The 56532-nt window shown below is 71.0% G+C and carries 55 protein-coding genes (2 of these 55 cut by a window edge); 13 read left to right on the top strand and 42 right to left on the bottom strand.

Annotated features, from left to right (window positions below; genetic code table 11):
* Window positions 1-797, top strand: the 3' end of a protein-coding gene (locus ABEA24_RS40445) for a phosphocholine-specific phospholipase C (protein WP_345438567.1). The gene continues 1249 nt to the left of window position 1, outside the view; 797 of the gene's 2046 nt are visible here — the last part of the coding sequence; the start codon falls outside the window, past its left edge; it ends in the stop codon at window positions 795-797.
* Window positions 798-1031: 234 nt separating this feature from the next.
* Here ABEA24_RS40445 and pheT read toward each other — a convergent pair whose 3' ends face one another.
* The 4 genes from pheT to ABEA24_RS40425 form a co-directional block, all read right to left on the bottom strand.
* Complete coding sequence (gene pheT, locus ABEA24_RS40440; protein ID WP_345438565.1) at window positions 1032-3512, bottom strand: phenylalanine--tRNA ligase subunit beta; 2481 nt, start codon at window positions 3510-3512, stop codon at window positions 1032-1034.
* Window positions 3512-4621, bottom strand: a complete 1110-nt coding sequence (gene pheS, locus ABEA24_RS40435) for a phenylalanine--tRNA ligase subunit alpha (RefSeq protein WP_345438563.1) — start codon at window positions 4619-4621, stop codon at window positions 3512-3514. The genes pheT and pheS overlap by 1 nt, the downstream gene beginning before the upstream one ends.
* Window positions 4622-4748: 127 nt before the next feature.
* Window positions 4749-5870: a sensor histidine kinase gene (locus ABEA24_RS40430; protein ID WP_425551294.1), complete on the bottom strand. Its 1122-nt coding sequence runs from the start codon at window positions 5868-5870 to the stop codon at window positions 4749-4751.
* A gap of 96 nt (window positions 5871-5966) precedes the next feature.
* Window positions 5967-6314 carry an STAS domain-containing protein gene (locus ABEA24_RS40425; RefSeq protein ID WP_345438559.1) on the bottom strand — a complete coding sequence of 116 codons (348 nt, stop codon included), beginning with the start codon at window positions 6312-6314 and terminating at the stop codon, window positions 5967-5969.
* Window positions 6315-6758: 444 nt separating this feature from the next.
* On the opposite strand from ABEA24_RS40425, the gene ABEA24_RS40420 reads away from it, so the two are divergent.
* On the top strand, window positions 6759-7514 hold the full coding sequence (locus tag ABEA24_RS40420) for a sulfite exporter TauE/SafE family protein (protein ID WP_345438557.1): 756 nt from the start codon (window positions 6759-6761) through the stop codon (window positions 7512-7514).
* Between the two features lie 7 nt (window positions 7515-7521).
* Here ABEA24_RS40420 and ABEA24_RS40415 read toward each other — a convergent pair whose 3' ends face one another.
* From ABEA24_RS40415 to ABEA24_RS40395, 5 genes are all read right to left on the bottom strand, one after another.
* Complete coding sequence (locus tag ABEA24_RS40415) at window positions 7522-8346, bottom strand: TrmH family RNA methyltransferase (RefSeq protein ID WP_345438555.1); 825 nt, start codon at window positions 8344-8346, stop codon at window positions 7522-7524.
* A gap of 20 nt (window positions 8347-8366) precedes the next feature.
* Window positions 8367-8744, bottom strand: a complete 378-nt coding sequence (gene rplT, locus ABEA24_RS40410) for a 50S ribosomal protein L20 (RefSeq protein ID WP_345356301.1) — start codon at window positions 8742-8744, stop codon at window positions 8367-8369.
* A 113-nt stretch (window positions 8745-8857) separates the two neighbouring features.
* Window positions 8858-9052: a 50S ribosomal protein L35 gene (gene rpmI, locus ABEA24_RS40405; protein ID WP_345438553.1), complete on the bottom strand. Its 195-nt coding sequence runs from the start codon at window positions 9050-9052 to the stop codon at window positions 8858-8860.
* A gap of 147 nt (window positions 9053-9199) precedes the next feature.
* A complete protein-coding gene (gene infC / locus ABEA24_RS40400) occupies window positions 9200-9865 on the bottom strand; it encodes a translation initiation factor IF-3 (RefSeq protein WP_345438551.1) in 666 nt (221 codons plus the stop codon).
* A 195-nt stretch (window positions 9866-10060) separates the two neighbouring features.
* Complete coding sequence (locus tag ABEA24_RS40395) at window positions 10061-10906, bottom strand: putative RNA methyltransferase (RefSeq protein ID WP_345438549.1); 846 nt, start codon at window positions 10904-10906, stop codon at window positions 10061-10063.
* Window positions 10907-10986: 80 nt separating this feature from the next.
* Here ABEA24_RS40395 and ABEA24_RS40390 point away from each other — a divergent pair, with 80 nt between their 5' ends.
* From ABEA24_RS40390 to ABEA24_RS40380, 3 genes are read left to right on the top strand one after another with little or no spacing between them, the layout of a single operon-like run.
* The gene (locus ABEA24_RS40390; protein ID WP_345438547.1) at window positions 10987-11319 is read left to right on the top strand and encodes a PadR family transcriptional regulator; all 333 of its coding nucleotides are present in this window, start codon (window positions 10987-10989) and stop codon (window positions 11317-11319) included.
* Window positions 11316-12266, top strand: coding sequence for a hypothetical protein (locus tag ABEA24_RS40385; protein ID WP_345438545.1), 951 nt, complete (start codon window positions 11316-11318; stop codon window positions 12264-12266). Before ABEA24_RS40390 ends, ABEA24_RS40385 begins: the two co-directional genes overlap by 4 nt.
* Complete coding sequence (locus tag ABEA24_RS40380; RefSeq protein ID WP_345438543.1) at window positions 12263-13243, top strand: hypothetical protein; 981 nt, start codon at window positions 12263-12265, stop codon at window positions 13241-13243. The genes ABEA24_RS40385 and ABEA24_RS40380 overlap by 4 nt, the downstream gene beginning before the upstream one ends.
* On the opposite strand, the gene ABEA24_RS40375 is transcribed toward ABEA24_RS40380, so the two are convergent.
* The 8 genes from ABEA24_RS40375 to ABEA24_RS40340 form a co-directional block, all read right to left on the bottom strand.
* The gene (locus tag ABEA24_RS40375) at window positions 13238-14017 is read right to left on the bottom strand and encodes a shikimate dehydrogenase (protein ID WP_345438540.1); all 780 of its coding nucleotides are present in this window, start codon (window positions 14015-14017) and stop codon (window positions 13238-13240) included. The genes ABEA24_RS40380 and ABEA24_RS40375 overlap by 6 nt on opposite strands.
* Window positions 14014-15186, bottom strand: coding sequence for an endolytic transglycosylase MltG (mltG, locus tag ABEA24_RS40370; protein ID WP_345438538.1), 1173 nt, complete (start codon window positions 15184-15186; stop codon window positions 14014-14016). Before mltG ends, ABEA24_RS40375 begins: the two co-directional genes overlap by 4 nt.
* The gene (ruvX, locus tag ABEA24_RS40365; protein WP_345438536.1) at window positions 15183-15641 is read right to left on the bottom strand and encodes a Holliday junction resolvase RuvX; all 459 of its coding nucleotides are present in this window, start codon (window positions 15639-15641) and stop codon (window positions 15183-15185) included. The genes mltG and ruvX overlap by 4 nt, the downstream gene beginning before the upstream one ends.
* Entirely contained in the window at window positions 15638-18304 is a 2667-nt protein-coding gene (gene alaS / locus ABEA24_RS40360) for an alanine--tRNA ligase (protein ID WP_345438534.1), read from the bottom strand. The genes ruvX and alaS overlap by 4 nt, the downstream gene beginning before the upstream one ends.
* Complete coding sequence (locus tag ABEA24_RS40355) at window positions 18304-18546, bottom strand: hypothetical protein (RefSeq protein ID WP_345438531.1); 243 nt, start codon at window positions 18544-18546, stop codon at window positions 18304-18306. The genes alaS and ABEA24_RS40355 overlap by 1 nt, the downstream gene beginning before the upstream one ends.
* Complete coding sequence (locus ABEA24_RS40350) at window positions 18543-18917, bottom strand: DUF948 domain-containing protein (protein WP_345438529.1); 375 nt, start codon at window positions 18915-18917, stop codon at window positions 18543-18545. The genes ABEA24_RS40355 and ABEA24_RS40350 overlap by 4 nt, the downstream gene beginning before the upstream one ends.
* A gap of 119 nt (window positions 18918-19036) precedes the next feature.
* Window positions 19037-20386 (bottom strand): replication-associated recombination protein A, encoded by a 1350-nt coding sequence (locus ABEA24_RS40345; protein ID WP_425551293.1) that lies wholly within the window; start codon window positions 20384-20386, stop codon window positions 19037-19039.
* Entirely contained in the window at window positions 20367-21059 is a 693-nt protein-coding gene (locus ABEA24_RS40340; protein ID WP_345438527.1) for a phosphatase PAP2 family protein, read from the bottom strand. The genes ABEA24_RS40345 and ABEA24_RS40340 overlap by 20 nt, the downstream gene beginning before the upstream one ends.
* Before the next feature lie 242 nt (window positions 21060-21301).
* On the opposite strand from ABEA24_RS40340, the gene ABEA24_RS40335 reads away from it, so the two are divergent.
* The gene (locus ABEA24_RS40335; protein ID WP_345438525.1) at window positions 21302-22021 is read left to right on the top strand and encodes a GNAT family N-acetyltransferase; all 720 of its coding nucleotides are present in this window, start codon (window positions 21302-21304) and stop codon (window positions 22019-22021) included.
* Here ABEA24_RS40335 and ABEA24_RS40330 read toward each other — a convergent pair.
* From ABEA24_RS40330 to ABEA24_RS40305, 6 genes are all read right to left on the bottom strand, one after another.
* The gene (locus ABEA24_RS40330; RefSeq protein ID WP_345438523.1) at window positions 22002-22868 is read right to left on the bottom strand and encodes an alpha/beta hydrolase; all 867 of its coding nucleotides are present in this window, start codon (window positions 22866-22868) and stop codon (window positions 22002-22004) included. The genes ABEA24_RS40335 and ABEA24_RS40330 overlap by 20 nt on opposite strands.
* A gap of 144 nt (window positions 22869-23012) precedes the next feature.
* Entirely contained in the window at window positions 23013-23600 is a 588-nt protein-coding gene (locus ABEA24_RS40325) for a DUF4291 domain-containing protein (RefSeq protein ID WP_345438521.1), read from the bottom strand.
* Window positions 23601-23759: 159 nt separating this feature from the next.
* Window positions 23760-24212 carry a MaoC family dehydratase gene (locus ABEA24_RS40320; RefSeq protein WP_345438519.1) on the bottom strand — a complete coding sequence of 151 codons (453 nt, stop codon included), beginning with the start codon at window positions 24210-24212 and terminating at the stop codon, window positions 23760-23762.
* Window positions 24213-24386: 174 nt separating this feature from the next.
* Window positions 24387-26177, bottom strand: coding sequence for an aspartate--tRNA ligase (gene aspS, locus ABEA24_RS40315; protein WP_345438517.1), 1791 nt, complete (start codon window positions 26175-26177; stop codon window positions 24387-24389).
* Window positions 26174-27442, bottom strand: coding sequence for a histidine--tRNA ligase (hisS, locus tag ABEA24_RS40310; protein WP_345438514.1), 1269 nt, complete (start codon window positions 27440-27442; stop codon window positions 26174-26176). The genes aspS and hisS overlap by 4 nt, the downstream gene beginning before the upstream one ends.
* Before the next feature lie 10 nt (window positions 27443-27452).
* Window positions 27453-28136 (bottom strand): MBL fold metallo-hydrolase, encoded by a 684-nt coding sequence (locus tag ABEA24_RS40305; RefSeq protein WP_345438512.1) that lies wholly within the window; start codon window positions 28134-28136, stop codon window positions 27453-27455.
* 215 nt (window positions 28137-28351) lie between these two features.
* Between ABEA24_RS40305 and ABEA24_RS40300 the strand changes: the two genes are divergently transcribed.
* Together ABEA24_RS40300 and ABEA24_RS40295 are read left to right on the top strand one after the other, a co-directional pair.
* On the top strand, window positions 28352-29188 hold the full coding sequence (locus ABEA24_RS40300; RefSeq protein WP_345438509.1) for a peptidylprolyl isomerase: 837 nt from the start codon (window positions 28352-28354) through the stop codon (window positions 29186-29188).
* A 212-nt stretch (window positions 29189-29400) separates the two neighbouring features.
* Entirely contained in the window at window positions 29401-30630 is a 1230-nt protein-coding gene (locus tag ABEA24_RS40295; protein WP_345438507.1) for a DUF349 domain-containing protein, read from the top strand.
* 54 nt (window positions 30631-30684) lie between these two features.
* On the opposite strand, the gene ABEA24_RS40290 is transcribed toward ABEA24_RS40295, so the two are convergent.
* The gene (locus tag ABEA24_RS40290) at window positions 30685-32856 is read right to left on the bottom strand and encodes a RelA/SpoT family protein (protein WP_345438601.1); all 2172 of its coding nucleotides are present in this window, start codon (window positions 32854-32856) and stop codon (window positions 30685-30687) included.
* Window positions 32857-33214: 358 nt separating this feature from the next.
* On the opposite strand from ABEA24_RS40290, the gene ABEA24_RS40285 reads away from it, so the two are divergent.
* Complete coding sequence (locus ABEA24_RS40285; protein ID WP_345438505.1) at window positions 33215-34654, top strand: penicillin-binding transpeptidase domain-containing protein; 1440 nt, start codon at window positions 33215-33217, stop codon at window positions 34652-34654.
* A gap of 242 nt (window positions 34655-34896) precedes the next feature.
* Here the strand turns inward: ABEA24_RS40285 and ABEA24_RS40280 are convergent, their stop codons facing one another.
* The 18 genes from ABEA24_RS40280 to pgsA form a co-directional block, all read right to left on the bottom strand.
* Window positions 34897-35448, bottom strand: coding sequence for an adenine phosphoribosyltransferase (locus ABEA24_RS40280; RefSeq protein WP_345438503.1), 552 nt, complete (start codon window positions 35446-35448; stop codon window positions 34897-34899).
* A gap of 45 nt (window positions 35449-35493) precedes the next feature.
* A complete protein-coding gene (secF, locus tag ABEA24_RS40275; RefSeq protein WP_345438501.1) occupies window positions 35494-36648 on the bottom strand; it encodes a protein translocase subunit SecF in 1155 nt (384 codons plus the stop codon).
* Entirely contained in the window at window positions 36648-38399 is a 1752-nt protein-coding gene (gene secD, locus ABEA24_RS40270; RefSeq protein WP_345438499.1) for a protein translocase subunit SecD, read from the bottom strand. The genes secF and secD overlap by 1 nt, the downstream gene beginning before the upstream one ends.
* Window positions 38400-38493: 94 nt before the next feature.
* Entirely contained in the window at window positions 38494-39024 is a 531-nt protein-coding gene (gene yajC, locus ABEA24_RS40265) for a preprotein translocase subunit YajC (RefSeq protein WP_345438497.1), read from the bottom strand.
* Window positions 39025-39180: 156 nt separating this feature from the next.
* Window positions 39181-40218, bottom strand: coding sequence for a Holliday junction branch migration DNA helicase RuvB (gene ruvB / locus ABEA24_RS40260; RefSeq protein ID WP_345438496.1), 1038 nt, complete (start codon window positions 40216-40218; stop codon window positions 39181-39183).
* Between the two features lie 16 nt (window positions 40219-40234).
* The gene (gene ruvA / locus ABEA24_RS40255) at window positions 40235-40840 is read right to left on the bottom strand and encodes a Holliday junction branch migration protein RuvA (RefSeq protein WP_345438494.1); all 606 of its coding nucleotides are present in this window, start codon (window positions 40838-40840) and stop codon (window positions 40235-40237) included.
* A 58-nt stretch (window positions 40841-40898) separates the two neighbouring features.
* Complete coding sequence (ruvC, locus tag ABEA24_RS40250; protein ID WP_345438492.1) at window positions 40899-41423, bottom strand: crossover junction endodeoxyribonuclease RuvC; 525 nt, start codon at window positions 41421-41423, stop codon at window positions 40899-40901.
* Window positions 41424-41517: 94 nt separating this feature from the next.
* Window positions 41518-42660, bottom strand: coding sequence for a GNAT family N-acetyltransferase (locus tag ABEA24_RS40245; protein ID WP_345438490.1), 1143 nt, complete (start codon window positions 42658-42660; stop codon window positions 41518-41520).
* 66 nt (window positions 42661-42726) lie between these two features.
* Complete coding sequence (locus ABEA24_RS40240; protein WP_345438488.1) at window positions 42727-43479, bottom strand: YebC/PmpR family DNA-binding transcriptional regulator; 753 nt, start codon at window positions 43477-43479, stop codon at window positions 42727-42729.
* On the bottom strand, window positions 43479-44084 hold the full coding sequence (pdxT, locus tag ABEA24_RS40235) for a pyridoxal 5'-phosphate synthase glutaminase subunit PdxT (protein WP_345438486.1): 606 nt from the start codon (window positions 44082-44084) through the stop codon (window positions 43479-43481). The genes ABEA24_RS40240 and pdxT overlap by 1 nt, the downstream gene beginning before the upstream one ends.
* A 174-nt stretch (window positions 44085-44258) precedes the next feature.
* Entirely contained in the window at window positions 44259-45449 is a 1191-nt protein-coding gene (locus tag ABEA24_RS40230; RefSeq protein WP_345438484.1) for a helix-turn-helix domain-containing protein, read from the bottom strand.
* Window positions 45450-45584: 135 nt separating this feature from the next.
* Window positions 45585-46229: a DUF6928 family protein gene (locus ABEA24_RS40225; RefSeq protein ID WP_345438482.1), complete on the bottom strand. Its 645-nt coding sequence runs from the start codon at window positions 46227-46229 to the stop codon at window positions 45585-45587.
* 167 nt (window positions 46230-46396) lie between these two features.
* On the bottom strand, window positions 46397-47314 hold the full coding sequence (gene pdxS / locus ABEA24_RS40220) for a pyridoxal 5'-phosphate synthase lyase subunit PdxS (RefSeq protein WP_345438480.1): 918 nt from the start codon (window positions 47312-47314) through the stop codon (window positions 46397-46399).
* A 100-nt stretch (window positions 47315-47414) separates the two neighbouring features.
* Complete coding sequence (locus ABEA24_RS40215) at window positions 47415-48452, bottom strand: DUF3048 domain-containing protein (protein ID WP_345438478.1); 1038 nt, start codon at window positions 48450-48452, stop codon at window positions 47415-47417.
* A 108-nt stretch (window positions 48453-48560) separates the two neighbouring features.
* A complete protein-coding gene (locus tag ABEA24_RS40210) occupies window positions 48561-49118 on the bottom strand; it encodes a hypothetical protein (protein ID WP_345438477.1) in 558 nt (185 codons plus the stop codon).
* A gap of 2 nt (window positions 49119-49120) precedes the next feature.
* Window positions 49121-50251 carry a glycosyltransferase family 4 protein gene (locus ABEA24_RS40205; RefSeq protein WP_345438476.1) on the bottom strand — a complete coding sequence of 377 codons (1131 nt, stop codon included), beginning with the start codon at window positions 50249-50251 and terminating at the stop codon, window positions 49121-49123.
* A 47-nt stretch (window positions 50252-50298) separates the two neighbouring features.
* On the bottom strand, window positions 50299-51186 hold the full coding sequence (locus tag ABEA24_RS40200; protein ID WP_345438475.1) for a phosphatidylinositol mannoside acyltransferase: 888 nt from the start codon (window positions 51184-51186) through the stop codon (window positions 50299-50301).
* Complete coding sequence (pgsA, locus tag ABEA24_RS40195; protein ID WP_345438599.1) at window positions 51183-51797, bottom strand: phosphatidylinositol phosphate synthase; 615 nt, start codon at window positions 51795-51797, stop codon at window positions 51183-51185. The genes ABEA24_RS40200 and pgsA overlap by 4 nt, the downstream gene beginning before the upstream one ends.
* 242 nt (window positions 51798-52039) lie before the next feature.
* Between pgsA and ABEA24_RS40190 the strand changes: the two genes are divergently transcribed.
* The 4 genes from ABEA24_RS40190 to ABEA24_RS40175 form a co-directional block, all read left to right on the top strand.
* Entirely contained in the window at window positions 52040-54184 is a 2145-nt protein-coding gene (locus tag ABEA24_RS40190) for an elongation factor G-like protein EF-G2 (RefSeq protein ID WP_345438474.1), read from the top strand.
* 121 nt (window positions 54185-54305) lie between these two features.
* Window positions 54306-55133: a polysaccharide deacetylase family protein gene (locus tag ABEA24_RS40185; RefSeq protein ID WP_345438473.1), complete on the top strand. Its 828-nt coding sequence runs from the start codon at window positions 54306-54308 to the stop codon at window positions 55131-55133.
* A 104-nt stretch (window positions 55134-55237) separates the two neighbouring features.
* Window positions 55238-55690: a hypothetical protein gene (locus ABEA24_RS40180; protein WP_345438472.1), complete on the top strand. Its 453-nt coding sequence runs from the start codon at window positions 55238-55240 to the stop codon at window positions 55688-55690.
* A protein-coding gene (locus ABEA24_RS40175) for an HTTM domain-containing protein (protein WP_345438471.1) crosses the window boundary here: on the top strand, window positions 55687-56532 show its 5' portion. 51 nt of this gene lie beyond the right edge of the window; the window shows 846 of its 897 coding nt (coding positions 1-846); the start codon lies at window positions 55687-55689; the stop codon falls past the right edge of the window. The genes ABEA24_RS40180 and ABEA24_RS40175 overlap by 4 nt, the downstream gene beginning before the upstream one ends.

The following is a 56532-nucleotide window of genomic DNA, read 5'->3' as shown; positions in this document are numbered from 1 at the left end:
CGATCATCCGGTTCATGGAGAGGCGCTTCGGCGTCCACGAGCCCAACATCTCGGGCTGGCGCAGGGCCGTCTGCGGCGACCTGACCTCGGCGTTCGACTTCGGCCGCACCGCCGCGCGGATGCCCGCGCTCCCCGACACCAGCGGTTACCTCCCGCCGGACCGCGACCGGCACCCCGACTACGTGCCGACGCCGCCGGCGAAGCCGGTGCTGCCGAAGCAGGAACGCGGGCTGCGCCCCGCCCGGCCGCTGCCGTACGACCTGGCCGCCGACGGCCGGGTGGGAACCGGCGGTCTGGCGATCGACTTCGCCGACCACGGTGAGGCGGCCGCGACCTTCCACGTGACCTCCACGACCCACGCGAGCGGGCCCTGGACCTACACCGTGGGGGCGGGCGGACGGATCTCCGCGACGTGGAGCGGGCAGGGCGCGTACGACTTCCGGGTGCACGGCCCGAACGGCTTCTTCCGGCGGCTCACGGGTCGCGGCGGCAGCGGTTCCCCGGAGGTGACGGCACGCCACGACGGCCACCGCGAGCAGATCAGTCTGGCGCTGGTCAACGACGGCAAGGAGCCCGTTCAGCTGACGGTCAAGGACGCCTACGGCAACGAGCGTCCGGCCACGTACCGGCTCCGGCCGGGCGCCCGCGCCGTCCACGTGGCGTCCGCGCGTCGCAGCCACGGCTGGTACGACCTTTCGGTCGTCTCCGACCACGACGACACGTTCCTCCGGCGGTTGGCCGGCCATGTCGAGACCGGCCGGCCGAGCACGAGCGACCCGGCGATCGCAACGGCCTGAGAACGGAGACACCCGGCCTCGCCCGCGGCGCCGCCGAGCGCCGCGGGCGGGGCCGCTCGGAGCCCCAGAGCCTTGTGGCCCGACGGCACCTGATGCGCCGACCCGGCGACCTCTCGTGTCCGGCCGGAACGCGGCGCCGTGATCACGCGGATGTGATCACGGCGCGGCGTTAGGGCGTGTCTGGCAGATCCCGTTCGTGCGGCCGGACCGCGGATCTGTGAGACACGCCCTGAGTCAGGCTCCGCGGAGGACGGCGCCGACCCGCTCGGCTGCGGCGGCGACGGCGGCGTCCCGGACGGCGGTGGTCTCCTCGGCCGTGAGCGTACGGTCGGACGCGCGGAACCGGAGTGTGTAGGCGAGCGACTTGTTCCCCTCGCCGACCTGCTCACCGGTGTACACGTCGAAGAGCCGGACCGACTCGAGGAGGTCCCCGGCGCCGTGCGCCTCGACGCCCGCCCGGAGGGCGGCCTCCACCTCGGCGGCGGGGACGCGCTCGGCCACGGTCAGCGCGATGTCCTGCGTGGCCACCGGGTACGTCGCGATGTGCGGCGCGACCACGGTGCCGGACGCCTTCGGCTCGAGCCTGCTCAGGTCGAGCTCCATCGCGCAGGCGCGGGCCGGCAGGTCGTACGCCTTGGTCACCCGGGGGTGCAGCTCCCCCGCGTGGCCGACGAGGGTCCCGTCGGCGAACAGCGCGGCGCAGCGGCCGGGGTGCCACGGCGCGTGCCGGTCGGCCTTGACCTCCAGCTCGACGCCCGCCTCACCTGCGATGATCCTGGCGGCCTCGATGGCGTCGGCCCAGGTCGCCGGGCGGCCCTCGCCCCACCAGCCGGCCGGCTCGCGGTGCCCGGCCAGGACCACGGCGACGCGCAGCGGCTGGTCGGGCAGTGCCGCCTGGACGGCGGCGAGCTCCTCCGCCGTGGGCGCGCGGTCGACCGGCGGCCGCGGCGGCGTCGGGGCGTCGGGGCGGGGCCGGTAGACGAGACCCGTCTCGAACAGGGCGACGTCGGCGAAGCCACGCCCGATGTTGCGGTGGAGCGTGCGCAGCAGCGCCGGGAGCAGCGTCGTGCGAAGGAGCGGCTCGTCCTCGGTGAGCGGGTTGGCCAGCCGCAGCGCGCGCCGGCGGGCGTCGTCGGCGGGCAGCTGCAGGGCGTCCCAGTCGCCCGCGGACACGAACGGGTAGTTGATCACCTCGTCGTATCCGGCCGCGGCGAGGGCCCGGCCGGCGCGGCGGCGCAGGCGCTGCGCCGGGGTGAGACCCCGGCCGGCGACCGAACGCGGGGCGCGCGCGGGGATGTTCTCGTAGCCCTCGAGCCGGATGACCTCTTCGGCGAGGTCGTTCGGGTCGCGAAGGTCGGGCCGCCAGGACGGCGGCGTCGCGGTGAGGACGTCGTCGCCCGTCACCTCGCAGCCGACGTCGCGCAGCCGCTTGACCACCGTGTCGCGGCCGTACGCGACGCCCGCGACGCGGTCCGGGTGGTCGGCCGGGATGGTGATCGTGACGTTCTCCGCCGGCGCCTCGGCGTGCGTCACGCCGGGCAGGATCTCCGCGCCGCCGAGCTCGGCCAGCATCCGCACGGCCTTGTGGGTCGCCACCAGCGGCAGCTCGCGATCCACGCCGCGCTCGAAGCGGTACAGCGCCTCGCTCTTGAGCTTGTGGCGGCGGCCCTGCCGCGCCAGGTCGCTCGCCGAGAAGTGCGCGCCCTCGATCACCATGTCGGTCGACTTCTCGTCGATCTCGGTGTGCAGACCGCCCATCGTGCCGGCCATCGAGATCGGGCCCGACGCGTCGGTGATCAGCACGTCGTCCGGGTGCAGGTCCCGTACGACATGGTCGAGGGTCTCGAGCCGCTCGCCGGGCTCGGCCCGGCGGACGACGACCGGGCCGGTCAGCTTCGCCCGGTCGAACGCGTGCAGCGGCTGGCCCAGCTCGAGCATCAGGTAGTTGGTGACGTCGACGGCCAGGGACACCGAGCGCATCCCGGCACGGGTCAGCCGGACCCGCATCCACAGCGGCGTCGGCGCGTCCGGCGCGAAGCCGCGCACCTCCCGCAGGACGAAGCGGTCGCAGCCGGTCGGGTCCGCGATGCTCGCCGGGTACGACTCCCCGGTCTCGGCCGGGAGCTCGACGGCGGCGGGGTCGTGGAACGGCACGCCGTACGCCGTCGCGGCCTCGCGCGCCATGCCGCGGATCGAGGCGGTGTAACCGCGGTCGGGCGTGATCCCGATGTCGAGCACCTCGTCGCGCAGCCCGGCCAGCTCGACGAAGTCCGCCCCGAGGGGCGTGTCCGGCGGCAGGATGAGGATGCCCGGGCTGCTCTCGGCCAGGCCGAGCTCGGCCTCGGAGCAGATCATGCCGTCGGAGACTCGCCCGTACGTCTTGCGCGCGGCGATCGCGAACCCGCCGGGCAGGACCGCGCCCGGCAGCGCGACCGGCACGCGGTCGCCGGCGACGAAGTTGGTCGCGCCGCAGACGATGCCGCGCGGCTCGCTTTCGCCGACGTCGACCTGGCAGAAGCGGATCGGCTTCTTGAAACCGGCGAGCTCCTCGATCTCGAGGACCTGCCCGGTGATGACGCCGGTCACGTCGTGCCCGACCGCGTCGACGGACTCGACCTCCAGGCCGGCGGCGATCAGCTTCTGGGCGATGTCACGCGCGGTGACCTCGGCGGGCAGCTCGGCGTACTCCCGCAGCCACGAAACAGGGACGCGCATCAGATCTCCATCCCGAACGCCTGGGTGAAGCGCACGTCACCCTCGAACATGTCGTGCATGTCCTCGACCCCGTGCCGGAACATCAGCGTGCGCTCGACGCCCAGGCCGAACGCCCAGCCGCTGTAGCGCTCCGGGTCGACCCCTGCGGCGACCAGCACGCGCGGGTTGACCATGCCGCAGCCGCCCAGCTCGATCCAGCCCTCCGACCGGCACGTGCGGCAGGGCTCGCCGCCCGGCTCGGCCGAGGCCCCGCGGCAGACGAAGCACTGCATGTCGACCTCGGCGGACGGCTCGGTGAACGGGAAGTAGTACGGGCGGAAGCGGGTCTTGAGCCCTTCGCCGAACATCCCGGTGACGAACGCGCCGATGGCCCCGCGCAGGTCGGCCATGGTGATGCCCTCGTCGACGACGAGGCCCTCCATCTGGTGGAAGACGGGGCTGTGCGTCGCGTCGAGTTCGTCGGTGCGGAAGGTGCGGCCGGTACAGACGACGTAGACCGGCAGCTCACGGGTCAGCAGGGCGCGGATCTGCACCGGCGAGGTGTGGGTCCGCAGGACGAGGCCGGAGTCCTCCGACTCGACGAAGAAGGTGTCCTGCATCTCCCGCGCCGGGTGGGCGGGCGGGAAGTTCAGCGCGTCGAAGTTGAACCACTCGGCCTCGACCTCGGGGCCCTCGGCCAGCTCGAAGCCCATGGAGACGAAGACGTCGGCCATGCGCTCGGCGATCGTCGTCACCGGGTGCCGGGCGCCGCGCGGCGTGCGGTCCCACGGCAGCGTGACGTCGACGGCCTCCTCGACGAGGACGCGCTGATCGCGCTCCTCCTCCAGCTCGGCCTGACGCGTCTTGAGCGCGTCGGAGACCTCGCGGCGGGCGGTGCCGACGCGTTTGCCGGCCTCGGCCTTGGCCTGCGGCGGCAGGGCGCCGATCTCCCGGTTGGCGAGCGCGAGGGGCGAGCGGTCGCCGGCGTGGGCCAGGCGGACCTGCTTCAGCTCGTCGAGGCTCGCGGCCGCCGCGATCGCGGCGAGCGCCTCGTCGCGCGCGCGGGCCACCTCGTCCGGGTGGAGCGCGGTGACCTCGACGGGGTCATATGACTTATTCGGTGCGGACATGAGTTTGGATTACTCCAGCAGTGGCGGAACGGCGATCGAGTCTAGTCGGCGCACGGCCTCCGGCCCGGGATCCGGGCCATTACACGATCATGGCGGACCCGTGCCGGTCGGAAAGCCCGCGGCGCTCTCAGGCGAAGTCTGGAGCCCCGGCGGGCAGGCTAAATCGGAACTCGGCGCCGCCGCTGGGGGCGCGCCGCACGGCGATGGTGCCGCCGTGCGCCTCGACGAGGCCCTTCACGATGTAGAGGCCGAGGCCGGTGCCCCCGCGGGGCTGGCCGTGGCCGCGCCAGAACTGGCGGAAGACGCGCTGAGCCGCCTCGGGCGGGATGCCCTCGCCCTCGTCGCGCACGGCGACGACGGCTCCCCGCGTGCTCGCGTCCGGCTCCACCACGATCGTCACAGTACCAGCACCGTGCCGGACGGCGTTCTCCACGAGGTTCCCGAGGATCTGGTCGATCTTGTCGGGATCGAGCCACATCTCGGGCAGCTCGCCCGGCACCTCCAGCTTGAACCGGTCCGGCGAATCACCCGCGGCCACCCGGCCGGCGATGATCTTGCGGGCCTCCTCGACGACGTCGACGACCTGGCGGCGCATCTCCAGCCGGCCCGCTTCGATGCGGGAGACGTCGAGCAGCTCGGTGATCAGCCGGGTCACCCGGTCGGCGTCGGAGTTGACCGTCTCGAGCATGACGCGCTTCTGGTCGTCGTTGAACCGGTGCCACTTGGCCAGCAGGGTGGCGGTGAAGCCCTTGACGCTGGTCAGCGGCGACCGCAGCTCGTGCGCGACGGTGGAGACGAGGTCCGCCCGGCCGCGCTCGTGGCGGGCGCGCTCGGCCGCGTCGCGCAGGGCGACGGTGAACGAGCGCACGGTGCCGTCCGGCTCGCGGTCGTAGGAGGCGGTGACGAGCAGCTCGGGCCCGTCACCGAGGTAGAGCGGCCGCTCCGGGTGACGGGTGCGGATCGCCAGCCCGCCGTACGGGTCGAGGCACTTCCACCAGTCCCGGCCGTCGGCGTCGCGCAGCGGCAGGACACCGGCGAAGTCGCGGCCGAGCGCCTCGGCCTTCGGGATGCCGGTCAGCCGCACCGCGGCGCGGTTGAACACGACGACCCTCCGGTCGGCGTCGGCCACGAGCAACCCGTCGGGCAGCGAATCGGGGCAGACCCCGTCCGACGCCGCCCGCCCGGCGGAAGGCTCAGAGCCACGCGGAACCGGTTCGCCCACGGCCTCCGCCACCTCCCCCGGCTCCATATTGACTGCGACAGCCTGACTCTAGTGCGGACGGCGGAAATCCCGCCACGCCGGAGGCGTAATGACCGGTGTACCCGACATGTCGCCCAGCACAAGTCAGTGCTGAAACGCCTCGTCAACGGTGTCATATGTGGGGAACAGCTCGTCGAGCCGGGTGATTCGCAGAATCCTCCGCTGAGCGGGCCGCACCCGCGCGAGGCAGAGCGTGCCGCCCTTCTCCCGGAGCCGGTTTGCCACCGCGACCAGCACGCCGAGCCCGGCGGCGTCGCAGAAGCGCACGGCCTCGAAGTCGACGACGAGGTGGATGTGACCGCCGTCGATCAGCGTCAGGAGATCCGCGCGCAGCCGCCCCGCCGTCTGCACGTCGATCTCACCGCCGACCGCCACGACCGCGACCGCGCCATCGCGCCGCACCACCGTGGCGGCCATCGCGCGGCCGGCCATCTGACACCGGTGCGCGCCCCCGCGCGCCATCGGAGACCTGCCAGGGAGCCTCTCGCAGCTCACTGCCGCTCGTCGGCGAGGCAGTGGAATGCCCTTTATGTTCGTATTCAACCGTTTTGCCCCGTTCATCGGAATCCTCATTGATACCGCAACGGCCACCCGAAGCGCGAACCGCCGTCCGGCCGGTTCACCGATCCGGCACGGCGGAATCAACAGCATCGATCATGTCGGCTTTTGTTCGATTGAACGAATCGGGAGGCCTATTTGTTACAGCCGGAAGACATCCTTGTTGCGTTCGGTATCGGACGCCTGCTCCCACGGCCGCGGTCGCCTCGATCGCCGGGCCGGATGGCGGCGGACCGCGACGGTCCGGATACAGTCGTCGCTCGACGCCGTCACTCTCCGACACGGCCCGCGCCGTCGCCCGCCGGAAGGAGCCGGAACATGGACCTGCTCGACATGGCCCTGCTCGGCGCGGCCGGCGTGGCGGCCGGCGGGGTCAACGCGATCGCCGGCGGTGGCTCGCTGATCTCCTTCCCGGCCCTGCTGGCCGTGGGCCTCCCGAACATCACGGCGAACGTCACCAACACGGTGGCGCTGTGGCCCGGCTACGTCGGCGGTGTCGCGGGCTACCGCGCCGAGCTGGCCGGCCGGCGGCGGCGGGTCGTCGCGCTGAGCGTGACGAGCGTGGCCGGCGCCGTCCTCGGCTGCCTGCTGCTGCTGATCACCCCCGAGGGGGTCTTCACCGCGCTGGTGCCCGCGCTGATCGCCGTGGCCAGCCTGCTCCTGGCGGTCCAGCCGTGGCTGAAGCGCAGGCTCGACGCGACCGGGCGCCGGGGCGGGGCCGGACACCGGGTGCTCCTGCACGGCGGCATCCTCGTCGGCGGCGCCTACGGCGCGTACTTCGGCGCCGGGCTGGGGGTCATGCTGCTCGGGCTGCTCGGCGTCTTCGTCCACGACCACCTGCAGCGACTCAACGCCGTGCGGGCCGTGCTGTCCCTCGTCATCAACACCGTGGCCCTCGCCGCGTTCGCGCTGTTCGGCCCGGTGCGCTGGGACGCCGTCGCGGTGATGGCGGTCACCAGCCTGGTCGGGGGGTTCCTCGGCGCGCGCGTCGCCCGGCGCCTCTCCCCCGGCGTCCTGCGGGCCGTGGTCGTCACCTTCGGACTCGGGGTCGCCCTCACCCTGGCGCTGCGCTGAGGCGCTCTCAGGAGGGCGTGGCGGAACGCTGTGCCCGGGCCGAGGCGTACAGGCACACGGCGGCCGCGGTGGCGAGGTTGAGGCTCTCGGCCCCTCCGTAGATGGGGACGCGCACGACCTCGTCGACGGCGTCCAGGATCTCCTCCGGCAGACCCCACGCCTCGTTGCCGAACACCCAGGCCGTCGGTCCCGCGAGCGTTCCCGAGTCGAGCGCGGCGTCCAGGGAGCACTTTCCGGCCCCGTCGGCCGCCAGGACCGTCAGCCCGGCCTCCTTGAGCGCCGGGATCAGGGTGTCGAAGCGCGGCCCGACCACGACCGGCAGATGGAACAGACTGCCGGCCGAGGCGCGCACGCACTTGCCGTTGTACGGATCGACGGAGGCGTCCGTGAAGATCACCGAGTCGGAGCCGGCGGCGTCGGCGGTGCGCAGGACGGTGCCGGCGTTCCCGGGATCGCGCACGTGCGCCAGCACGGTCACCAGACGCGGGGGCGCTGCGAGCACGCCCTCGAGGTCGACGTCGACGAACGCGCAGACGGCCAGCAGGCCCTGCGGGGTGACGGTCTGGGCGAGTTCGGCCATGACCTCGCCGCTCACCCGGAAGATCGGGACGCCCGAGCGCTCCGCCTGGAGGATCAGGTCGTGGTGGCGGTTCTCCGCCTCGGCGGTGGTGAACAGCTCGGCGAGGACGCCGTCGAGCGCCAGGGCCTCCCGCACCGCCTGGGGACCCTCGGCGAGAAATCGCCGCTCGCGGCGGCGGAACGCGCGTTTGGCGAGCCGACGAGCCGCCTTCACCCGTGGTGATCGAGTGGAGATCAGGTCGCGGCCCGCCATCAGCGTCGTTATCTGCGCGGTCAGGCGGCCGCGCTGCCCTCGGCGGGCAGCGCCTTCTTGGCCGTCTCGACGAGGACCGTGAACGCCGCGGCGTCGTTGACCGCGAGCTCGGCGAGCATGCGACGGTCGACCTCGACGCCGGCCTCACGCAGGCCCTGGATGAACCGGTTGTACGTCATGCCGTTCGCGCGGGCCGCCGCGTTGATCCGCTGGATCCACAGACGGCGGAACTGGCCCTTGCGGTCCTTCCGGTCGCGGAAGGCGTACGTCATCGAGTGGAGCTGCTGCTCCTTGGCCTTGCGGTACAGCCTGGACCGCTGGCCACGGTAGCCACTCGCCCGCTCGAGGACGACCCGGCGCTTCTTGGCGGCGTTGACCGCCCGCTTCACGCGTGCCACGTCTTGAACTCCTTCGTGGAGGCCGTGCCTTGTGGGCTCCGGCCGGTCGTTCGACTAACGGGACTGCCGGCACCGGAGTGGTGCCGGAGCCCGGCGATCAGGTGGTGCCGGGCTTACTCGCCGAGCAGCTTCTTGATCTTGGTTTCGTCGTTCTTGGACACCACGACCGCTCCGTCGAGCCGGCGCGTGCGCTTCGTCGGCTTGTGCTCGAGCAGGTGGTTGCGGTTGGCGCGGCGGCGCATGACCTTGCCGGTGCCCGTCAGCTTGAACCTCTTCTTGGCACCACTGTGCGTCTTCATCTTCGGCATGGTCGCCGACGTCTCCCTAGTCCGAGCGCCTCGATCCGGGCATACGGCGACTCCGTACGGAGTGCTGTACGCCTGAGAGGCGCGTGTGCTTACCTCTTCGCGAGACGACCCCGCTCGGTGAGCAGGGTCGTGGCGGAGCGGGCCCGGTCAGGCCGGGGAACCGTGCTCCTCCTGCTGCCGTCGCGCACGACTTCCCGTCGCGGTGCGCGTTTCGGCCTTTGCCTCGCTCTTCTTCTTATGCGGTCCGAGGACCATGATCATGTTGCGGCCGTCCTGCTTGGGACGGGACTCGACGAAGCCGAGCTCCTCGACGTCCTCCGCCAGCCGCTGCAACAGCCGGAACCCCAGCTCCGGCCGGGACTGCTCGCGGCCACGGAACATGATCGTGACCTTGACCTTGTCACCTGCCTTGAGGAACCGCTCGACGTGGCCCTTCTTGGTGCCGTAGTCGTGCGGATCGATCTTCGGCCGGAGTTTGATCTCCTTGATGACCGTGTGCGCCTGGTTACGTCGCGCATCGCGGGCCTTCATCGCGGACTCGTACTTGAACTTGCCGTAGTCCATGAGCTTGGCCACGGGCGGCCTCGCGGTCGGGGCGACCTCGACGAGATCGAGGTCGGACTCCCGGGCAAGGTCGAGTGCCTTGGCGATCGGCACGATGCCGACCTGTTCGCCGTTCGGGCCGACGAGCCGGACCTCGGGCACGCGAATGCGCTCGTTGATACGCGGTTCGGCGCTGATGGGACCTCCTTGGGGCTTCCGAGCTGTCCTGACCGGCCATGCCCTGGGCTCTTCAAACGAAAAGCCCCGCATGACTCGCATGCGGGGCCATCACCACTACCGGACACCTCGGCAGCACAGAGCCGACGAGGCGGGCACGCCTACAGCGTGCCTGACCGGAACCCATCAGCCTCTCGTCTCCCGAGGGAGCGCAGCCGATCAGGTGGGAGATGACCTCCGCTTGCGCGCCCGGCGCGTACACACCAGGCCAGTCAAAGGTCAAAGATATCAGCTTTCCGGCCGTACGTCGAAAGCGCGCACCTCGAACGCCGCGGTGACCTTCACGGGCTCCGCGAGCGCGGCGATGCGCTCCCGCAGGATCCCCGGTTCGGTGTGCCGGGCGCTGGGGCCCATCGCCACGAGCGACGCGACGTCGGCATGAGTGAGGGACAGCGGAAGGTCCAGAGACCAGGCGCCCGTGGGGGCGAAGCGCTCGCCGACCGAGTCGGCCACGCGGTCGGCCTTCCGCTCGTCCACGGACAGCAGCCCGAGCCGTTCGATCAGCTCGCCCAGGTGGTACGGGGCCGGAGTGACGACGATCAGCGCGCCGTCCGGCCTGAGCACCCGGTGGAACTCCGTCCCGCTCCGCGGGGCGAACACGTCGATGAGGACCGCGACCGCGCCGGTGCGCACGGGCAGCGGCCGCCAGACGTCCCATGCCAGGGCGCCGATCCGCGGATGCGCCCGCGCGGCCCGGCGCAGCGCGTGCTTGGAGATGTCGAGGGCCACACCGGGCCGTCCGGGCAGCCGGTCGAGCACGGCCGCGAGGTAGTGACCCGTGCCCGCGCCGGCGTCCAGCACGCAGCCCTCGCCCGGGTCGAGGGCCGCCGCGCGCTCCGCGACCAGTTCGGCGAGCGGGGCGAAGTGGCCGCCGCCGAGGAAGTCCGCGCGGGCGGCGACCATCTCCGGGGTGTCGGCGGTGCCGAGGTGCGCCTTGCCGGTCAGCAGGTTGGCGTAGCCCTGCCGGGCGATGTCGAACGCATGCCCGGCCGGGCACCGGAGCGCCTTCTCGGCGACGGCCAGGTCGTCGGCGCAGATCGGGCAGCGGAGGTACGGGACGACGTCGGCGAACACCCTCCCATGATGGAGCAGGCGAACGGGCGCTTCGTCCCCACGCGTTGGCAATGTATCGGCCATCGGTATATAAAGATTACATGAACCACAGGTCACTCCAGGAACCCACGTTCCTCATCCTCACGGCGTTGGCGGCCGGGCCTCAGCACGGGTACGGCATCATCGGCGACGTCGAGCGGATCTCGGACGGGCGGGTGCGCCTTCGGGCCGGCACCTTGTACGCCGCCCTCGACCGGCTGACCGCCGACGGACTCGCCGAGATCGACCGCGAGGACGTCGTCGAGGGCCGGCTGCGCCGCTACTACCGGCTCACGGACACGGGCGCCGCGCGCCTCGCCGCCGAGGCCGAACGCCTGCGCAGCAACGCCGAGACCGCCACCGCCCGCCTGCGCCTGGCCGGAGGATCCGCATGAGCCCGCTCGAACACCGGCTGCGGCGATGGCTGCGGCTCTACCCGATCGACCAGCGCGAAGAGATGCTCGGCGTCCTGCTCGCCTCGGCCGGCCCCGGCCAGGACCGGCCGAGCCCCCGAGACGCCGCGGACCTCGTGGGAGGAGCCGTTCGCGTCCGCCTGCGCCGCGAGATCCGGTCCCTCGGCGGGACGGTGTGGAGGGACGCGTTCGCCGTGCTCGGCCTGGTGACGATCCTGGCCCTCTTCGTCTGTCTGATCGCCTCCCTACGAGCCATCATCGACTTCGCCTTCGTCGTTCAGTCACCGCCCGCGCCCATCTGGCCGATGTGGGCGCCGTGGCCGCTCGTCGCCGCGTTGAGCCTGCTGAGCCTGCGGCGCACCGCGATCGGCATCGCATGGGCCGCAGCGCTCGCTCAGGTGCCCTGGCTCGCCATCGGCGAAATGGACGCCTTCTCTGATCGGCTGGGCCAAAACGCGTACTGGTTCGTCTTGGCGATCACCGCCGCCGCGGCCTTGTCCGTCTCGGACGGCCTCCGCCGAGCGCTGTCGCTTCTCGGATGGTGGCGGGTCGTCGTCCTCCTGGCCGGTTTTGGAGCCTTCGCCTACACGCTGAGCGTCCCCACCGGGGAGATCGATCCGTGGTCGAGAGACATGTCACCGTCGGCATGGTCGTTCCACGATCCCCGGTATTGGCTGGGCATCGCGCCGTTGGCGTTGATCGCCGTCGCGTGCACCCGGCTGAGGACTGACTCCGGCCGCAGGTGGACGACGATGCTGATACTGAGCCTTGCCCCGACCGTCTACGTCTTGGGGTTCCAGATCGCGATCGACACCGCGCTCGCGCCCGTCGTAGACGCCATCCGTATCCTCGGCTCGCTGGCGGTCGTCGCCGTCCTCACGGCCGCCGCGGCGTCCCGTCTGCGGGAGTGGCGGCGCAGCACGTCATGACATCACGGTCCACATCACTCGAACACCGGCTGCGGCGATGGCTGCGGCTCTACCCGATCGACCAGCGCGAGGAGATGCTCGGCGTCCTGCTCGCCACGGCAGGCCCCGGCCAGGAGCGGCCGACTCCGCGCGATGCCGCCGACCTGGCCTGGGGGGCCGTACGCGTCCGCCTCCGGCGCGAGATCCGTTCCCTCGGCGGCCCGATCTGGCGCGACGCCTTCGCCGTGCTCGGTCTGGTGGCGACCGCCCTCGTGTCCACCGGTCTGATCGCTTATTTCCGGGACGACGCGGTGGTGGCCGGTTTCTCGCCGGTGCTGTTGCAGGAGCCCGCGCAGGTCTGGCCGATGTGGGCACCATGGCCGGCCGTGGCCGCGCTGAGCCTGCTGGGCCTGCGGCGAACGGCGGCAGGTCTCGCCTGGGCGGCGACACTGTCCCAGCTTCCGTGGCTGGCGGTCGCCCAAGGTCACGACGCCATCGACTCGGTATACGTGGGAGGCAACCTGCTCTGGTTCGGCCTGGCGATCCTGGCCGCGACGGCGCTGTCGCTCTCGGGCGGCCTGCGCCCCGCCTTCGCGTCGCTCGGCGGATTGCGCGGCGCGGCCCTCATGACGGGCGTCGCCGCATTCGCCTTCGCTCTGATCTGGCTTGCCGCGCCACTGGCCCCGATGCCGCAACGCGCCGTGCTGCTGCGGCCGGTGACGGTCCACAATCCGGCGTGGCTGCTGGCGGTCGCCTCGCTGACACTGATCGGTGTCGCCTGTGCCCGCCCGCGTTCGGCCTCCGGGCGCAGATCGACGATCGTGGTGCTGCTCGCCCTGTCGCCGCTCGCGAGCTCGCTCGTCCTGTGGTCCACGCCCTTCAGCACCTTCGGGACGGCGGCCCAGACGCTCTATGTCGCCGGTCCCCTGACACTGTTGGCGATCATGGGCGTGGCCTTGGCGTCACGCCTGCGCCGGCAGCGCCGCAGCACGTCATGACACGGCGGCGCGCATCGCCTCGACGGGGGCCGGTGCGCGCCCCGTCATGAGCTCGACCTGGCGGGCGGCCTGGTGCACCAGCATGGGCAGGCCGCCCACCACGATGCCGCCCCGGTCGCGCACCGCTTCGGCAGTGGCCGTCGGCCATGGTGCGTACACGACGTCGAAGAGCGCGCCCGTCGCCCCCGCGATCGCCTCGGCGTACGGGTCGGCGGTGTGGGCCGGAAGGGTCGAGACGATCAGATCGGCGGGAGGCATTGTGTCGGCGAAGGTCTGCACCGACACCGATACGCCCAGCCGGTCGGCCGCCGACACCGCCTCGGCGGCCCGGGCCGGGCTCCGTACGACGACCACGGCCTTCGGCAGCCCCAGGTCGCGCAGCGCGGCCAGGGCCGAGCAGGCCGTCGCTCCACCACCGAGTACGACGGCGGAGCCCGGTGAGCGGACGCCGGCCTCGGTCAGCGCGGTCACCATGCCGTACACGTCGGTGTTGTGACCGAGCCGCCGCCCGCCGTCGTAGACGACCGTGTTGGCCCCGCCGACCGCCCGCGCGAGCCCGGAGACCTCGTCGAGCAGCGGCAGCACGGCCCGCTTCAGCGGCATCGTCAGGGACAGGCCCGCCCACGGCCGCTCGAGCACCTCGGGAAGATCCTCCTCACGGCACTCGATCGCCTCGTACGTCCAGTCGAGCCCCAGGGCGGCGTACGCCGCCCGGTGCAGCGCCGGCGACAGCGAGTGCGCGATCGGCGACCCGAGGACGGCGGCTCGCGTCATCCGTGCCCCGTGTTGCGTGCGAGTTCCTGCTTGAACTTCTCGAACTCGCTGTTGCTGTTGGTGAACTTGGTGACATGGCGCTTCGGATCGGTGGTCACGAAGTAGAGCCAGTTGCCCTGCGCGGGATTGAGCGCCGCCTTGAGCGCCACCTCGCCGGGGTTGTCGATCGCTCCGGGCGGCAGGCCGGAGACGCTGTAGGTGTTGTACGGGCTCTTCGTCTTGGTCTCCGCGTAGGTGGCCACGATGTTGTACTTGCCCAGGGCGTACATCACCGTGCTGTCGAGCTGCAGTTTGCGCATCCACGGCTGGGAGTTGTGGACCCGGTTGTCGATGACCCGGGCGATCTTCGGCATGTCCTCGTCCCGGCCGCTCTCGGCCTGGACCAGGCTGGCGATCGTCACCACGTCACCCGGCGACATGCCCAGCTCGCGGGCCTTTCCTTCCAGGTCGATGGAGGTCGCGACCGTCTTGAACTGGTCGACCATCGAGCGGAGCACCTGCGTGGCGGTGGCCTTCGGGTCCGGGTCGTACGTGAAGGGATAGAGATATCCCTCGAGCTTGCCCTTGGCATACGAGGGCAGGCCCAGCTTCTCGGGGTGTTTGGCGGCCTTCTCGAAGTCCTTGAGCGGGATCTTGGTCTTCTTGGAAAGCATCTGCAGGACCTGGACGACCCGCTTGCCTTCGGGGATGGTGACACGGCCGGCCCGTGAGGCGTCGCTGAGCAGCAGCGCGAGCGCGGACTTCACCGACATCTGCCGGCGCAGGTGGTAGTAGCCGGGCTGGATGCTCGTCGCCCTCGTGTCCTTGGTGGCGAGTTTGACGAACGCGTCCACGGACTTGACGACGCCGGCCTGCTTCATCCGCAGGGCCATCTCGCTGACCGAGTCGCCCTCGTGGATCCAGACGGTGACCGAGCCGGTGCCCTCGCCCTTGTAGTCGGGCGGGTTGAGCATGCCGTTCAGCATGGTGAAACCGACGTAGCCGCCGCCGCACACGACCGCGAGGAGGAAGACGAGCGCGATGAGCGGCGCGAGCTTGCGGCCCTTGCGGCTCTTCTTGCGGCGCCGTCCCCGTCCGCCCCGGGCAGCACGTGGCGGAACGCCTGGAGGCTCCGAGCGCTGTTGCCGCTCGGACAGTTGTCTCAGAAAGTCGAGGTCTGCGTCGCTCATGAGCCCCCCTGGACAGTCTCCCCCGGAGGGCGACCCGTCAAGCGCTCGGCATCGAGCGCAGCCTGCAGGAGCACGGCCGCCGCCGCCTGGTCGACGACCTTGCGCCGCGCCTGTCCGCGCACACCTTGTGCCCGAAGTCCGGTTTCGGCTGTCACGGTCGTGAGTCTCTCATCGAACAGCCGTACCGTCTCGGGATCCAGGCGTCGTGCGATCTTCACCGCCAACCGGCGGGCAGCCTCGGCCGCCGGCCCCTCTCTTCCGGAGAGAGAGGTCGGCAGGCCCACGATCACCTCGATGGCGTCGTTGTCAGCGACCAGCTGGACGATCCGGTCGACATCGCCCTTCCCGGCACGCACCGTCTCCAGCGGAGACGCGAGGATGCCGCCAGGATCACTGCGCGCGACGCCGATGCGAACACTGCCCGCATCGACGCCGATGCGCACGCCTTGTCTCACGCGGCCGCCACGGCCCGGCGGACGGCGCCCAGGGCCTCATCGATGGCGCCCGCGTTCGCGCCACCGCCCTGCGCCAGGTCGTCCTTGCCGCCGCCACCGCCGCCGAGGACCTTGGCGGCGACGCCGACGAGCGCACCCGCGCGGAGCCCGCGGGCGCGGGCCTCCTCGCTGGTCGCGACGACGATCACCGGGCGGTCCTTGGGGACCCCGGCGATGATGACCACGGCCGGGCGTCCCGACAGGCGCCCGCGGACGTCCATGGCGAGACGGCGCAGGTCGTCGGCGCTGGTGCCGTCGGGCACGCGGTGGGCGACGAAGGCGATGCCGCCGACGTCCTCGGCGCCGCCGGCCAGCTCGCCGGCGATCTCGAGGACCTGCTGCGAACGCAGCCGCTCGAGCTCCTTCTCGGCCTCGCGGAGACGGGTGACGACGCCGGAGATCCGCTCCGGGAGCTCCTCGCGGCGGGTCTTCAGCTGCTCGGACAGCTGCGCGACCAAGACGCTCTCCTTGGCGAGGTACCGGAAGGCATCGATGCCGACGAGCGCCTCGACCCGGCGCACGCCGGCGCCGATCGACTGCTCACCGAGGACCTTGATCAGGCCCAGCTGGCCGGAACGGGCCACGTGGGTGCCGCCGCACAGCTCGCGGGAGTAGTCGCCGATCTCGACGACGCGGACCTCGTCGCCGTACTTCTCGCCGAAGAGCGCCAGCGCGCCCATCTTGCGCGCCTCGTCGATCGGGTGGACCGAGGCGTGCACGCCCAGGTCGTCGATGAGGATGGCGTTGACCTCGTCCTCGACGTCGCGCAGGACGTTCAGCGGCACGGCGCCGGAGGCGGTGAAGTCGAACCGGAACCGGCCGGGGGCGTTCTCCGAACCGGCCTGCGCCGCCGACTCGCCGAGCGCGTTGCGGAACCCGCGGTGCACCATGTGCGTCGCGGTGTGGGACCGGGAGATCGCCCGGCGCCGCTCGACGTCGATCTCGGCGTAGGCGGTGTCACCGGCCTGCGCCTCGCCGCTGCGGACCCGGCCCCGGTGCACGATCAGGCCGGCCAGCGGCGTCTGCACGTCGAGGACCTCGATCTCGGCCCCGTTGCCGAGCCGGATGACGCCCTGGTCGGCGAGCTGGCCGCCGCCCTCGGCGTAGAACGGCGTGCGGTCGAGCACGACCTCGACCTCGCTGCCCTCCCCCGCCGACGGCACGTTGGCGCCGCCGACCAGGAGGCCGACCACGCGGGCCTCGCCGGTGACCGCGTCGTAGCCGGTGAACCGCACCGAGCCGGTCTGCTCCAGCAGGCTGCCCAGCACGGACACGTCGAGATTGCCGGTCTTCTTCGCGGCGGCGTCGGCCTTGGCGCGCTGCCGCTGCTCGTCCATGAGGCGCCGGAACTCGCCCTCATCGACGGACAGGCCCTGCTCGGCCGCCATCTCGAGGGTGAGGTCGATCGGGAAGCCGTAGGTGTCGTGCAGGGTGAACGCCTGGACGCCGGACAGCGTCGGCTCCTTGCGGCGCTTGGTCTCCTCGACCGAGGCGTCGAAGATCGCGGTGCCGGTGCGGAGCGTCGTGAGGAAGGACTGCTCCTCGGCGTCGATGACCGTGTGGATGTGGGCGGCGTCGGAGCGCAGCTCCGGGTAGGTCTCGCCCATGCCCTCGATCGCGGCTGCGGTCAGCTCGTGCAGGTAGCGGTCGTCGCCGGCGCCGAGCAGGCGCAGGTGGCGGATGCTGCGGCGCAGGATCCGGCGCAGGACGTAGCCCCGGCCCTCGTTGGAGGGGACAACGCCGTCGGCGACCATCATCGTGCCGCTGCGGACGTGGTCGGTGATCACGCGCAGGGACACGTCGGCGCGCGCGTCGCGGCCGTACTTGGTCTTGGTGAGGTCGGCGGCGCGGTCGAGGATCCGCCACATGGTGTCGATCTCGTAGATGTTGTCGACGCCCTGGAGGATCGCGGCCATGCGCTCCAGGCCCATGCCGGTGTCGATGTTCTTGGCGGGCAGCTCGCCGAGGATCGGCCAGCCCTCCTTGCCCGCGCCCGGGCCCCGCTCGAACTGCATGAAGACGAGGTTCCAGACCTCGAGGTAGCGGTCCTCATCGGCGACCGGGCCGCCCTCACGGCCGTACTCCGGACCCCGGTCGTAGTAGATCTCCGAGCAGGGGCCGCAGGGGCCGGGCACACCCATCGACCAGAAGTTGTCCGCCATGCCGCGGCGCTGGATGCGCTCCTCCGGCAGGCCGACCTTGTCACGCCAGATCGAGAAGGCCTCGTCGTCGTCGTGGTAGACGGTGGCCCAGAGCCGGTCCTCGGGGAACCCGAACCCGCCGTCGGACTCCGGCCGCGTCAGCAGGTCCCAGGCGAAGGGGATCGCCTGCTCCTTGAAATAGTCCCCGAAGGAGAAGTTGCCCAGCATCTGGAAGAACGTGCCGTGCCGGGTCGTCTTGCCGACCTCGTCGATGTCGGGCGTGCGGATGCACTTCTGCACGCTGGTCGCCCGACGGTATGGAGGCGTCCGCTGGCCGAGGAAATACGGCTTGAACGGCACCATGCCCGCGTTTACCAGCAACAGCGTGGGGTCCTCGGCGATCAGGCTCGCCGAGGGCACCACGGTGTGGCCGCGTTCCTCGAAGAAGCGGAGGAAACGGCGGGCGATCTCTGCCGACTCCATCAGTGCAGGTCCTTGTCTATGTCGGCTTGTGCGTCGAGACGCATGGCGTCGCGCAGCTCTTCCTCTCGGTGGTTCATCGCGACGCGGACGTCGCCGGCGAACCCCCGTACGGTCCGGCCGAGTCCGACGGCCTGATCAGCGAGGCCGCCCGGCATGACGGCGCGCACGGTGCGCTTGAGCCGGATGGCCGACCAGGCGCCGAACGCGGTGCCCAGGGACAGCCAGAACAACCGCCGGATCATCGCTTGCCGTCCTGGTTGCCGTGGCCGCGGGAACCGATGGCCTTACGGACACCATAAGAGAACGCCGCGGCCTTCACGAGAGGGCCGCCGACGATCGAGGTGACGGTGGTGCTGACAGCGGCGGCGTTCTGGCTCACGCTGCCCATGTTCTTCGTGATCACGTCGATGCGGGCCAGCTGCTCGTTGGCCCGCGCCACCGTGCCGGCCATGTCGTCGAGCAGCGGGGCGGTCCGATCGCCCAGCTCGGCGACCGTCTTGGTGGCCTCGGTCACCAACCGGGCGAGCTTCAGGAGCACGTAGGCGAGGAAGGAGACGAGAATCGCCCAGAACATGGCCACGATCAGACCGGCCAGCTGTTCACCCGTCAGCATCCGGCTTCCTCCTCCTCGTCGCGAAACTCGGTCGGACCGACCTTACCGTCCCGGGCCTCCGGAAACGCGCCGAGTCGGCCATGCCACACCCGGGTGGCGATGCCCCCTGCGCACCCGGGTCAGTCGGCGCGTCTACCACGCAGGACGGCGCGGAGCCGCTCGACGACGTCGGAGAAGCGCGACTCCATCCCGTGCCTGGTCGGGTGGTAGTACTCGCGACCGGCGACGGCGTCCGGGGCGTACTGCTGTTCCACCACCCCGCCGGGAAAGTCGTGGGCGTAGCGATAGCCCTTTCCGTGGTCGAGCTTGGCCGCGCCCTTGTAGTGCGCGTCCCGCAGGTGCGCCGGCACGGGACCGACGAGCCCCCGCCGTACGTCGGCGCTCGCCTCGGTGATCGCCTGGATGACGGCGTTGGACTTCGGCGCCAGAGAGAGATGGATCACCGCCTGCGCCAGGTTGATGCGCGCCTCGGGGAGACCGACGAACTCGACGGCGTGCGCCGCGGCCGTCGCCGTCTGCAGCGCCGTCGGGTCGGCCATGCCGATGTCCTCGCTGGCGTGGACGATCAACCGCCGGGCGATGAAGCGCGGGTCCTCGCCGGCCTCGATCATGCGGGCGAGGTAGTGGAGCGCCGCGTCGACGTCGGACCCGCGGATGCTCTTGATGAACGCGCTGATCACGTCGTAGTGCTGGTCGCCCTCGCGGTCGTAGCGCACGGCGGCCCGGTCGACGGCCTTCTCCAGGACGTCGACGTCGATCGGCGCGCCGTTCGGGACGACGTACGACGCGGCCTCCAGGTAGGTCAGCGCCCGGCGCGCGTCACCGCCCGCGAGGCGTACGAGGTGGTCCTCGGCGGGTTCGGTGAGCTCGGCGGCGCCGCCGAGGCCGCGCTCGTCGGTGAGGGCGCGGCGGATCACCTCGCGGAGCTGGTCGTCGCCGAGCGGCTCGAGCGTCAGGAGCAGGGAGCGGGACAGCAGCGGGCTGATCACGGAGAAGAACGGGTTCTCCGTGGTGGCGCCGATGAAGGACACCCAGCGGTTCTCGACGGCGGGCAGCAGGGCGTCCTGCTGGGCCTTGTTGAACCGGTGCACCTCGTCGACGAACAGCACCGTCTGCCTGCCGCCCATGCCGAGCTCCCGCTTGGCGACGTCGATGGCGGCGCGGACCTGCTTGACACCGTCGGACACCGCCGAGACCTCCACGAACCGGCGCTCGGTCGCCTGGCTGACGACGTACGCGAGGGTGGTCTTGCCGGTGCCGGGCGGCCCCCACAGCACCAGGGACATCGCGACGTCCCGCTCGACGAGCTGCCGCAGCGGCGTCCCGGGGCCGAGCAGGTGCCCCTGGCCGACGACCTCGTCGAGCCCGCGGGGGCGCATCCGGACCGCCAGCGGCGCGTTCGCCTCCTGCGCCTCCTCGGCCTGCGTGTCGAAGAGGCTGTCGGCCTGCTCATGCTCCCTGCGTACCACGCCTTGACACTATCCGTTCCAAACCGCCGCTCAGCGCGACGGAGACGATCACCACGACGGCGCCCACGATGCCGTCGAGCCAGTAGTGGTTGGCGGTGAGGACGACGACAGAGGTGGTCGCGACCGGGTAGGCCACCGCCATCCAGCGCACCCGGCCCGTGCCGTACCGGACGATCCCCCAGGCGACGAGCAGGGCCCAGCCGACGTGCAGCGACGGCATCGCGGCGAACTGGTTCGACGGCCCGCTCCCGGGCGCCTCCGCGTACGCGGTCGGCCCGTAGACGTTCATCAGGTCGACGAGCCCGGTGCCGGACAGGAACCGCGGCGGCGCGAGCGGGTAGGCGAAGTGCCCGATGAGGGCGAATGCCGTGGACAGGATGATGGCCGCCCGTACGCGCGGCCAGTGATCCTGACGCCGCCACCAGACCCATGCCAGGAACACCGCCGTCGCCGGGAAGTGCACGCCGACGTAGTACACGTCGGCCACGCGCACCCAGCCGTCCCAGTGCAGCGCCGCACGCTGCAGGGCCGCCTCGCTCGGCAGGTGGAGCAGGCGTTCGGCGTGCCAGACCGACCGCGCGTGCCGCAGGGCCGCGGCGGCGTGCCCGTCGGCGAGACGCCGTCCGGTCCGGTAGGCGTAGAACAGTAAGGCGATCAGCGCAGCCTGACCCACGGCCGCGATCAGACGCGACCGATGCCATGGAGCCGTCCGATGTGGCCGGTCGTCGGGACGCTCCGCCGCCCTCGGGCCCGCCGGTTCCATCCCCGTGCCCCCGCCCTTTCGCCCCGTCCGGGGAGTACCCGGAACATCGCCGGCATCCCCCGAAGATCGACACAAGCCTCTCGTACGTGCTCGGCCCCGCCATACCGGGGGCCGCGATCGGTGCGTCCGGAGGCGCCGTTAGCCTGTGCGGCGTGATCCCCTCCTCCATCGACGACCTCCTGGCCATGACGGAAGGCCATCCCCTCATCCGGAGCGTGGATCCGGCACGACGCGGTACGGCCTGGCGCGGCGATGAGGCGGCCGCCTTCCTCAACCTGAACCGCGACCGTACGATCTGGCGCGTCGTGGGGCTCGGCCCGCCCGCCGCGGTCGCCGATCTGCTGACCTCGCTGCGTGGCGAACTGCCGCCCGACGTGTACGTGAACGTGCCGTGCGGCACCCCGCTGCCACTCGCGGATCCGGTCGACTGGGTCTACCGGGTGGCGTACGAGGCGCCGCCGCCCCAGGCCGCGGAGGACCTGGCGGGATGGTCCACCGATGTCGAGGCGATCACGGAGCTGCTGAAACGCACGAACCCCGACTGGTCGGTGTGGCCGGGTGACGACGGCGCCCGCCGCTGGGCGGGCATACGCGCCGAGGGCGACGGACTCCTGGCCTGCCTCGCCGACACCACGAGCTCACCGGAGATCGGCCAGGTCGCGGCGGTCGCGGTACGGCCGGAGGTCCGCGGGCGGGCGCTGGGCGCGTCGATCACGGCATGGGCGATGCGACGGCTGTTCGCCGAAGGATGCGACGGCGTGGGCCTCGGGGTGTACGCCGACAACACCGCGGCCATGCGCCTTTACGACCGGCTCGGCTTCGCCCGGAACGAGACCCGCACCAGCGGCCGCCTCACTCAGGTGGACCGGTGAGACGGTCGGCGACCAGACGGACGCAGCGGTCCTCGAAGAGGATCGTGTAGTGGTTGCAGTCCTCGATGACCTCGTCGGCCAGCCCGGGCAGCCGGGCGGTCCACTGCGCGGCCAGCTCATCGGGGAGCATGCCCGTGGGCTGGTCGAGAAGGCCACGCGGAGCGCGGATCAGGCTGAGCGGGGAGTCGATCCGCCCGAGGGCCTCGCCGATCCGGGCGGCCTCGGTCAGGAGCCACCGGCCGTCCACGCGCACCGCCTCCTCTCGCGCCCTCGCCCGTACGGCGCCTTCCGGGCCCGTCGCGTCGTAGCGCACGTAGTCCTCGATATCGGAGTTCCAGGCCTGGCGCAGGGCCGGGTGCTCGTGGAAGAAGTCGAGGTAGGCCCGCACACTTGGGAAGGTCCGGCTCAGCCGGGCGATCGCCGGGCCGAGCGAGGCCTCCAGGACGGTATCGGGATCCACACCGGGCGGCACGGGTAGCGGAAGGCCGCCGTCGACGAGCACGACCCGGGCGAAGTCGCGGCGTGCGGCCAGGAGCGCCGCGACGTAGGCGCCCATCGAGTGGCCGGTCAGGACGCTGCCGGGCCCGGCGCCCACGTGGTCGGCGACGAGTGCGACGTCGTCGGCGTGGCGGTCCAGCCCGTACGGGCCGGGCAGCCCCGCGCTGTGGCCGCGGCCGCGCAGGTCCATGGCGACCAGCGACCACTCGTCGGGCAGTGCCCTGGCGGCGGTGGCCCACGCCATCAGCGACGCGGTGATGCCGTGGATCGCGATGACAAGGCGCGGACCGTCCCCGAATCGGGCGATCCGCAACGTGCCGCCGGGGACGGGGACGTCGTCCAGTTTCATCGATCTCCCCCTCCGGGCCTCGAGTGCCCGCTGTCGCTCGGATTCAGACACCGAGGACATTCTGCGTCTCGGGAGCCTGCCGCGTCACCGGTCGTCCCCGCCTGCCATCACCGAGTAGGCCGCCCGCCCCGAAGCCGCGACGGCTCAGACGTCCGCGCCGATGCGCCGAGCGATCTCGGGCTCGAGGGGGTAGACCCGCTCGCGCGGCAGCAGCGCCTTGGCCTTGGCGGTCTCCCCGTCGTGGACCAAGCGGTGGATCTTACGGACGAGCGGGGTCATGTCCTGGATGTCCAGGATCCACTCGTCGGCGTACCGGTCGATCACGTGCCGGCTGAGCCCGACCTGGATGCTGCGGCCGTCCAGCGGCTGCCCGTGCAGCGTCCGCTCCGGGTCCCACTGGACGTGGACGCGGGCGTGTTTGAACGCGGCCCGCCATTCCACGCTGTCGCGGTAGATGCGGCGGTCGGCGTGCGTCAGGACCGCCTGCGACAGCGCCTCCTCCCAGCCTTCACGGCTGATGCGGACGGCGAGGATCACCTCCTGGCCGGGCTTGCGCGCCCAGCCGCTGCGCGCCATCAGCCACAGGAACGACGGTTTGATCCACGTCATCCGCGTCCGCGAGAACGGCGGCACGAAGCGCCCCTGCTCGGCCGCCGGCCGCCCGATCTCCGGCCGGTAGGCCTGATAGACGACGATCGACGCCCGGTCGTGATCGGCCCTGATCTCATGCATTCGCATGAGACCTCACGATCTCCACCGCGCACAGCAGGATCAACCGATTTTCGCGTCGTCAGAAGGTCACCTCGAACCAAACGGTCCGACCCGCCACATCACCACTGACGCCCGCGTCGGCGGCGAGCATCCGGACGATGTGCAGACCGCCGACGGACGTCAAGTGACGTACAGCGACAGGGTCTCCGCGACGCAGGCGGGGCGTTTCTCGCCCTCGATCTCGACGGTGATCCGGACCGTCGACAGCTTCCCCGCCGGGGAGTTCTTCAGGTCGACCAGTTCGGCGCCGCCGCGTACTCGGGAGCCGACCTTGACCGGGGAGGGGAAGCGCACCTTGTTCAGCCCGACGTTGACGCCCATCTTCGGCCCGTCGATCCAGAAGATCTCCGGCATGAAGGCGTTCACCAGCGACAGCGTGAGATAACCGTGCGCGATGATAGCTCCGAACGGTCCGTCGGCCGCCCGCTCGGGGTCGACGTGAATCCACTGATGGTCGCCGGTCGCCTCCGCGAACAGGTCGATCTGCTGCTGCGTGACCTCCCGCCAAGGGCTGTGGCCCAGATGCTCGCCCTTGGCGGCGGCGAACTCGGCAAGACTCGCGAAACGTCTCATGGTGATCATCATCCCGATCCGATCACCGGCGGAACAACGCCGCGCGACGACAAGACACGCCACCGGCCGCTTGTAGCTACGGTCGCCGCCTTGGCCAGGTGTGCCGAGACTCGGGCCCGTGAGACCGACACGCGCGACGGGGATCCCGAGCCGGGATCCCCGTCGGCGAGGCCGTCAGTACTTCTCGGTGGAGGGGCGGACGATGTGGCCGGGCTCGTTGGGCTCCATCGGCTTCTCGTCCTCCGGGCGGACGTCGATGCCCGCCTCCTTGCGCTGCTCCTCGGTGATCGGCGTGGGCGCGCCGGTCAGCGGGTCGTAGCCGGAGGCGGCCTTCGGGAAGGCGATGACGTCGCGGATCGAGTCGCGGCCGGCCAGCAGCATGACGACCCGGTCCCAGCCGAACGCGATGCCGCCGTGCGGCGGCGGGCCGTACTTGAAGGCCTCGAGCAGGAAGCCGAATTTGTCCTGGGCCTCCTCGCGGCTCAGGCCGAGGGTCTCGAAGACCCGCTCCTGCACGTCGGCGCGGTGGATACGGATCGAGCCGCCGCCGATCTCGTTGCCGTTGCAGACGATGTCGTACGCGTTGGCGAGCGCCTCGCCCGGCTTGTCCTGGAAGGAGTCGACCCACTCGGGCTTGGGCGAGGTGAACGGGTGGTGCACGGCCGTCCAGCCGCCCTCGTCGGTCTCCTCGAACATGGGCGCGTCGACGACCCAGGTGAACGCCCATTTGGACTCGTCGATCAGGCCGCAGCGGCGGCCGATCTCCAGGCGGGCCGCGCCGAGCAGCTCCCGGGTGGCGTGCGGCTTGCCCGCGCCGAAGAAGACGGCGTCACCGGGCTTGGCGCCGGCCTCGGCGGCCAGGCCCTCCCGCTCCTTCTCGGAGAGGTTCTTGGCGACCGGGCCGCCGAGCGTGCCGTCCTCCTGCACGAGGACGTACGCGAGGCCCCGCGCGCCGCGCGACTTGGCCCAGTCCTGCCAGCCGTCCAGCTCCTTGCGGGTCTGGGAGGCACCGCCCGGCATGACGACCGCGCCGACGTACGGGGCCTGGAAGACCCGGAACGGGGTGTCCTTGAAGAACTCCGTCAGCTCGACGAGCTCGTTGCCGAAGCGCAGGTCCGGCTTGTCCGAGCCGTACCGGCTGAGGGCGTCGGCGTAGGTCATCCGCGGGATCGGACGCGGGATCTCGTAGCCGACGATCTCCTTCCAGAGCCGGCCGACGAGGTCCTCGGCGACCTGGAGGACGTCCTCCTGCTCGACGAAGCTCATCTCGATGTCGATCTGGGTGAACTCCGGCTGCCGGTCGGCGCGGAAGTCCTCGTCGCGGTAGCAGCGGGCGAGCTGGTAGTAACGCTCCAGGCCCGACACCATGAGCAGCTGCTTGAACAGCTGCGGCGACTGCGGCAGGGCGTACCAGTGACCGGGCTTGAGGCGTACGGGCACGAGGAAGTCGCGGGCGCCCTCCGGCGTGGACCGGGTGAGCGTCGGCGTCTCCACGTTGACGAACCGGTGCTCGCGCAGGACGTCGTGGATGAGGTAGGACGCCTGGGAGCGGATCCGCAGTGCCTTCGAGAGGGCCTCGCGCCGGATGTCGAGGTAGCGGTGCCTGAGGCGTACCTCCTCGTTGACGTTGGCGTCCGTCTCGATCGGGAACGGCAGCGGGGCGGCCTCGCTCAGCACGTCGATGTCGGAGGCGACGACCTCGATGTCACCGGTCGGCAGCTCGGGGTTCTCGTTACCCTCGGGGCGTACGCGGACCTCGCCGGTGATCTTGACGCAGAACTCCGAGCGCAGGTCGTGGGCGGTGTCCTCCTCCCGGAAGACGACCTGGGCGATCCCGGAGGCGTCGCGCAGGTCGATGAAGGTGACACCCCCGTGGTCGCGGCGGCGCGCCACCCAGCCGGCCAGCACGACCTGCTGCCCGGCGTGTTCCCGGCGCAGCGAGCCCGCCTCGTGTGTGCGGATCATCTTTGAGCAAGCCTTTCTTTCAACGTCGTCACGAGCTCGGCGAGCGGAACGGCGACCTGGTCGCCGCTGGCCAGGTCCTTCACCTGGGCGGACCCGGCGGCGATATCTCGCTCGCCGAGGATGACGGCGTACGCCGCCCCGGACCGGCCGGCGCCCCGCATGGCGCCTTTGAGCTTCTTGCCGTCATAGGACATGTCGGCCGCGACACCCGCGCGGCGCAGCGCGGCGATCAGGCCGAAGATCTTACGCTCGGCCTCCTCGCCCAGCGGCACGCCGTACACGTCGACCGCCGACTGCGTCACGGCGGCGACCTCCTCGGCCTCCATGGCCAGGACCGTACGGTCGAGGCCGAGGCCGAAGCCGATGCCGGGCAGCGACGGGCCCCCGATGTCCTCCGAGAGGCCGTCGTAGCGGCCGCCGCCGCCGATGCCGGACTGCGCGCCGAGCAGCGGGTGGTCGAACTCGTACGTCGTGCGGGTGTAGTAGTCGAGGCCGCGCACGAGGCGCGGGTCGTCGACCCACGGGACGGACAGGTCGGCCAGCAGCTCACGGACCTGGTCGTGGTGCGCCTTGCACGCGCCGCACAGGTGGTCGGTGACGAGCGGGGCGTCCTCGAGCTGGGCCTGGACCTCTGGCCGCTTGTCGTCCAGCACCCGCAGCGGGTTGATCTCGACACGGGCCCGGGTGTCCTCATCGAGGTCGAGGCCGCGCAGGAACTCCTGCAGCGCGGCGCGGTAGACCGGACGGCACTCCCGGCAGCCCAGGGAGTTCAGCTTCAGGGAGACGCGGGTGAGGCCGAGGTCGCGGTAGAAGTCCCAGGCGAGGGCGATCGTCTCGACGTCGACCGCCGGGTCCTCGGAGCCGATCGCCTCCAGGTCGACCTGGTAGAACTGGCGGTAGCGGCCCTTCTGCGCGCGCTCGTAGCGGAACGCCGGTCCGGTGGCCCAGACCTTGACCGGCAGTTCGCCCTTGTGCAGGCCGTGTTCGAGGACGGACCGCAGCACGCCGACGGTGAACTCCGGGCGCAGCGTGATCGATCGCTCGCCTTTGTCCTCGAAGGTGTACATCTCCTTGGAGACGACGTCGGTCGACTCGCCGACACCCCGCGCGAACAGGCGGGTGTCCTCGAAGACCGGGAGTTCGAGGTAGGCGTAGCCGGCCCGCGTGGCGGCGGTCGCGAAGGCGTCGCGCGCGGCGAGGAAGGTCGCCGATTGCGGCGGAAAATACTCTTTGACCCCCTTGGGGGCCTGGAAGTTCGAGCTCATGATCTTGTTTCTAGAGTCCCCTGTGCGGGCCGTCGACCGGAGCGATGTCCTTGAGGAACGGATTGGTCGCCCGTTCGCGGCCGATCGTGGTCTGCGTGCCGTGGCCGGGCAGCACGGTGGTCTCGTCCGGGAGCGGCAGGCACACGCGGGCCAGGCTCTCCAGAATCGCCGGGTAGTCGCCGCCCGGCAGGTCGGTGCGGCCGATCGAGCCGGCGAACAGCAGGTCTCCGGAGAACATCACCTGCTGGTCCGCGAGCCGGAAGGTCACCGACCCGCGCGTATGGCCCGGGGCGTGATCGACGATCAGCTCCAGGCCGGCGAGCGTCAGCGTCGCGCCGTCGGCGAGCTCGCGCACGTCGTCCGGCTCGCCGAACGTCAGCCCGCCCAGCAGCTGCTGTCCGACGCCGAGCGGGAAGCCCTTGGCCGGATCGGAAAGCAGGTCCCGGTCGGCCGGGTGGATGTACGCGGGGACGTCGCCGGCGCCGCAGACCGGGGCCACCGACCAGATGTGGTCGATATGGCCGTGCGTGAGCACGACGGCGACCGGCTTGAGCCGGTGCTCGCGGAGCAGCTCCTCGACCCCGGACTCGGCGTCCTGGCCAGGGTCGATGATCACGCATTCCTCCCCCGCCGCGGGCGCCACGACGTAACAGTTCGTGGCGAAGGATCCGGCGGGGAACCCGGCGATGAGCACGATCGTCCTCTCTTAAGGCGCCTGCTTCCGGCAGCTTGAGCGTACCGGCGGCACGCGGCCGACCGCGAACGACATACGCGGGAGCGCCGCGGGGTGTCCGGTCCTGGCGTGATTTGCGAGCCTCTGTGGGCCACGCAGAAAAATACCGGCCAGGACCGCTACGATGCGCAGCACGTTTCCCTGTTCATGACGCGAATCAATGAGGTGCGACACCGGTGGCGGGTAAAGACCGCAAGAAGCAGCTGGCCCGGCAGCGCTACGAGCGCCAGATGCAGCGCCGTGCGGCCCGGCAGGCCCAAGCGCGCAGGATAAAGATCATCGGCACGGTGGCCGCCGTGGCAGTGATCGCCGGCGGCGGTGGTGCGATCGCGTTCGCGATGAACAAGTCGGACGACAACAAGAAGTCCACGGCGAGCGCGTCGGCTTCCAAAACGCCCAGCGCGCAGCCGAGCGTCTCGGTGAAGCCCGGCGAATGCGCCTACCAGCCGCTGTCGGACTCGCAGAACGCCAAGGACGTCGGCAAGCCGCCGGTCAAACCGGTCAAGGGCACGTACGAGATGACGATCGACACCAGCCAGGGCAAGATCGTCGCGAAGCTCGACGGCACGAAGGCCGCGTGCACGGTCAACTCCTTCGAATACCTCGCGTCGAAGAAGTTCTTCGACAACACCAAGTGCCACCGGCTCGACACCGGCATCAAGGTGCTGCAGTGCGGTGACCCGACCGCCACCGGCAGCGGCGGCCCGAAGTACGGGTTCGGCAACGAGAACGTCCCCAAGGCCGACTCCTCCGGGCAGGCGACCTACAAACGGGGCATGATCGCAATGGCGCACAGCAGCCAGCCGAACAGCAACGGCAGCCAGTTCTTCATCATGTACGGCGACTCGCCGCTGCCCGCCGACTACACGGTCTTCGGGGAGATCACCCAGGGCCTGGACGTCGTCGACTCGGTCGCCAAGGCGGGAGCCACCGCTCCGGACCCCCAGACCCAGATGACCGCGCCAAAGAAGAAAATTGAAATAAAACACCTCACCGTCACGAAGATGGGGTAATGCGGAAGGTTAGGGTGGCCTGCGGGAGCGAAGCTCCCGAGGTCGTCACGGTGGGCCCGGCGCCCGACGAGCGGCCCGGGCCTTGAAACAGGAGGCAACGGTGTCCAGCGCCACCGATCCTTGGGGAATCCGGTGCCGGGGAGGCGGAGACGGCTCCGTCGGGGCCGTCCGGCCGCTCATGGCGGGCACGCTCCACGACCGGGAGGCCGACGGTGACCACTGATCCCTGGGGCCGCGTCGACGAGAACGGGACCGTCTACGTCAAGACCGCCGAAGGCGAGCGCACCGTCGGCTCCTGGCAGGCCGGTGCTCCGGAAGAGGCGCTCGCCTACTTCCGGCGCAAGTACGACGCGCTGGTCACCGAGATCGATCTGCTGGAGCAGCGGATCAAGACGACGGACCTGGCCCCCTCACAGGCCGAGCACAGCATCGCCCGGATCCGGGAGTCCGTGACCGAGGCGCACGCGGTCGGCGACCTCGACGGCCTGGCGCGGCGGCTGGACGGCCTCACCGGCCTGCTCGGCCGCCGCCGGGAGGAGATGAAGGTCGCCCGCGACCAGGCCCGCGGCCACGCGCGGGAGGTCAAGGAGCGCATCGTCGGCGAGGCCGAGCGGATCGCGACCGAGGAGACGCACTGGAAGAACGGCGGTGAGCGCCTCCGCCAGCTCGTCGAGGAGTGGAAGGCCGCCGAGCGCGTCGACCGGCCCACCGAGACGGCCCTGTGGAAGCGCCTGTCGTCCGCGCGCAACGCCTTCACCAAGCGCCGCAAGGCGTACTTCTCCAACCTGGAGGAGGAGCGCGAGCACTCCCGTGCGGAGAAGGATCGCCTGGTCGCCGAGGCCGAGGCGCTGAGCGGCTCGACCGACTGGGGGCCCACGGCCGCCGCCTACCGCGACCTGATGCGCCGCTGGAAGATGGCCGGACGCGCGTCCCGTGAGGTCGAGGACGAGCTGTGGGCGCGGTTCAAGGGCGCGCAGGACGTCTTCTTCGCCGCCCGCTCCGCGGTCTTCGCCGAGCGCGACGCCGAGTTCCGGCAGAACGCCGAGGCCAAGGAGAAGGTCCTCGAGGACGCCGAGCGACTGCTCCCCATCCGGGACGTGCGCGCCGCCCGCCAGGCCCTGCGGACGATCCAGGAGCGCTGGGAGTCCATCGGGATGGTGCCGCGCGACTCCCGGGAGCAGCTCGAAGGCCGGCTGCGCCGGATCGAGGAGGCCGTACGCTCCGCCGAGGAGTCGGAGTGGCGGCGCACCAACCCGGAGGCCCGGGCGCGCGCCGAGGCCACGGTGACGCAGCTGCGCGCCTCGATCCAGCAGCTCGAGGCGCGCATGGAGAAGGCCCGCCGCGGCGGACGCGACAAGGACGTCAAGGACGCCGAAGAGGCCCTGACGGCGCGCCGTGCGTGGCTGGAAGAGGCCGAGCGTACGCTCACCGAGTTCTCCTGACCGTGATCGTCGGCCCGGCCCCCGCGGGGGCCGGGCCGACGATCATGTAACGGGTCAGTTGGTGACGCGGTAGACGTCGTAGACGCCGTCGACGTTGCGGACCGCCTTGAGCACGTGGCCCAGGTGCTTCGGATCCCCCATCTCGAAGCTGAACCTGCTGATGGCGACCCGGTCGCGGTTGGTGGCGACGGACGCCGACAGGATGTTCACGTGCTGGTCGGACAGCACCCGGGTGATGTCGGACAGCAGCCGGGTGCGGTCGAGCGCCTCGACCTGGATGGCCACCAGGAAGACCGAGTCCTCCCCCGGCGACCACTTGACATCGACCATGCGGTCCGGCTGGGTACGGAGGTTCGCCACGTTGACGCAGTCGGCCCGGTGCACCGAGACGCCGTTGCCGCGCGTGACGAACCCGACGATCTCGTCGCCCGGCACCGGCGTGCAGCACCGGGACAGGCGCACCCACACGTCCGGGTCGCCGGCGACGACCACGCCCGGGTCGCCCGCGGGCCGCGACCGCCGCTTCTTGCTCGGGATGACGGTCTCGTCGAGGTCCTCGGCCGCGCTCTCGACCCCGCCGAGGGAGTCGACGAGCTTCTGCACGACGCTCTGCGCGGAGACGTGGCTCTCGCCGATCGCGGCGTACAGCGCCGAGACGTCGGAGTAGCGCAGGTCGTGGGCCAGCGCGACGAGGGCCTCCCCGGAGAGCATGCGCTGCAGCGGGAGGTTCTGCTTGCGCATCGCGCGGGCGAGGGCCTCCTTGCCCTGCTCGATGGCGGTCTCGCGGCGCTCCTTGGAGAACCAGTGCTTGATCTTGTTGCGGGCGCGGGCGCTCTTGACGAAGTTCAGCCAGTCGCGGCTGGGCCCGGCGTCGGGCGACTTGGAGGTGAAGATCTCCACCGTGTCGCCGTTGTCGAGCGTCGACTCCAGCGGCACGAGCCGGCCGTTGACCCGGGCGCCGATCGTACGGTGCCCGACCTCGGTGTGGATGGCGTAGGCGAAGTCGACCGGGGTGGCGCCCTGCGGGAGGGCCAGGACCTGCCCCTTCGGCGTGAAGACGAAGACCTCCGAGACCGACAGGTCGAAGCGCAGCGACTCGAGGAACTCCGCCGGGTCGGTCGTCTCCTTCTGCCAGTCGAGGAGCTGCCGGAGCCAGGCCATGTCCCCGGCCTTGCCGGCCGACCCGGCGCCGACCGTCTCCTCCTTGTACTTCCAGTGCGCGGCGATGCCGTACTCCGCGCGGTTGTGCATCGCGCGGGTGCGGATCTGCAGCTCGACCGGCTTGCCCTCCGGGCCGATCACGGTCGTGTGCAGCGACTGGTACATGTTGAACTTCGGCATCGCGATGTAGTCCTTGAACCGGCCGGGGACCGGGTTCCATCGCGCGTGGATCGTGCCGAGGGTGGCGTAGCAGTCGCGGACGGTGTCGACGAGGACGCGGATGCCGACGAGGTCGTAGATCTCCTCGAAGCCGACCTCGCGAGCGATCATCTTCTGGTAGATCGAGTAGTAGTGCTTCGGTCGTCCCTTGACCGTCGCCTTGATCTTGGCCTCGCGCAGGTCGCCCGAGACGTTCTCGATCACTTCCTGGAGGTAGACGTCGCGCCGGGGCGCGCGCTCGGACACCAGCCGGGCGATCTCGTCGAACCGCTTGGGATACAGCGTCTGGAAGGCGAGGTCCTCCAGCTCCCACTTCAGCGTGTTCATGCCGAGGCGGTGCGCGAGCGGCGCGAAGATCTCCAGCGTCTCGCGGGCCTTGCGCTCCTGCTTCGGCCGGGGCAGGTAGCGCAGCGTCCGCATGTTGTGCAGCCGGTCCGACAGCTTGATGACCAGTACCCGGATGTCGCGCGACATGGCCACGACCATCTTGCGGACGGTCTCGGCCTCCGCCGCCTCGCCGTACTTGACCTTGTCGAGCTTGGTGACGCCGTCCACGAGGGCGGCGATCACGTCGCCGAAGTCGGCGCGGAGCTGGTCGAGGGTGTAGGTGGTGTCCTCGACGGTGTCGTGCAGCAGCGCCGCGCACAGCGTCTCGGTGTTCATCCCCAGCTCGGCGAGGATCGTCGCCACGGCGAGCGGATGGGTGATGTAGGGGTCGCCGCTCTTGCGCTTCTGGTCGCGGTGATGGTGGGCGGCGACGTCGTACGCGCGCTCGACGAGTCGCACATCCGCCTTGGGATGGGTGTTCCGAAGCGTCTTGATCAGCGGTTCGAGTACGGGATTCATCGTTGGACCACGCTGGGCTCCGAGGCGGGCGAGTCGTCTGCGGACCCGGGCGGCGGACGGCGCGGTCGCGCCCGACGGCGTCGTGTCGCCGTCGTCCGGCACCGGCTCGGGAGCACCCGCCGGCGCCGCCGGCGAAGAGGCCTCTGCCTGGGCCTGCGGGGTCAGCGCGGCATCGGTCACCGCGTCGGACGAGACCACCTCACCGGGCACCCAGCCTCCCCATTCATACGTCGGAACCACAGTTTATCCGTAGTCGTTTTCCAGTCGGTGCCCATCACCCATTCCGGTCATCGCACTAGGAGTGCCGGTCAGGGAGGGAGAGGATGCTGGGAGGGGCACCGACGAAGGTTGGGGGCCGATGAACAAGACGATCCGCAGGGCGACGATCTTCTCGTTGCTCCTGATCCTGGCGCTCCTGGTGAACGTCACCTACATCCAGGGCTACCAGGAGCAGAAGCTCCGCGACGACCCGCTGAACGCCCGGCACTTCCTCGCGCAGTTCAACCGGGACCGCGGGCTGATCATGGCGGGCGGCACGATCATCGCCCGGTCCCGCGACACCGGCAACAAGGACTTCAAGTACCAGCGCGTGTACCCGGATTCGGAGATATTCGCGCCGGTCACGGGCTACTTCGCGCCCAGCGGCGCCGTGACGGGGGTCGAGGCCGCGGCCGACGGCCTGCTGGCCGGCACCGACCCGCGGCTGACCGTCCAGCACTGGTTCGACGCGATCGTGGGCAAGGCGAACAAGGGCGCCACCGTGCAGACGACCATCGACCCGGACGCCCAGCGCACCACGTACGACGCCCTGCGGTCGAGCACCTCGCGCCGCGCCGCCGCGGTCGCCATCGACGTACGGACGGGCGCGATCAAGGTGATGGCGTCCTACCCGTCGTTCGACGCCAACGCGATCGCGGTGCACGACACCGCCGCGTCGACGCGGGCGTACAACCGGCTGCTGAAGGCGTCCGGCAGCCCGCTCATCGACAAGGCGATCGATGAAAGTTTCGCGCCGGGCTCGACCTTCAAGATCATCACTTCGGCCGCGGGGATGGACAAGCAGGGCCTGAACAAGGAAAGTCCGGTCGACACCCCCGGCGTGCTCACCCTGCCCTCCGGGAACCCGCTGCACAACGACGCCGACTCCGGGCCGTGCAACGGCGGCCAGCTGCCGCTCATCGAGGCCTTCGCGCAGTCGTGCAACAGCACGTTCGGCAAGCTCGCCCTGGACATGGGCCAGCGGAAACTCGGCGCCGAGGCGGGCGGCTTCGGTTTCGGGCAGCGCATCCCGATCGAGGACAACCTGAGCAGCGCCGCCAGCGTCTACCCGAAGAACATGGGCGGCGACGACGTCGGGCGCAGCGGCATCGGCCAGGGCAGCGTCTCCGCGACGCCGCTGCAGATGGCCCTCGCGGCCGCCGCCGTCGCCCACGGGGGCGTCGTGATGAAGCCGTACCTCATCCAGCGGGTCGTCTCGCCCGACCAGTCCGAGATCGAGGCGGCGTCTCCCCGGCAGTTGCTCCGGGCGACGAGCTCGGAGACCGCGGGCCAGTTGCAGGACATGATGCGGGAGGTCGTCCAGACCGGCACCGCGCGCGGCAAGGTGCCGACCGACATCGCCGGCAAGACCGGCACCGCGGAGACCGGGCTGCCGTACAACGAACGGTGGTTCGCGGGGTTCGCGCCGGCCGACAATCCGAAGATCGCGTTCGCGGTGGTCACCGAGGGCAGCGGCTTCGGCGCCGACGCCGCCGGGCCGATCGCCACGCGCATGGTCCAGGCCCTCAAGGTGCTCTGAGGCCCGACGGAGCCGTCGAGCGGACGCGGACGGGCCCGTACGAGGCCTCGACATCGCTCAGAGGGCGGCCGACCGCACCTACGGGCCCGTACGAGGTCTCGACATCGCTCAGAGGCCTGGCCAAGCGGTCGCGGCGGACACGGACGAGCCCTTACGAGGCCTCGACGTCGCTCAGAGGCCCGGCCCCGGACGCGGACGAGCCCGTACGGGGCCTGGGCGCCGTACGGGCTCGTGAGAGCGTGTCAGCCCTCGATGAGGGCGTGAACGTCCAGGCCGGACAGCCGGTCCCGGCCCTTGAGGAAGCCGAGCTCGATGAGCACGGACAGGCCCGCGACCTCGGCGCCCGAGCGGCGGACGAGTTCGGCGGCCGCCGCGGCCGTGCCGCCCGTGGCCAGCACGTCGTCGACGATCAGCACCTGCTCGCCCGGCACGAGGGCGTCCTGGTGCACCTCGATGGTCTCGCTGCCGTACTCGAGGTCGTAGCTCTCGGCGTACGTCGCGGCCGGCAGCTTGCCCTTCTTGCGGACCGGCACGAACCCGGCGCCGAAGTGGTAGGCCACCGGGGCCGCCAGGATGAAGCCGCGGGCCTCGATCCCGACGACCTTGTCGATGGTGCCGCGCCCGTAGTAGGCCACGATGGCGTCGACGACGGCCGCGAAGGCGGTGTGGTCGGCCAGGAGCGGGCTGATGTCCTTGAAGACCACCCCGGGCTTGGGGTAGTCGGGGACCTCGCGGATCCGCTCGTTGATCAGTTTCGTCAGGTCGACCGGTCGCGAGGTCACGTTTCTCCTCATAGACGCCACCCCGCGACGGATCACGCGATCCGCCGCGGGATGGACTCAGCGCTTCTTCTTGCCGCTGGGCCGGCCCTTCGTGCCACCCCGGCGGGGCTGTTGCCGCGGACCATTCTGCACGACCCGGGCACCGGCCCCGACAGAGGATGCCTCGGCCTCTTCCTCGTCCTCAACATCGCCGTCGGGCAGCTCGGCGACCTCGACGTCCGGCTTGGCCTTGCGCTTCGGGCTGTTGGCCTTGGCCGCCACCCGCTTGGCGAGCGTCTTGTACTTCTCCTGCCGCTCCTGCAGGTCGGCGACGATCGGCGTCGCGATGCAGATGGAGGAGTACGCGCCGGCCATCATGCCGACGAACAGGACGAGGGCCAGGTCCTTCAGGGTGCCGGCGCCGAGGACGCCCGCGCCGATGAACAGCAGGCCCGCCACCGGCAGCAGCGCGATGACCGAGGTGTTGATCGACCGGACCAGCGTCTGGTTGACCGCGAGGTTCGCCGCCTGGCTGTAGGTCATGGTGTTCGAAGTGGTCAGCGACTTGGTGTTCTCCCGCACCTTGTCGAACACGACGACCGTGTCGTACAGGGAGTAACCGAGGATCGTCAGCAGGCCGACCACCGTGGACGGCGTGACCTCGAACTGCACCAGCGAGTAGACGCCGATCGTGATGAGGATGTCGTGCGCCAGCGCGATGATCGCCGCGACCGCCATCCGCCACTCGAACGCCACCGACAGGTAGATGATGATCGCGACCAGGAAGATCAGCAGGCCCTGCAGCGCCTTCTGGGAGATGTCCTTGCCCCAGCTCGCGCCGACGCTCTGCGGGCTGACGTCGTCGGCCTTGGCCAGGTGCAGCTTCTGCTGCACCGAGCCCTGCACCTTGGCGATGTCCTCCGAGCTCAGGCTCTCGGTCTGGACCCGCCAGCCGGTGCCGGTCTTCTGGACGATGGGGTCCTCCTTGACGACCCCGGAGTCCTTGACCGCCGCGCGGGCGTCCGAGGTCGTCACGCCGGACCTCGTCGGGAACTGGAAGACCGTGCCGCCCTTGAACTCCACGCCGAAGTTCAGGCCGAGCGTGAGCAGCGACACGACGCTGACGACCAGGATGAGCCCGGAGATGGCGTACCAGGTCTTCTGCCGACCGACGAAGTCGATCGAGACCTCACCGCGGTGAAGGCGGCCGCCGATGTTGCCCAGCCGTGACATCAGGCCTCCTTGGTACTGGCGGGACGGGCGCTGACGCGCTTCTTCACGCCCAGCGTCGTCGGATCGAGGCCGGACCATCGATGGCCGCGGCCGAAGAACTTCGTACGGGCCAGCAGCGTGATGAGCGGCTTGGTGAAGAAGAACACCACGACCACGTCGATCAGAGTAGTGAGTCCGAGCGTGAAGGCGAAGCCCTTCACCCCGCCGATGGCGAACCAGTACAGCAGCAGGGCCGCGATGAACGACACCGCGTCGGCGACGATGATCGTGCGCCGGGCGCGCACCCAGCCGCGTTCGACGGCGGTCCGGAGGGTGCGGCCCTCGCGGACCTCGTCCCGTAGCCGTTCGAAGAACACGACGAAGGAGTCCGCGGTGATACCGACCGCCACGATCGCACCGGCGATGCCGGCCAGGGACATCCGGAAGTCGATGAACTTGCCGAGCAGCACGACCGACTCGTAGGTGATGATGCCGGCGATCGCCAGGCTGGAGATCGCGACGAACCCGAGGCCGCGGTAGTACATGAGGCAGTAGAGCACGACCAGGCCCAGGCCGATCGCGCCGGCGATGAGACCGGCGGTCAGCTGGTCCTTGCCCAGGGTCGCCGAGACCGACTCGAGCGAGCCCTGCTTGAACTTCAGCGGCAGCGCGCCGAACTTCAGGACGTTGGCGAGGTCGGTGGCGTCCGCCTGGTTGAACTGGCCCTCGATCTGCGCGTTGCCCGAGTTGATCGCCTCCTTGACGCCCGGCCAGGAGTAGACCGTGCCGTCGAGGACGATCGCGAAGTGGTTACGGGTGTTGTTCTCCCCGAGCGCGGCGGCCTGCTGGGTGAACTTGGCGAACGCGCTGGTCGCCTGGCCGTTGAGGTCGAGGTTGACGGTCCACTGCATCCGGCCGTTCTGCGGGTCCGGCGGGAGCGCCTGCGCCTTGGTGACCTGGTTTCCGGAGATCTTGGCCGGGCTCAGGATGAACTTGTAGTCGACCTTGTGAGTCTTGGGATCGGGCCGGGCGCAGATCGCCGCCTGCTTGTTCGCGTCGAGCGTCTGGCCCTGGCCCACGTCGCTGCCGGTGCAGGTCAGCTTGTCGAACTGCGCCTTGACGGCCGGGTCGACGCCGGAGAAGTCCTCGCCGGTCTGCTGCTGTTGCTGCTGCTGGAGCTGCTGCTGCAACTGCTGGAGCTGCTGCGGGGTGAGCGACTGGGTGGCCTTCGGGCTTGCCGAGGCCTTGCCCGACGTCGACGGCTTCGGCGTCTCCTTGGTGAGGGCCTGGGCAAGCGCCCGGCCCTTGGGCGTGGCACTGGCCGAACCCGACGGGCTCGCGCTCCCGGAGGGCTTCGCGCTCCCGGAGGGCTTGGCGCCGCCCTTGGTCTTGCCCGTGCTCGTCGGCGTCGGGGTCGGGGTCGACGTCTGCTTCGGGAGGCCCACCTGCTCGGCCACGAGCACCTGGCGGAACTCCAGCTTGGCCGTGGTGCCGACGAGCTTGGCGACACGCTCCTGGCCCTTGCCGGGGACCTGGACGACGATGACGTTGCTGCCCTGCTTGGTGACCTCCGCCTCGGAGACCCCCAGGCTGTTCACGCGCTCACGCATGATGTTGAGCGCCTGGCCCATCTCGCCTTCGCCGATCTTGGCGCCAGGCTTCGTAGGCTCCGCCGACAGTGTCACGGTGGTGCCACCGGCGAGATCAAGAGCCAGTTTGGGCGTCTTTTGGCCCTGCCAGAACATCACGCCCACCAGGGCTGCGACGATCACGAACAGCGCGAGAAGAGTGCGCCCAGGTCTTGGAACGTTTCTGCTAGGCGGAGCCACGGTCGTCTTTCGTCCTTTTTCTGCGGTCAGGTCTAGGTCAGGCCGACGGCTTCTTGTCGGCCTTCTGCTCGCCGTCCTTCACCGTTTCTGCGGGCTTGGTGTCGTCGACGACGGTCTTCGCCTCGGTCTTCGGCTCGATGTCGTCCTGCGCGACCTCGGCGTCGGCGCCGCTCTTCGGCTCCTCAGCGGCCGCCTCGGTCTCCTCGACCTCGTCGACCTCCTCGGTCTCCTCCTCCTCGTCCTCATCGATGGAGTCGTCCAGCACCTGGCCGATGGCCTGCTTGACGAAGCGGGCCTCAACGCCCGGGGCGATCTCCAGGATGATCGCGTCGTCCTCCACGGCCGCGACCGTCGCGAGCATGCCCGCGGTCGTCATGACCCGCTGGCCCGGCTCGATCTGGTTCTGCAGCTGGGCCTGCTGCTGCTGCCGCTTGCGCTGCGGGCGGATCAGCAGGAAATAGAAGACCACGACGATGAGGATCAGGGGTAGCAGCGACACCAATGGATTGCTGCCGCTCTTCGCCGCGGTGACATGAGTGAGCGCTGTGAGTGTTGTGTTGCCCTGCACCGGGGCATCCTTCCGATGTGATGTGTTGAGCTAGCCGCCGGCCATTTCGCGCCGCGAAGGCGTGTCATCTACTGACGGCGACCAAGCTCCGGAGTGTAAAGGAGTACCTGAAACCCCGGCAACGACGTGACGAACCCGTGCACCGAGAAGTTCCCGTCACTCCTCCTCCACTTCGAAAAGCGTACCTTCCACCGTGGGCGGCGGGGCGAGTCCGAGGTGCCGCCAGGCGGCCGGTGTCGCGATCCGCCCCCGCGGGGTCCGGGCGATGAAGCCCTTCCGTACGAGGAAGGGCTCGGCGACGACCTCCACCGTCTCCGGCTCTTCGCCGACCGCCACGGCGAGGGTCGAGAGGCCGACGGGACCGCCGCCGAACTTCACCAGCAGCGCCTCCAGCACCGACCGGTCGAGGCGGTCCAGCCCGTCGGCGTCGACCTCGTACAGCGTGAGCGCCTGCCGCGCGACCTCCACGGTGATCACACCGTCGGCGCGCACCTCGGCGTAGTCACGGACGCGACGCAGCAGCCGGTTGGCGATCCGGGGCGTGCCCCGGGCCCGCCGGGCGATCTCGGCCGCGCCGTCGTCGTCCATCCGGACGTCGAGCAGCCGGGCCGACCGGTGGATGATCCGCTCCAGGTCGGCCGGCTCGTAGAAGTCCATGTGGGCGACGAAGCCGAACCGGTCGCGCAGCGGCGCGGGCAGCAGTCCGGCCCGGGTCGTCGCGCCGACGAGGGTGAACGGCGCGATGTCGAGCGGGATCGCGGTCGCGCCCGGCCCCTTGCCGACGACGACGTCGACCCGGAAGTCCTCCATCGCGACGTACAGCATCTCCTCGGCGGGGCGGGCCATCCGGTGGATCTCGTCGAGGAACAGCACCTCGCCCTCGGAAAGAGTGGACAGCACGGCCGCGAGGTCGCCGGCCCGCTCGATCGCCGGGCCGGAGGAGATCCGCAACGGCATGCCGAGCTCGCTCGCGATGATCATGGCGAGGGTGGTCTTGCCGAGGCCGGGCGGCCCGGACATCAGCAGGTGGTCCGGCGGACGGCCGCGCCGCAGGGCGCTGTGCAGGACGAGGGAGAGCTGCTCCCGGACCCGTGCCTGGCCGATGAACTCGTCCAGGCGCTTGGGCCGCAGCGCCGCCTCGATGACCTTCTCCTCGCCGTCGGCGACCGGCGAGACGAAGCGCTCGTCGCTCACGCGATCCCTCCGCGGCTCATCGGCTCAGCCTCCGCATGGCCATCTTGAGCAGGGTGGCGATGTCGGGGGTGTCCTGCCCGTCGATCTCGGTGGCCACCGCGTCGACGGCGGCGTCGGCGTCCCTGCCGGTCCAGCCGAGGTTGGTGAGCCCCGCGTGGACCTGGTCGCGCCAGGGCAGTGCGCGGGTCACGAAGACGGGCGCGCCCGAGTCGTCGTCGACGGGCGCGCCGAGGCGGTCCTTGAGCTCCAGCACGATGCGCTGGGCGCCCTTCTTGCCGATGCCCGGCACCTTGGTCAGCGCGTTCACGTCCTCGGTGGCGACGGCGCGGCGCAGGGCGTTCGGCGGGTGGACGGCGAGCATGGCCAGCGCCAGCCGGGGCCCGACGCCGCTGGCGGTCTGCAGCAGCTCGAAGGTCGCGCGTTCGTCGTCGTCGGCGAAGCCGTACAGCGTGAGGGAGTCCTCGCGGACGACGAGCGAGGTGGGGACGTGGGCCTGGTCGCCCACCCGCAGGCCGGCGAGCGTGGCCGGGGTGCACTGCACCGACAGGCCGACGCCGCCGACGTCGATGACGGCGCCGTCCGGTCCCGCGCCGGCGACCTTCCCGCTGACGAATGCGATCACTGCCCTGTCCCTCCGCGCACCGTGGAGCCGCCGGCCGATGGCACGCTCTGGTCTCCGCTCACCTGTCGACTCCGTACTGTCTCATCCTCGCCGCCTGGATGCGCGCCTGAGCGCCGCCACGCCACACGTGGCAGATCGCGAGCGCCAGCGCGTCTGCGGCGTCGGCGGGCTTGGGCGGCGTGTCGAGCCGCAGCAGCCGGGTCACCATGCTGGTGACCTGGGCCTTGTCGGCACGGCCGTTGCCGGTGACGGCGGCCTTGGCCTCGCTCGGGGTGTGCAGCACGACCGGCAGTCCCCGCCGTGCCCCGCACGCGATGGCGATGGCACCGGCCTGCGCCGTCCCGATGACGGTGGAGACGTTGTGCTGGCTGAACACGCGCTCGACGGCCACCGCGTCGGGCCGGTAGGCGTCGAGCAGCGCCTCCAGGCCGCGCTCGAGGCCGATCAGCCGGGTCCCGATGTCGTCGTCGGGGCTGGTGCGGATGACGTCGACGGTCACGAGCCGCAGCTGCGTGCCCGGCGCGCCGTCCACCACCCCCACGCCGCACCGGGTCAGGCCGGGGTCGACGCCGAGTACCCGCACGACGATTCCTCTCCATTCCGAACATCTGTTCGCAGCGAGGCTACTCGCCGTGTACGGCTTCGGGCCGCCCAGGCCCCGGCGTGTCGCGCGGGAATCAGAAGTAGTCGAGCATGTACGGCGTCGCGCCGAAGGCCGCGTCGAGGATCGCGTCGGCGGACGCGTCGCCCTCGGCCAGGCCGGAGCGGCGCAGGCGGGTCGTCGAGACGCCCGCGTAGAGGGCCGCCAGGCCTCGGGCGGACAGCCGGAGAGCGTCCGGTTCGCCGTCCGTACGCGTGAGGGTGGCGCGGCCGCCGTCGACGCTCAGCCGCCAGGATCCGGCGTTGCCCGGTCGTTCCTCGTCCGTGATCGTCAGGGGGACCTCCGCCGACAGGCCGGTGGGGAAGCCGCGGGCGGCGACGGCCGCCGGCGCGTCGAGGACCCGCAGCATCCACGAGGCACGGTGCATGTCCTCCGCGGACCGGTCGCGCAGGAGCCAGAACAGGGAATCGTCCGGGGCGACGCAGGCGCGCACGGTCCGGGCCATCGAGGAGCCGGATCCGACGAGTGCCCAGAGCGCCCGAGCGGTCTCGGCGGATCCGGCCACGCAACGGTGCACGACGAGCTCTTGGCCGCCCGCGCCCCAGCCGTAGGCGAGGAAGCCGTCCTCGGCGAGATAGGCGAAGAGATCCGGGCTGTCCAGCAGGTCCCGGAAGAAGTCCTCGCCCCGGTCGATCGGCCCGTTGTCACGCGCCTCGGTGTGGAGGCGGCGCAGCAGCCGGACGACGTCGGCGGCGTCGTCGGGGCCCACGCGCCGGATCTTCACCGATCCGGTGCCGAGCGTGCGCAGTGCCTCGGACGCGAGGGTGACGAAGTGCTGCGCACCGGCGTGCTCGTACCCGACGGAGCGGTAGACCGGCGCGGTGGCTGGGTAGAGCGCCGCGAGCGGCAGGCCGTCCATGACCTCCAGAAGAGCCCGGGCCAGGCGACGCCCGACGCCGCGACCGCGCTCCTCCGGGGCCACGGCCACACTCGCGACGCCGCCCATCGGGACCGCGCGTCCGTGCCACCACTGGTCGAACAGGTGGTAACGGGCGGAGGCGACGAGGCGGTGGCCGTCGTAGACCCCGAACACGCGGCCCTGTCGCAGGGCGGGACGGATGGAGCGCAACCACTGCGCCTGGTCGCCCGGCCCGAAGGCACGAACCTTCAGGTCATAGGCCGCGTTGAGATCCTCGGTCGCGAGCGCTCGGATGTCCACGGACGTACGCTACGGCATCCGCCGGGACGCCCGCGCAGGCACCGGGCGCCCCCACGGCGGATGGGATCAGGCCTCGATCTTCTCCATGATCTCGTCGGAGACGTCGAAGTTGGCGAAGACGTTCTGGACGTCGTCGCTGTCCTCCAGCGCCTCGAGGAGACGGAAGACCTTCTTGGCGGCGTCCTCGTCGACGGGGACGCTGACGCTCGGGAGGAAGTTGGCCTCCGCGGACTCGTAGTCGACGCCGGCCTCCTGCAGGGCCTTGCGGACCGCGACGAGGTCACCGGCCTCGCTGATCACCTCGAACGACTCGCCGAGGTCGTTGACCTCCTCGGCGCCCGCGTCGAGGACGGCCAGCATGACGTCGTCCTCGGAGGTGCCCTCCTTGGGGACGATGATGACGCCCTTGCGGTTGAACAGGTACGACACCGAGTTCGGGTCGGCCAGCGAGCCGCCGTTGCGGGTGAGGGCCGTGCGCACGTCGGAGGCGGCGCGGTTGCGGTTGTCGGTGAGGCACTCGATCAGCACGGCGACACCGCCGGGGGCATAGCCCTCGTACATGATCGTCTGCCACTCGGCGCCGCCGGCCTCCTCCCCCGCGCCGCGCTTGCGGGCCCGCTCGATGTTGTCGAGCGGCACGGAGTTCTTGCGGGCCTTCTGGATCGCGTCGTAGAGCGTCGGGTTGCCGTCCGGGTCGCCTCCACCGGTCCGGGCGGCCACCTCGATGTTCTTGATGAGCTTGGCGAAAAGCTTGCCCCGCTTGGCGTCGACGGCGGCCTTCTTGTGCTTCGTCGTCGCCCACTTGGAGTGGCCGCTCATTACGTTCCCTTCACCATGTCGAGGAAGAGCCGGTGGATCCGCGCGTCGCCGGTGAGCTCCGGATGGAATGACGTCGCGAGCAAGTGTCCCTGCCGGACCGCCACGATCCTACCGGCGGCGTCGCCGGACTCGGCACGTCCGAGGACCTCGGCGGCGCCACCGACCGATTCGACCCACGGTGCCCGGATGAACACCGCGTGGAACGGCGTGTCGAGCCCGGCGACGTGGACATCGGACTCGAAGGAGTCGACCTGGCGGCCGAACGCGTTGCGGCGAACGAGCATGTCGATGCCGCCGATCGTCTCCTGCCCCTTGGCGCCGTCGGCGATCCGGTCGGCCAGCATGATCATCCCCGCGCACGAGCCGTACGCCGGCATGCCCTGTTCGATCCGCTTTCGCAGCGGCTCCAGCAGCTCGAACGAGCGTGCGAGCCGCCACATCGTGGTGGACTCCCCGCCGGGGATCACGAGCGCGTCGACCCGCTCGAGCTCCTCCGGGCGCCGCACGGCCTCCGTCGACGCTCCGCAGGACTCCAGCGCGCGCCGGTGCTCACGGACGTCTCCCTGCAGTGCGAGCACGCCGATCGTCGGGACAGCAGCAACCACGAATCAGCCCTTCAGAATGAGATGTACGGACAATGAGCCTAGTGCCTGTCATAACACCGGCAGCAGGCAGCGATCTTCCCCCGCCGCGCGGCCCGGCCTGATCCCCCGGCCGGACCGCGAACTCCTGCTCCTGGACCGCCGCTCCTCCTCCGGCGGCTCCCGCGCCCGCCGTTCCTACACCTCGACCGCGACGGACCGCGCCATGTGCCGCAGCTCCGGTGTCAGGTGCCCGACGTCGATCACCACGTCGGTGACGACGGAACACGCCGGCCCACCGGGCCGGAACGACCGCGCGCACAGGCTCTCGGCCGCGCGGAGCGTCTCCTCCGCGGCCCGCAGGTCCCGGATCTCCGCCTGCGCCCGTGCCACGTCGATCAGATGGCGGCCGTACGCCGTACCCGAAAGCTCGTCGGCATGCACCTCACCGGCCGATCGCAGCGCCAGCCCCGGCTCGTGCAGCGTCGCGTACGCGCGCGTCGCCTCGGTCGCGACCCGGGAGGGGCCGAACCCCACGTGATGGTCGACGCGGTCGTGCTCGAACCGGCGCGCGGCCGATCCGGCGAGTCCGAGGTACTCGGTCGCGCCCGCGCAGCGGTCCCCCGCGCAGGCCGCCGCCATGGCGGCCATCATCAGGTCGCCCCACACCGTCAGGTCGCGCAGGGCGGCCTCGCCCATCGACGGTTCGGTCCGTTCGGCGATCCACACCGCGTGGTCCTCCGACGCGCGGACCTGGCCCTCGCGGAGCAGGGTCCACGAGTAGGTGCCGTGCAGCGTCTCCCACTCCAGCTCGTCACCGCCGCCCTCCGCCGCCCGGATCGCGCGTTCGGCGGCGATCTCCGCGAGGTCGTACCTGCCGTAGTGCACGAACAGGCGGGCGGCGAGCTGATGAGCCTCGGCGAGCGGTCCGGCCGCCATAGCCCCGATCTCGCCGACCGCGAGGCGGGCCTCGCCGATCAGGCCAGGGAGGTTTCCGGCGAGACGCGACATGTTGCCGGACCGGTAGTCGCGCCAGGCCGCGTCGACGGCGGCGTCCAGCTCGGCGAGGTCGGGCGTCTCGCCGGCGTCATCGGCGTCCATGCCGGGCATCGAGTCGGCCGACACGACGGCGTCGCCGACGTTCCGCACGTCGTCGCGAGAGCCCTGCTCTTCGGGCCGCCGCTCGCCGAGCAGCCGCGAGACGCCGACGCCGAGCGCGCCGGCCAGCCTCGTGAGCGAGGTGAGGCGCGCCGTCCGGCGCCGGCCGTGTTCGAGCTTCTCGATCAGGTCGACGTCCACTCCGGAGTCGTCGGCCAGTTCGTTCCGGGTCATGGAGCGTCCATCGCGAAGCGACCTGAGCCGGTCGCCGATGTTGTCAGGCTCGGTCACTGTTCCGCACCCCCTGGTGCCGCGGCGCTGTCCCCTTGCGAAGCCGATTTCAGCCTAAGACCGAATTTCCCCGCCGGACATCCTTAAACCCGGACATCCTTCAACCCGGTCGGCACACGCAGAGCCGCTCGCGGGTCAGTTGGAGGTTCCGCCCTGCCGGGTCAGTGAACGGATCTTGAACCGCCGGAGCGACAGCTCGAGGGGCAGGAACCCGTCCGGACCGCGCTCGCTGAGGCCCCGGCCGAACAGCTGCTCGCGGGCCAGCGCCAGGCCGTACTGCTCGTAGTCGAACGGCAGGGGCACGTCGGACGCGCCCTCGTCGATCGCCTTCCAGAAGGGCTCCTCCGCCGGAAGCCGCGCGCCGAGGTCGACGACGACGCCGTCCTCCTTGGTCACGAAGACGTCCCGCTCGGGACGGTTGCGTTCGTACCAGCGGAACCAGCACCCGGACACCACGCTGTGCAGGACCAGCACGCCGCACGTGGCGCCGGGCAGCGCCGCCGCGATCTGGTCGGCGAGGGTGCGGGCCGCGTCGTCGACGTCGTACAGCCGGCGGTCGCAGACGATCAGCGCGTCGCCGTACGCTCCGACGAACAGCTCGTCCTCATAGGGCCAGAGCGCGAAGTCCAGGACCGTGTCGCCGCTCTCGACGACGGCCGAGTCCGGGTAGAGACGCCGCGCCAGGTCGGCGGCGGCGTCCGGATCCGGGATCAGGCCCTGCCGAAAGGCGTTGACCGGATCGTCAACGCTCGCGCACGCCAGCGCGATAGACCACGCCATGGGTCTCGTCCCTCCTGCGGCCACTGCACCGGTCCGCCCGCGGAAGCGCCACGCCGCCGGGCCCCCGACAGGGTAGCCCGCCCGCGCCGGGCTGGGGAGGCCCCGAGGCGACCCGGGTCCTGCCCTCCCCGCCCGGCGGACAGGCGACGTGGCGTACTCCTGGATCCCTACCAGCCGCGCCCGGCAAGGCGGTCCGACTCCGACAGCGTCGAGACGTTGATGCCCACCATCGCCTCACCGAGTCCCCGGGAGACCTTGGCGATGACATCGGGGTCGTCGTAGAAGGTGGTGGCCTTGACGATCGCCTCGGCACGCTTGGCCGGGTCGCCGGACTTGAAGATGCCCGAGCCGACGAACACGCCCTCGGCACCGAGCTGCATCATCATCGCGGCGTCCGCCGGGGTGGCGATGCCGCCCGCGGTGAACAGCACGACGGGCAGCTTGCCGGCCGTGGCGACCTCCTTGACCAGCTCGTAGGGAGCCTGCAGCTCCTTGGCCGCGACGAAGAGCTCATCCTCGGGCAGGGCGCCGAGCCGCCGGATGTCCTGCCGCAGACGGCGCATGTGCGTCGTGGCGTTGGAGACGTCCCCGGTGCCCGCCTCACCCTTGGAGCGGATCATGGCCGCGCCCTCGGTGATGCGGCGGAGCGCCTCGCCGAGGTTGGTGGCACCGCAGACGAACGGGACGGTGAACGCCCACTTGTCGATGTGGTTCTCATAGTCCGCCGGGGTCAGGACCTCGGACTCGTCGATGTAGTCGACACCGAGCGCCTGCAGGACCTGTGCCTCGACGAAGTGCCCGATGCGGGCCTTGGCCATGACGGGGATCGACACCGCGTCGATGATGCCCTCGATCATGTCCGGGTCGCTCATCCGCGAGACGCCGCCCTCGGCCCGGATGTCGGCGGGCACGCGCTCCAGAGCCATGACCGCGACCGCGCCGGCGTCTTCGGCGATCTTGGCCTGTTCCGGAGTGACGACATCCATGATCACGCCGCCCTTGAGCATCTCCGCCATTCCCCGCTTGACGCGGGCGGTGCCGGTCTCCGGAGTGGCGGTGGACTGGGCGGGAGTGGCAGTGGACACGGGCTACCTCTTCGGAGAATCGATCACGCTTGTCGCTCTCCATGGTAGTTCGAGGTAGGACGGGTTTCGCCCTCGATGTCCGCTCCCTCGGCGGGTCCGCTCAGGGGACCACGGGACGGCCGGCGTTGACGATGACGATCCACACCTGGCCGGGCGCGAAGGTCATCGGCTGCCCCGACCGGGTCGTGAAGGTCGTGCCCCGGGTCTCCGACGGGCGGGACCAGCGGGCGTCGTACGCCTTGCCGTCGCGCAGCACCGTCGCGGTCCCCGTGCCCACCGTGTGGATCAGCGGCGTGTAGTTGCCGAGGAAGTCGTGGAACGGCGACCTCGTGGTCTGAGCCCGCTGGATCACGATCGTCTGGCCGCCCAGCTGTCCGCCCTCGGCCGCGCGGTCCGGACGGCCGTCCTGGGAGGCGAGCCAGCGGTGCTCCTTCCCCGACCAGCGGAAGACGAGCGACGTCGACGGAAAGCGCGCGGTGAAGGACGTCGTCGCGGTGCCGCCGGACGGCGCGGGGCCGAAGCGGAAGCCGATGTCGCGGGCCTTGGTCGCCTGGGTCGCCTTGGCGAGCAGCCGCTGCGGCGACGCGTACAGGTTGTACGGCGCCGGGTTGGGCCCGCGCCGCGTGTACGCGCCGCCGGTGGTGTCCGGGGAGACGTCGATCAGCGAGGCCCGGGCGAGGTAGGGCTTCATCTTGCTCTGGACGCCCGAGTACGCGAACGCGGGGCGGCCGAACTGCGGCAGGATGTGCAGGTCGGAGATCCGGGCGCTGCGGACCGGCCCGACCTGCGGCGGGAGGGTCGAGGAGAAGACCGCCATGACGCGGGACAGGCCGCCTTCGACCTGCTCGACGTAGACGATGTCGGCCGACCGCAGGCCGCGCTGCGGCTTGGCCGACCGTGTGTTGTCGATCTTCACGGCCAGCACCGGGCCGTTCCGGGCGCCCGGCCGCCCGGTGAAGGGGTGGCCCGTCGCCGGGCTCGGGGAGGACGTCGCCGACGCCACCGGAGTGTCCGCGGTCCTCGGCGGGGCCGCGGTGTTGTTCTTCTCGCTGGAGCACGCGGAGAGCGCCAGGGCGCCGAGCGCGGCGGCGCTCAGGGCGGCGACGTACGGCCTGCTATGCGACTGGAGATCGGACATGAGGCGTCCTCTCCCGCTGAATCGGAAGTGTTCCTAACGGGCGAGGGTAGTCGAGCGGCGCAGGCCATGGACATCGTGGCGAATCCCCGACCGGCGGGCACTTGGCCGTCAGCCCGACCGGACGGCCTCGGCGGACGTCTCGGGCGGGGAGTCGTCGATCTCGAAGAACTCCGGGAGCGGCGCCCGGCCCGCCAGGTGCAGCGCGCGGGGCAGGAGCTTGCGCCGCGCGGCGCGGGTCGCGGTGACCGCGTTGTTGTAGAAGCTGCGGGCGTACGCCACCTTCCGTACGGCGGCGTCGAGCTCCTCGAGCAGCGCCGCGCCGTCCTCGCGGGCGGCGAGGGTGTCGCGGAAGCCCGGCTGCTCGACGACGGCCCGCAGGGCGCGGGACAGGTCGCTCTCGGCGAACTCCCGGTTGTCGGCGTCGGCGATGCGGGCCTCGTGGGCGGCGGCGGCCAGCAGCAGGCTGGTGGCCGGGTCGAGCAGGCGGGACGCGGCGAGTTCGAGGGCGACCGCCGCGCGCCGGACCAGCGCGACGTCGAGCCCGGCCCGCGCGGTCTCCAGGCGGACGTGCAGCCGGTCGATGCGGGTGGCGCGCCAGGAGACGTACACACCGAGCAGGACGACGACCGCGGACACGAGCGCGATGTTCAGCAGCGTCTCGTACATCGTCAGATCGCCGAGGTCTCGACGACGGTGGCGTCCCCGGCCACGGTCTCGTACACCCGCACGACGTCGCGGGCGACCGTCGACCAGTCGTAGGCGAGCACGGCGGTCTTGGCCTCCGCGGACAGCTGCTTGCGGCGGGCCGCGTCGTCCAGCAGCTCGGCCGCCGCGGCGGCCAGCGCCTCGGCGTCGCCGACGGGGAACAGCGCCCCGGCCCGGCCGTCGAGCAGCACGCGCCGGAAGGCCTCGATGTCGCTGGCGAGGATCGGCGCGCCGGCCGACATCGCCTCGGCGAGCACGATCCCGAAGCTCTCCCCGCCGGTGTTGGGCGCGACGAACACGTCCACGGAGTGCAGCGCGCGCACCTTGTCGGCCTCGCTGACCAGGCCGAGGATGACGACCCGGTCGCGCAGGTCCGGCGAGACCCTGGCCAGGACCTCCTCGGCGTCGCCGGGTCCGGCGAGCAGCAGCCGCAGGCGAGGACGCCGCCGCCCGAGGATCTCGAAGGCGGACAGCAGGATCGGCAGGCCCTTGCGCTGCTCGTCCATGCGGCCGAGGAAGCCGAGCGCGCCGTCGTCCCCGGGCCAGCCGGGCAGCGGCTCGGCCATGGCGTAGCGTTCGGTGGTCACGCCGTTCGGGATGAGCACGGCGTCGCCGCCGAGGTGCTCGACGAGCGTCTTGCGGGCCTTCTCCGACACCGCGATCCGCGCGGTGATCTTCTCCAGGGCGCTCTGCAGGATCGGCCCGGCCGCCGACAGCGCCCGGGACCTCTCGAACGACGCGTGGAAGGTGCCGACGATCGGCCCGTCAGCGGCCCAGCAGGCCAGCAAGCCGAGCGACGGCGCGGCCGGCTCGTGGACGTGGAGCACGTCGAACGCGCCCTCCCGGATCCAGCGGCGCACGCGGCTCGCGGACAGGAACCCGAACGCCAGCCGCGCCACCGAGCCGTTGTAGGGCACCGGGACGGCCCTGCCGGCGGGGACGACGTACCAGGGCAGCGGGGCGTCCTCGTCGGCGGGCGCGATCACCGACACCTCGTGGCCGAGGGCGAACAGCGCCTCGGCGAGGTCGCGGACGTGCTGTTGCACGCCGCCCGGAACGTCCCAGGTGTACGGGCAGACGATGCCGACCTTCACCGATCGCCCGTCCTTTCCGCCGCCTCGGCCGTCGTGCTCACCTCAGGTCACCCGAGGTCCTCGACCCAGACGCGCTGGAGCATATGCCAGTCCTCGGGGTGGGCGGCGATGCCGTCGGCGAACACGTGCGCGAGGGACTGCGTCATCGCCTGGACCTTGTCCTGCCGCTCCCCCTCGCCGGGCACGCGGATCTCCTCGTGGACGCGGACACCCCACTCGCGTCCTTCGTACCACAGGGTGACCGGCCGGAGCGCGGCGCCCGTCTCGATCGCCAGCGCGGCGGGCCCGGCGGGCATCTTCGCGGTACGGCCGAAGAACTCGACCTCGACGCCGCTCGCGGTGAGGTCGCGGTCGGCGACCAGGCAGACCAGCCGGGCCTCGCGCAGCCGCGCGGCGAGAGTGCGGAAGACGTCGCCGTCACCGCCGGTGGCGGGCAGCACCTCCATCCCGAGGCCCGCCCGGTAGGCGACGAACCGGTCGTACAGCGACTCGGGCCGCAGGCGTTCCATGACCGTCGTGAACGGAATCCCGGACAGCGCGATCCAGGCGCCCGCGTGGTCGTAGTTGCCCATGTGCGGGAGCGCCACGACGACGCCGCGTCCCTCGTCGAGGTCGCTCCGCAGGTCCTCGATCCCGGTGATGCGCATGCCCGAGTCGATGCGCTCGCGGCTCATCGCCGGCAGCCGGAACGCCTCCATCCAGTAGCGCATGTAGGAGCGCATGCCCTGGCGGCTCAGGTCGCGCAGGGCCTGCTCGGAGATCTCCGGGCCGACGACGCGGCGGAGGTTCTTCTCCAGCTGCCGTACGCCGCGGCCGTGCTTCCGCCACGTACGCTCGGCGATCAGCATGAAGATCTCGTGTGCGACCGCCTCGGGCATCCGCCGGACGGCCGCCCAGCCCAGCGCGTACGCGGCGTCCGCCGCCTCGTCCCTCACGGCTGCTCGCTGACCTCGAGCTGCTTGCGCACCGCGACGAACCGCTGGACGACGGTGATCGCGCTGGCCAGCGCGAGCAGCCACAGCCCGACCACCAGGACGTACGGGACGCCGAGCCCGTCGAGGCCGATGGCGACCAGGCTGACGATCAGCCGCTCGCCGCGCTCGGCGATGCCGACGGTGGCGCCGACGCCGATCCCCTCGGCGCGCGCCCGCGCGTACGAGACGAGCGCGCCGGACACCAGGCAGAACAGGGCGAGGCCGACGATCATCATGTCGGGATGGTCCTGCCGGGCGAACCGGAGGATCACTCCTGAGAAGATCGCCGCGTCGGACACCCGGTCCATGTTGGAGTCGAGAAAGGCGCCGAACCGGCTCGTCTTCCCCGTGACCCGGGCCACGGCGCCGTCGAACATGTCGAAGAACACGAAGATCGTGATCACGACCGTTCCCCAGAAGAACTCGCCGCGCGGGTAGAAGCCGAGCGCCCCGCCGACGACCCCGAACGTGCCGATGATGGTGATCGCGTTCGGGGTGAGACCCGTGCGGGCCAGCGCCCGGCCCACCGGCGTGATCACACGCGAGAGCGCCGGCCGCAACTGGTTGAGCATTGCCATCCTCTGATCGTGTTCAGCCGCGATTTCATCGCCCCGTGGCCCTGGCATATCCAGGCCACGCCATCCCCCCGGGCGGGCCAATCGTAGTGCGTGACGTCGGCGCAGGTGGGAACGGCTGATATCAGGCAGGCCTCAACCCGTTCCCGGTCACCCCTTGTGATATGAGGCCGCGACGGTAATGGTGGTGACCACGGGTGTGGCACCCGTCACACCCATTGTCCTTTGGAGGTGGGCACGTGGCGGACAAGACAGCTCCCCAAGCCGCCGGCAGGGCACCGGCGGTCGACCAGCCCCAGAGCGTTCGCAACATCGCGCTGGTCGGCCACTCCGGAGCGGGCAAGACGACGCTCGTCGAGGCGCTGCTCACTGCGACCGGTACGATCCAGCGTCCCGGTCGCGTCGAGGACGGCTCGACGGTCAGCGACTACGACGAGGTCGAGATTCGCCAGCAGCGCTCGGTGAACCTCTCGCTCGCCTCGTTCCTCCACGGCGGGATCAAGATCAACCTGCTCGACACCCCGGGCTACGCCGACTTCGTCGGCGACCTGCGGGCGGGCCTGCGGGCCGCCGACGCGGCCCTGTTCGTCGTCTCGGCGGTCGACGGTGTCGACGGCCTCACCCGGATGCTCTGGGAGGAGTGCGCGCTGGTCGGCATGCCGCGCGCTGTCCTCATCACCAAGATCGATCAGCAGCGCGGCGACTTCGACGAGGTCCTCACCGCCTGCCAGGACGCCTTCGGCGAGGGCGTCCTGCCCTGCTACTTCCCGTGCGAGTCCGGGCTGATCGGCCTGCTCACCGGCAAGTGCTTCGACTACTCCTCCGGCGAGCGCGCCGAGCGCGACCCGGACCCGGAGTTCCTGGATCGTCTCGCGGAGCAGCGCGGCGCCCTCATCGAGGGGATCATCCAGGAGAGCGAGGACGAGACGCTCATGGACCGCTACCTCTCCGGGGAGCAGATCGACGTCAAGGTCCTGATCGAGGACCTGGAGAAGGCGGTGGCGCGCGGCAGCTTCTACCCGGTCCTGGCCACGTCGGTCCCGCACGGGGATCACCCGGGGCCGGTGATCGGCATGCGGGAGCTGCTCGAGGTGATGACCCAGGCGTTCCCGTCGCCGCTGGAGCACGGCATCCCGGCGGTCACGAAGCTCGACGGCTCCCCGGCGCGCGACCTGACGTGCGACCCTGGCGGGCCGCTGGTGGCCGAGGTCGTCAAGACCACGTCCGACCCGTACGTCGGCCGGATCTCGCTCGTCCGGGTGTTCAGCGGGACGCTCCAGCCGGACGAGACCGTGCACGTCTCCGGGCACGGCCTGGAGGATCGCGGCCACGAGGACCACGACGTCGACGAGCGGGTCGGCGCGATCACCGCTCCGCTGGGCAAGGTCCAGCGCACGACGTCGTCCTGCATCGCCGGGGACATCTGCGCGGTCGCCAAGCTGACCCACGCCGAGACCGGTGACACCATCTCCGCGAAGGACGCCCCGCTGCTGATGGCGCCCTGGTCGATGCCGGATCCGCTGCTGCCGACGGCGATCCGCGCCAAGTCGAAGGCCGACGAGGACAAGCTGTCCCAGGCGCTGGCCCGGCTCGTGGCAGAGGACCCGACGCTGCGGCTGGAGAACAACTCCGAGACCCGCCAGCTGGTGCTGTGGAACATGGGCGAGGCCCACGCCGACGTGCTGCTGGACCGGCTGCACAGCCGGTACGGCGTCGAGGTGGAGACCGTGCCGCTGCGGGTCCCGCTGCGCGAGACGTTCGGCGGCCCCGCTCCGGGCCTCGGCCGGCACGTCAAGCAGAGCGGCGGGCACGGGCAGTACGGCATCTGCCACGTCGACGTCGAGCCGCTGCCGTCGGGCGGGGGCTTCGAGTTCGTCGACAAGATCGTCGGTGGCGTCGTTCCCCGGCAGTTCATCCCGTCGGTGGAGAAGGGCCTGCGGCAGCAGATGGAGCGCGGAGTCCTGGCCGGCTACCCGCTCGTCGACATCCGGGTAACCCTCCGTGACGGCAAGGCGCACTCGGTGGACTCCTCCGACATGGCCTTCCAGACGGCCGGGCAGCTGGCGCTCAAGGACGCCGCGGGCAAGACGCAGGTCCTGCTGCTCGAGCCCGTCGACGAGGTGTCGGTGCTCGTGGCCGACGACTACGTCGGCGCGGTGATGTCGGACCTGTCGTCGCGGCGCGGACGGGTGCTGGGCACCGAGACCGTCGCGGGCGGTCGCTCGCTGATCAAGGCGGAGGTCCCGCAGCTGGAGATCACGCGGTACGCCATCGACCTGCGGTCGATGTCGCACGGCACCGGGACGTTCAGCCGCTCGTTCCTGCGCTACGAGCCGCTGCCGTCGCACCTGGCCGAGAAGGTCGTCGCCGAGACGAAGGAGTAGCGGTCCGCGCCGTGTCGCCCGGACGCCCGGGCGACACGGCCGGGTGCTCGGACCGCAGGCGGAGAAGCGATCATCCTGCGGGATGACGCTTTGTTAACCCGCCGTTTGGGATTATCTCGGCATGGACGATACGGGGGCGGACGGAAAGGGCAGGCGTGCGCTTCTACGCGCGCTGACGGTCGGCGGGGCGAGCGCCGTCGCCGGTGTCGCCATGGGAGCGGCCATCGACTCCGCGGACGCGTCCGAGCGGATCCCCGCGTCGGCGCCGGGCACTCCGCGCGGAGCCCACTGGCGGCCCGCCGCAGGCCATGTGGACGTGATCTGGGCGGTCAACACGCAGCAGAAGCTGGTCGCGCTGACGTTCGACGACGGGCCCCTGCCGAACTACACACCGCTCGTGCACGACGCCCTCGACGACGCGAAGATCCCCGCGACGTTCTTCCTGGTGGGCAAGCGCGTCGAGCAGCACGCCGGCCTTCTGCACGGGCGGATGGACCGGCACGAGGTCGGCAACCACACGTGGGCGCACACCAACCTGTCCAACCTGAGTCTCAACACCGCCTATCGGTCGGTCAAACGCGCTCATGACATGATCGTGCGCGTGACCGGCAAGGAACCCCGCCTCCTGCGACCGCCGTGGGGCCAGCTGGGAGGCACGACCCTCCAGGTGGCCGGGCGGCTGGGCTACGACGTCGCGCTGTGGTCCCTGCTGATCACCGACCGCTCCCATCCGCACGACCCGAACGGCCTCATCGACTTCGTCGCGGACTCCGCGGTGCCCGGCTCGATCATCCTCGGCCATGACGCCGGAGGCGGCCCATCCCGGCTGACCCTCGCCCGGGCGCTCCCAGAGATGATCAAACGCCTGCGGAAAAAGGGATTCGAGTTCGTCACGGTCTCGCAACTCCTCGCCGCCCAGGCGTCGCCCACGGCGCGCGGGACCGCATGAGCGGATAGGCCCGCCTGCGGCGAGCCCGCTGGAGAACCGCGGAACACAACAGGAAAATGGCGACGATCAGAACGATGAAGTCACCTGGGCCAGGAGGGCGCACCATGTCCGCCCAGGCGACCCGGCTTTCCCGGCCCGGACGGTTCTGGCGATCCCTCAGCGCGGCGGGTGTCATCGCGCTGCTGCTGATCGCCAGCGCGTACGGGGACGACGACGACTTTCCGGTCGGGCCCATGGTGCAGTTCGCCTTCTCCGTCCCGCCGGCGGGTGAGATCCGCTCGCACTGGCTGGAGGCCGACACGACGACCGGTGCCCACATCAAGCTGTCGATGTCCGCACTCGGCGCCGGTCTCAAGCGCGCGGAGGTCGAAGGGCAGATGGGCCGGTTCGTCCGCGACCCGTCGCTGCTTCAGGGCATCGCCGACGCCCAGCGGCGACTGCACCCCGGGCAGCCGGCGTTCTCGAGGCTCTACGTGATCATGAAGGTGACCAAGTTGGACCACGGCCGGCCCGCGGGCGACACCGTACAGACGGTCGTCACCTGGGACGTCCGGTGAGCGAGACCGCAGGCACGGCCGCCACTCCCTGGGGACGCTGGTGGTACGCACCCGTGCCGACGGCTCGCATCGCCGCCATCCGGGCGCTCGTCTACCTGTTCGTGCCGATCGACGTGCTGTTCCTGACCGACAGCGCCGTCGTCCACGCGTACCTGCCCGCGGACCTCTACCAGCCGGTGCTCCTGGCCAGGCTCCTGCACATTCCGGCACCGGTGCCCTGGGCGATGGAGACGCTGCGCGTCGTCCTCATCGTCGGCAGCCTGATCGCGGCCACCGGCCGCCTTCCGCGGCTCGCCGGCGGCGTCGTCGCCGTGGGCTACCTGCCGTGGGTCCTGATCAGCATGTCCTACGGCAAGGTCGACCACGATCACCTCGCCCTGGTGGTGGCACTCGTCGTCCTCCCCACCGCGGGCCGGGCGCGGTTCCGCGACGCCGACCGGTCCGAGGCCGCCGGATGGACGATCCAGTTCATCCGGATCGCGGTCGTCTCGGCGTACTTCCTGTCCGCGTGGGCCAAGATGCGGTGGGGCGGCTGGGGCTGGGCCAACGGCGAGACCCTCGAATGGGCGCTGGTCCGGCGCGGCACGCCGATCGGCCGGGCGATCGCCGACCAGCGGTGGCTCCTGCACGCGAGCCAGTGGGTCACGCTGGTCGCCGAGTTCGCCTCCCCGCTGCTCCTGTTCACGCGAGGCCGGCTGCAGCTGGCCGGCATCGCGTTCTTCCTCGGGTTCCACGTGACGACCTACGTCCTGATGTCGATCCACTTCATGCCACAGGTGATCTGCCTCGTGGCGGTGTTCACGCCGTGGGAACGACTGATCGAGGCGGCGCGGAGCCGTACC

The organism is Actinoallomurus vinaceus (assembly GCF_039542055.1).
In the GTDB taxonomy this organism is placed as follows: Bacteria; Actinomycetota; Actinomycetes; order Streptosporangiales; family Streptosporangiaceae; genus Actinoallomurus; species Actinoallomurus vinaceus.
Note: the sequence above shows the minus strand (reverse complement) of the source record. Positions and strands in the feature narration are given on the sequence as shown.

What these genes read in the sequence shown, in the direction of transcription:
- pheT (WP_345438565.1), bottom strand. Translation starts at nt 3,512, where the DNA reads ATGCGCGTCCCTGTTTCGTGGCTGCGGGAGTACGCCGAGCTGCCCGCC.
- pheS (WP_345438563.1), bottom strand. Translation starts at nt 4,621, where the DNA reads ATGTCCGCACCGAATAAGTCATATGACCCCGTCGAGGTCACCGCGCTC.
- ABEA24_RS40430 (WP_425551294.1), bottom strand. Translation starts at nt 5,870, where the DNA reads ATGGAGCCGGGGGAGGTGGCGGAGGCCGTGGGCGAACCGGTTCCGCGT.
- ABEA24_RS40425 (WP_345438559.1), bottom strand. Translation starts at nt 6,314, where the DNA reads ATGGCCGGCCGCGCGATGGCCGCCACGGTGGTGCGGCGCGATGGCGCG.
- ABEA24_RS40420 (WP_345438557.1), top strand. Translation starts at nt 6,759, where the DNA reads ATGGACCTGCTCGACATGGCCCTGCTCGGCGCGGCCGGCGTGGCGGCC.
- ABEA24_RS40415 (WP_345438555.1), bottom strand. Translation starts at nt 8,346, where the DNA reads ATGGCGGGCCGCGACCTGATCTCCACTCGATCACCACGGGTGAAGGCG.
- rpmI (WP_345438553.1), bottom strand. Translation starts at nt 9,052, where the DNA reads ATGCCGAAGATGAAGACGCACAGTGGTGCCAAGAAGAGGTTCAAGCTG.
- infC (WP_345438551.1), bottom strand. Translation starts at nt 9,865, where the DNA reads ATGCGGGGCTTTTCGTTTGAAGAGCCCAGGGCATGGCCGGTCAGGACA.
- ABEA24_RS40390 (WP_345438547.1), top strand. Translation starts at nt 10,987, where the DNA reads ATGAACCACAGGTCACTCCAGGAACCCACGTTCCTCATCCTCACGGCG.
- ABEA24_RS40385 (WP_345438545.1), top strand. Translation starts at nt 11,316, where the DNA reads ATGAGCCCGCTCGAACACCGGCTGCGGCGATGGCTGCGGCTCTACCCG.
- ABEA24_RS40380 (WP_345438543.1), top strand. Translation starts at nt 12,263, where the DNA reads ATGACATCACGGTCCACATCACTCGAACACCGGCTGCGGCGATGGCTG.
- ABEA24_RS40375 (WP_345438540.1), bottom strand. Translation starts at nt 14,017, where the DNA reads ATGACGCGAGCCGCCGTCCTCGGGTCGCCGATCGCGCACTCGCTGTCG.
- mltG (WP_345438538.1), bottom strand. Translation starts at nt 15,186, where the DNA reads ATGAGCGACGCAGACCTCGACTTTCTGAGACAACTGTCCGAGCGGCAA.
- alaS (WP_345438534.1), bottom strand. Translation starts at nt 18,304, where the DNA reads ATGGAGTCGGCAGAGATCGCCCGCCGTTTCCTCCGCTTCTTCGAGGAA.
- ABEA24_RS40355 (WP_345438531.1), bottom strand. Translation starts at nt 18,546, where the DNA reads ATGATCCGGCGGTTGTTCTGGCTGTCCCTGGGCACCGCGTTCGGCGCC.
- ABEA24_RS40350 (WP_345438529.1), bottom strand. Translation starts at nt 18,917, where the DNA reads ATGCTGACGGGTGAACAGCTGGCCGGTCTGATCGTGGCCATGTTCTGG.
- ABEA24_RS40330 (WP_345438523.1), bottom strand. Translation starts at nt 22,868, where the DNA reads ATGAAACTGGACGACGTCCCCGTCCCCGGCGGCACGTTGCGGATCGCC.
- ABEA24_RS40325 (WP_345438521.1), bottom strand. Translation starts at nt 23,600, where the DNA reads ATGCATGAGATCAGGGCCGATCACGACCGGGCGTCGATCGTCGTCTAT.
- ABEA24_RS40320 (WP_345438519.1), bottom strand. Translation starts at nt 24,212, where the DNA reads ATGAGACGTTTCGCGAGTCTTGCCGAGTTCGCCGCCGCCAAGGGCGAG.
- aspS (WP_345438517.1), bottom strand. Translation starts at nt 26,177, where the DNA reads ATGATCCGCACACACGAGGCGGGCTCGCTGCGCCGGGAACACGCCGGG.
- hisS (WP_345438514.1), bottom strand. Translation starts at nt 27,442, where the DNA reads ATGAGCTCGAACTTCCAGGCCCCCAAGGGGGTCAAAGAGTATTTTCCG.
- ABEA24_RS40290 (WP_345438601.1), bottom strand. Translation starts at nt 32,856, where the DNA reads ATGAATCCCGTACTCGAACCGCTGATCAAGACGCTTCGGAACACCCAT.
- ABEA24_RS40285 (WP_345438505.1), top strand. Translation starts at nt 33,215, where the DNA reads ATGAACAAGACGATCCGCAGGGCGACGATCTTCTCGTTGCTCCTGATC.
- ABEA24_RS40280 (WP_345438503.1), bottom strand. Translation starts at nt 35,448, where the DNA reads ATGAGGAGAAACGTGACCTCGCGACCGGTCGACCTGACGAAACTGATC.
- secF (WP_345438501.1), bottom strand. Translation starts at nt 36,648, where the DNA reads ATGTCACGGCTGGGCAACATCGGCGGCCGCCTTCACCGCGGTGAGGTC.
- ABEA24_RS40240 (WP_345438488.1), bottom strand. Translation starts at nt 43,479, where the DNA reads ATGAGCGGCCACTCCAAGTGGGCGACGACGAAGCACAAGAAGGCCGCC.
- ABEA24_RS40225 (WP_345438482.1), bottom strand. Translation starts at nt 46,229, where the DNA reads ATGGCGTGGTCTATCGCGCTGGCGTGCGCGAGCGTTGACGATCCGGTC.
- ABEA24_RS40215 (WP_345438478.1), bottom strand. Translation starts at nt 48,452, where the DNA reads ATGTCCGATCTCCAGTCGCATAGCAGGCCGTACGTCGCCGCCCTGAGC.
- ABEA24_RS40210 (WP_345438477.1), bottom strand. Translation starts at nt 49,118, where the DNA reads ATGTACGAGACGCTGCTGAACATCGCGCTCGTGTCCGCGGTCGTCGTC.
- pgsA (WP_345438599.1), bottom strand. Translation starts at nt 51,797, where the DNA reads ATGCTCAACCAGTTGCGGCCGGCGCTCTCGCGTGTGATCACGCCGGTG.
- ABEA24_RS40185 (WP_345438473.1), top strand. Translation starts at nt 54,306, where the DNA reads ATGGACGATACGGGGGCGGACGGAAAGGGCAGGCGTGCGCTTCTACGC.
- ABEA24_RS40180 (WP_345438472.1), top strand. Translation starts at nt 55,238, where the DNA reads ATGTCCGCCCAGGCGACCCGGCTTTCCCGGCCCGGACGGTTCTGGCGA.